Consider the following 57,671-nt stretch of genomic DNA (forward strand, 5'->3'; position numbering starts at 1 on the left):
GTCGAGGGTGACCGCCAGGTACGGGTACGACTTGTCGTCGCGGTACCGGACGTTGAACCGGGGGTCGTACTGCTTGATCCAGGTGAACTCCTGCTGGAGCGCGTCGACCTCGGTGGCGACGGTCATCCAGTCGACCGACTCGGCCGTGGTGACCATCTGCCGGGTCCGCTCGTGCAGACCCAGCAGATCGCCGAAGTAGGAGTTGAGTCGGGCGCGCAGGTTCTTCGCCTTGCCGACGTAGATCACCCGGCCGGTGCCGTCGCGGAACCGGTAGACCCCGGGGGACTCGGGGATCGTGCCGGTCGCGGGGCGGTAGGTCGAGGGATCAGCCACGGCACCGAGACTATCCGTTGCCCCCGACACTCCAGATCACGCCGAGCTGGTCGACCTCGGTGCCGCTGCGACCGAAGAATCCGGCCAGCCGACCGCCAGGCGGTGCGGTGAAGGTGACCGCCGCCGAGGTGGGCGTACCGGCGGCCAGGACGCGACCCTGGTCGGTGCTGAGCCGGGCCGAGAAGATCCTGGTCCGGCCGTCCTTCTGCCCCTGGGTCAGGGTGACCTGGGTGATCCGCTCGCCGGGGGCGAGGGTGAGGCCGGTCTCGGTCCCGCCGGTGCCGCCGTGGCGCAGCTGGCCGCCGTCGGCGAGGTCGACACCGACGGCGTCGAGCCGGGAGCCGCCGCGCAGGGTGATCCGGGTGACCGCCGGGCCGACCCGGTCGGCGTCGGTGAACGGGGTGCCGTGCGGGCCGCCCCAGGTGTCGCTGGCCCGCAGCGTCGGGGCGAGGGTCCAGTCGAACCAGGCGGCGTGCGGGTAGTGGTCGGACAGCGGCCCGCCGGTCGGGGTGAGGAACCGGGCGTGCTCGTTGTGGTAGCGGTTCAGGGTGAGATTGACCAGCTTGTTGCCCCGGTAGAGGATCTTGTCGACCACCTCGCAGGAGTCGGTCACGTTGGCCTCGTCGCAGACCAGCGCCGGGTCACCGGCAGCCGGCGGCTGGCCGGTCCGTTCCTGCTGCACCCAGACGTCGGTGAGCCCGTTGGCCGCGACCAGGTCGCGGATGTTGTCACCGGTACGGGTGTAACGGACGTTCAGGTCCCCCATCAGCACCACCGCGTTGCCGGCCGAGTTGGCGGCGACGTAGGCGGAGAGCTGGCTGAGGTTGGACCGGCGGGCGGCCAGGTCGGCGTCGGTGGTGCCGGCGTTGGGGTGGGCGTTGTAGAAGTCGACGTAGACGCCCTCGGCGAGCCGGATGCGGCTGGCGGTGAAGCCCTTCGGGGTGAGGCAGTCGGTGCCGTTGCAGGAGTTCCACTTCACCCGGGCGAAGTCGCTGTACGGGTAGTTCGACAGCGTGTTGAGGCCGCTGCCGAACGGCACGCCCCCGCTGGTCGGGGTGCGGTACGGGTGCTGGTCGGTGGCGTACAGGTCGGCGTGGTAGTTGAAGTCCTCCTGGACGTGCACGATGTCGTACCCGCCGAGCCGTTCGCCGATCGGCCGGGTGTTCGTCGCCGGGTCGCCGCTGGAGATGATGTCCGGCAGGCCGGCGACGTTGTAGGTGAGCACGGAGAACGCCCCCGAGGTGGGCGCGGCGGCGGTGGCGGTGCCCGGGGACGCGGCGGCCGGCGCGGGCGGGGTGAGCACGGCCGCGAGCAGCGTCGCGGCCGCGAGCAGACGGACGACCTTCATCGACGGTCCAATCTGGAGTGGCGGGACCGGCGGGGGACACCGGTCGGGGGTGGGCGAGGGGCGGGCGTCAGCCCGGGTGCCGGATCGAAAGCTATCCACGCGCGCCGACCGGCTCGATACTCCCGGGGAAAGATCCGGCAGCCGCTCGATGGACGTCTTCCGATATCGACGAGCGGAGATTACCATCCGGTAACCGAATGTTATTCACGTAAAGATCCCCATCCTCATCGGAGGATCACCATGCCCCGTCCCCCCACCGTCCGCCGCCTGCTCGCCGGACTGACCGCCGGCATCAGCGTCGCCGCCCTGCTCACCGCGACCCCCGCCGCCCCGGCCGAGGCCGCCGCGCCACGTGCCGCGTTCAGCCCCGAGGACTACTGCCTCGGCGAGTGCGGCGACATCCTGCCACCCGGCCAGAACGGCAACGCCACCCTCGTCGAGGTGCTGGGCAACCAGACCCTCGGCACCCTGCCCCGGCACTCCGCCGACCAGCTCGACCGCTACGCCGACCTGGTCTACGGCTACGCCGGGCTACGCGAGGAACAGATCGGCTCGTTCTTCAACGACGCCTCCTTCGGAGTGCCGCAGGGGCAGGTCGAACGCGACTACTCGCCCCGCTCCGACGTGCGCATCCTGCGGGACAAGGCCACCGGCGTCCCGCACGTCACCGGCACCACCCGGGGCGGCACCATGTACGGCGCGGGCTACGCCGGGGCCGAGGACCGACTGTTCACCATGGACCTGCTGCGGCACGTCGGCCGGGGCACCCTCACCTCGTTCGCCGGGGGCGCCCCCGGCAACCGGGCCCTGGAGCAGAGCGTCTGGCGCAACTCGCCGTACACCGAGGCGGACCTCCAGGCGCAGGTCGAGGCGCTGCGCACGAAGGGTCCGCGCGGCCAGCAGCTCTACGCCGACGTGCAGGAGTACATCGCCGGCATCAACGCCTACATCGGCGTCTGCATGGGTGCCCGCAACTGCCCCGGCGAGTACGTGCTCACCGGCCACCTGGACGCGGTCACCAACGCCGGTGGCCCGGAGCCGTTCCAGCTCACCGACCTGATCGCCATCGCCGGTGTGGTGGGCGGCCTCTTCGGCGGCGGGGGCGGCACCGAGATGCAGTCCGCGCTGGTCCGCATCGCCGCCCGCGCCAAGTACGGCGCCACCGAGGGCGACCGGGTGTGGACGGCGTTCCGCAACCAGAACGACCCGGAGACCGTGCTGACCCTGCACGACGGGCAGAGCTTCCCGTACGGCGACGCCTCCCCGGACGCGGCGAGCGTGGCACTGCCCGACGCCGGCTCGGCCCGGGTCGAGCCGATCTTCACCGACCCGACCGGCTCCGCCGGCAGCACCGCCGCCCCGGCCCGTACCACCGGCACCAGCGCGTCCGGTGAGCTGGCCGCCGCCCTGTCCGGGCTGACCATCAGCCCGGCGCACCGGGGCATGTCCAACGCGGCGGTGGTCTCGGCCGCGAACTCGGCCACCGGACACCCGGTCGCGGTCTTCGGCCCGCAGACCGGCTACTTCTCCCCGCAACTGCTGATGGTGCAGGAGTTGCAGGGCCCGGGGATCAGTGCCCGGGGCGCGGCGTTCGCCGGTCTCAACCTCTACGTGCTGCTCGGCCGGGGGCAGGACTACGCGTGGAGCGCCACCTCGTCGATCCACGACATCACCGACAGCTACGCGGTGCCGCTGTGCACCACCGACGGCAGCGCCCCCACCCTCGCCGCCGACCACTACCTCTACCGGGGGCAGTGCGTGGCGATGGAACAGCTCGCGCACGTCAACAAGTGGACGCCGACCCTCGCCGACGGCACCGCCAAGGGGTCGTACAAGCTGGTGGCCTGGCGGACGAAGCTCGGCCTGGTGTCCTGGCGGGGCACGGTGGGCGGCAAACCGCACGCGTTCACCCAGCTACGCTCCACCTACCGGCACGAGGCCGACTCGGCGATCGGCTTCCAGATGTTCAACGACCCGGCCCAGATGGGCTCGGCGGACGCCTTCGTCGCCTCGGCCAACAACGTCGAGTACGCGTTCAACTGGTTCTACGTCAACTCCACCGAGTCGGCGTACTTCAACTCCGGGCTGAACCCGGTGCGGGCCGCCGGGTCCAACCCGAACCTGCCGATGAAGGCCGAGCCGGCCTACGAGTGGCAGGGCTTCGACCCGGCGACGAACACCGCCAACTACGCCCCGCTGGCCGCCCATCCCCGGTCGGTCAACCAGGACTACTACGTCAGCTGGAACAACAAGCAGGCCAAGGACTTCGGCGGCGCGGACGGCAACTACAGCTTCGGCGCGGTGCACCGGGCCGACCTGCTGGACCGCCCGCTCAAGGCGGGCCTTGCGGCCGGCCGGAAGTTCGACCGGGGCTCGCTGACCGCACTGGTCGAGCAGGCCGGCGTGACCGACCTGCGCGGGGCCGAGGTACTCGACGAGCTGATCCGGGTGCTGGAGAGCCAGCCCGTCGCCGACGCCGCGCTGGCCACCGAGATCAGCCGGCTCAAGGCGTGGCGGCAGGACGGCGCGCTGCGGGTGGAGACCGCGAAGGGGTCGAAGGTCTACCGGCACGCCGACGCGATCCGCACCTTCGACGCCTGGTGGCCGCTGCTGGTCCGGGGGATGTTCCGCGACCAGCTCGGCCCGGACCTCTACCAGTCGTTGATCAACGCGATCCAGATCAACGAGTCCCCCTCCGGGTACCAGCAGGGCGACAAGTCCAACCTGCCGACCTCGGCCAACGAGGCCCAGTCGCACAAGGGCTCGTCCTTCCAGTACGGCTGGTGGGGCTACGTCGACAAGGACCTACGCGCGGTGCTCGGCGACCCGGTGCGCGGCGGGCTGGGTCGGGGCTACTGCGGGGCCGGGAACCTGGCCGGCTGCCGGCAGGTGCTGCTGGACACGCTACGCACGGCGGCGGCCACCCCGGCCGCCCAGACCTATCCCGGCGACGCGAGCTGCGCCGCCGGTGACCAGTGGTGCGCGGACGCGATCATCCAGTCGCCGCTGGGCGGGATCAAGCACGCCACCATCGCCTGGCAGAACCGGCCCACCTTCCAGCAGGTGGTGTCGTTCCCGTCCCGCCGGGGCGACGACCTGACCAACCTGGCCGCCGGCCGGCCGGTCAGCGCGTCCGGCAGTGAGCTGTTCTTCGGGGCGGCCAAGGCCGTCGACTCCGACCTCGGCACCCGCTGGGCGAGCAGCTGGGCCGACGACCAGTGGCTGACCGTGGACCTCGGGTCGGCCCGCCAGGTGGGTCGGGTGACGCTGGCCTGGGAGTCGGCGTACGCCCGGTCGTACCGGATCGAGGTGTCCAACGACGGGTCGACCTGGCGTACGGTCTGGTCGACCACGGCCGGTGACGGCGGCACCGACGTGGCGGCCTTCCCCACGACGAGCGCCCGCTACGTCCGGATGCACGGGGTGACCCGGGCCACCACGTACGGCTACTCGATCTGGGAGATGGCGGTCTACCCGCAGTGAACCCGACCGGCCGGCCCGGAGGACGTCCTCCGGGCCGGCCGGTGCGGTCAGGCCAACGAGATCTGGTCGCCGTCGATCTTGAGTTCCTTGGCGGTCAGCGGTTTCGTCGCCGGCCCCTCCTTGACCGCGCCGTCGGTGATGGCGAACTTGCTGTTGTGGCAGGTGCAGTTGATCGTCCCGCCGTCGACGTTCGACACCGGGCAGCCCTGGTGGGTGCAGATCGGGTCGAACCCCTTGAACTGCCCCTCCGTCGGCTGGGTGATCACCACGCCCTGCGCGGCGTAGACCTGGCCGCCGCCGACCGGGATGTCGGCGGTCTTGGCGATCGCGGCGGCACCGGACCCGCCGGAGGTCGCGGCCGGCCCGCCGGTGGCCGGGGTGGCCGGTTCGTCACCGGAGTCGTCGCCGCAGGCGGTCAGGAGAACCGAGGCCCCCACCGCACCGGCCCCGGCCAGCAGGGCACGTCGGGTCTGCGTACCGGGCCCGGTCAGCACCTGATCGTCGTTCATCTCCGGCCTTTCTCTCGACTGCCGCCGCAGGTCGTCGACCATCGCGGCCTCACTGGAGCACACGCACCACTGTGCCCGACGGTTCACCCCGGCCGCCGGGGAACACCCTGCGGAGCGGGCCGACGCGCCATCGACCGCGCCCAACGGCATGCCGCCGGCCGGTGCAACGCATGCGACGTCCCGCTCCGGCCACGGATCACGCTGCCCGCGCCGACGGCGACGCCCGGCGCGGGCAGGCCGGCCGGGCGTCGTGGGCGGGCCGGGTGGCGACCCGCCGGGTCAGCGGGCTGCGGCGGGCACCTTGCGGGTACGCGCCTTCGGCGTCGCGCCGTTGGCCCGGGACGCCCGGGTCACCGCCGCCTTCGCCCCCCGGGCCTCCCCGTCGAGCTTGAGCACCGAGCGCAGGAACTGGCCGGTGTGGCTCTCGGCGACCTCGGCGACCTCCTCCGGGGTGCCGGTGGCGAGCACCGTGCCGCCCCGGTGACCGCCCTCGGGGCCCATGTCGATCAGCCAGTCGGCCGTCTTGATCACGTCGAGGTTGTGCTCGATGGTGATCACCGTGTTGCCCTTGTCGACCAGGCCCTCCAGCACCATCAGCAGCTTGCGGATGTCCTCGAAGTGCAGGCCGGTGGTGGGCTCGTCGAGCACGTAGACCGTGCGACCGGTGGAGCGCTTCTGCAACTCGGAGGCCAGCTTGACCCGCTGCGCCTCACCGCCGGACAGCGTCGGCGCGGGCTGACCCAGCCGGACGTAACCCAGACCCACGTCGTTGAGCGTGCGCAGGTGCCGGTGGATGGCGGGGATGGCGGAGAAGAACTCGGCCGCCTCCTCGATCGGCATCTCCAGCACGTCGGAGACGGTCTTGCCCTTGTAGTGCACCTCCAGGGTCTCCCGGTTGTAGCGGGCACCCTTGCACACCTCGCACGGGACGTAGACGTCCGGCAGGAAGTTCATCTCGATCTTGATGGTGCCGTCGCCGGAGCACGCCTCGCAGCGGCCACCCTTGACGTTGAACGAGAACCGGCCGGGGCCGTACCCCCGGACCTTGGCCTCGGTGGTCTCGGCGAACAGCTTGCGGACGTGGTCCCAGACCCCGGTGTAGGTCGCCGGGTTGGAGCGCGGGGTACGGCCGATCGGCGACTGGTCGACGCCGACCACCTTGTCGACGTGCTCCAGCCCGGAGACCCTGGTGTGCCGGCCCGGCACCAGCCGCGCGCCGTTGATCTGGTTGGCCAGCACCGCATAGAGAATGTCGTTGACCAGCGTCGACTTGCCCGAGCCGGAGACCCCGGTGACCGCGATGAGCTGCCCCAGCGGGAACGGCACGGTCAGGTTGCGCAGGTTGTGCTCGCGCGCCCCGTGCACCACCAGCTCCCGCTCCGGCGTCTGCGGTCGACGCTGCTGCGGTGTCGGGATCTCCCGCCGGCCCGACAGGTACGCCCCGGTCACCGACTCGGGATTGTCCAGCAGCTCCGGCACCGAGCCGCTGTGCACGATCCGGCCGCCGTGCTCCCCCGCGCCGGGCCCGATGTCGACGATCCAGTCGGCCACCCGGATGGTGTCCTCGTCGTGCTCGACCACGATCAGCGTGTTGCCCAGGCCACGCAGCCGCAGCAGGGTCTCGATCAGCCGGTGGTTGTCCCGCTGGTGCAGTCCGATCGACGGCTCGTCGAGCACGTAGAGCACGCCGACCAGGCCGGACCCGATCTGGGTGGCGAGCCGGATGCGCTGCGCCTCGCCACCGGACAGGGTGCCGGCCGCCCGGTCCAGCGAGAGGTAGTCCAGGCCGACGTCGAGCAGGAACCGCAGCCGGGCGTTGATCTCCTTGAGCACCCGCTCGGCGATCATCTTCTGCCGGTCGGTCAGTGCGATGCCGGCGAGCAGCTCGGCGGCCTCACCCACCGACAGGTTGCACACCTCGGCGATGCTCTTGCCGGCGATGGTGACCGCCAGCACCTCGGGCTTGAGCCGGGTGCCGCCGCAGGCCGCGCAGGGCACGTCGCGCATGTAGCCCTCGTACTTGTCCCGCGACCACTCGCTCTCGGTGTCGGTGTGCCGCCGCTCGATCCACTGCACCACGCCCTCGAAGCCGGTGTAGTAGGACCGCTCCCGACCGAACTTGTTGCGGTAGCGCACGTGCACCTGGTCGTCGGAGCCGTGCAGGATGATCTTTTGCGCCCGCGCCGGCAGCGCCCGCCACGGGGTGTCCACGTCGAAGTGCTGGCTCTCGCCGAGCGCCTCCAGCAGGCGCAGGAAGTACTCCAGGTTGTGCCCGGTCGCCCAGGGTTGCAACGCGCCCTCGCGCAGGGTGCGCTCCGGGTCGGGGACGACCAGCTCCGGGTCGACCTCCTTCTTGGTGCCCAGGCCGGTGCACTCCGGGCAGGCCCCGTAGGGCGCGTTGAACGAGAAGACCCGGGGTTCCAGGTCCTCGATCGCCAACGGGTGGTCGTTGGGGCAGGCCAGGTGCTCGGAGTAGCGACGTTCCCGGGCCGGGTCGTCCTCGGCCAGGTCGACGAAGTCGAGCAGCACCAGGCCGTCGGAGAGGCCGAGCGCGGCCTCCACCGAGTCGGTCAGCCGCTGCTTGGCGCCCGCCTTGACGCTGAGCCGGTCGATCACCACCTCGATGGTGTGCTTCTCCTGCTTCTTGAGCTTGGGCGGCTCGGTCAGCGGGTGCACCACCCCGTCGACCCGGGCCCGGGCGTAACCCTTGGCCTGGAGTTCGGCGAAGAGGTCGACGTACTCGCCCTTGCGGCCCCGGACCACCGGGGCGAGCACCATGAACCTGGTCCCCTCGGCCATCGTCAACACCCGGTCGACGATCTGCTGGGGGCTCTGCCGGGAGATCCGCTCGCCGCAGACCGGACAGTGCGGCTCACCGATGCGGGCGAAGAGCAGCCGCAGGTAGTCGTAGACCTCGGTGATGGTGCCGACGGTGGAGCGCGGGTTGCGCGAGGTGGACTTCTGGTCGATGGAGACGGCCGGGCTCAGCCCCTCGATGAAGTCGACGTCGGGCTTGTCCATCTGGCCGAGGAACTGCCGCGCGTACGACGACAACGACTCGACGTAGCGGCGCTGCCCCTCGGCGAAGATGGTATCGAAGGCCAGGCTCGACTTGCCGGAGCCGGACAGCCCGGTGAAGACGATCAGCGCGTCCCGGGGCAGGTCGAGACTGACGTCACGCAGGTTGTGCTCGCGCGCGCCACGGATGATCAGACGGTCGGCCACGGTGCGGGTGCTCCCGAAAGAAGAATGTGAGGCGGATCTGTCCGCTACGAAGGTGATCTGAGCGGTTTGCGGAGTGAGTTGAGCAGTTTCACGGGCGCGGAAGGAACGCCCCGGCAACTTTAGCCCCGGGGTACGACAACTTCGTGCACGCCCACATTCCCCCAGCTCACACCGGTCAGGTCAGCCCACCGCCCGGCCCGCGCCACAGCTCGGACCGGCACCACGGCGGCACACCGACCCACCGCCCGACCCGCGCCACAGCTCGGACCGGCACCACGGCGGCACACCGACCCGGTCCCCGGCCCGACCGCTGTCGGCCGGGTCGGGCACCGGTCAGAAACCGCCCGGCAGCGGTGGCGTGGTCGGCCGGGCCGGCCGGCGTCGACCCCCTCGCCAACCGCCCCGCCGCTCGGCGGCCAGCCGGCTCTGCCGACGGCCACCCTCGTAGGCCACCTCCCGCTGGAGCCGACGCCAGCTCTCCCAGCGCCGGGGCGACAGTTCCCCGTTCTCCAACGCCTCCCGCACCGCGCAGGCCGGCTCGGCGGTGTGCCCGCAGTCGGCGTACCGGCAGCCGGTGGCCAGCTCGGCGATGTCGGTGAACGCCCGGTCCAGGCCGGCGTGCCCGTCGAGCAGGCCGACCGCCCGGACCCCGGGGGTGTCCAGCACCGCCCCGCCACCGGGCACCGGGACCAGCGCCCGCCAGGTGGTGGTGTGCCGACCCTTGCCGTCGACGCGTCGGATCGCCTGGGTCGGCATGACGTCCGCCCCGACCAGGGCGTTGACCAGGCTGGACTTGCCCGCTCCGGACGGGCCGAGCAGGGCCAGCGTGCGACCCGGGGCGACCAGCGGACGCAGCGGTGCCAGGCCGGTACCCTGCTCGGCGCTGACCGGCAGCACCGGCACCCCGGGGGCCACCGCGGCGAGTTGCCGGGCCACCGCCTGCGGGTCGGCGGCCAGGTCGACCTTGGTGAGCACCACCAGCGGGGTGGCCCCCGACTCGTGGGCCAGCGCGAGCAGCCGTTCGATCCGGGCGACGTCCGGCTCCGGGTGCACCGGCTCGACCACCGCCGCGGCGTCGAGGTTGGCGGCGAGCACCTGGCCGCTGGCGTCCTTGCCGGCGGTCCGGCGGATCAGCGCGGTCCGTCGGGGCAGCACCGCGTCGACGGTCACCGGGCCGTCCGGCCAGCGGGCCAGCAGTACCCAGTCACCGGCGCACGGCAACGCGGTCAGGTCACGGGCGGCGGCGGCCAGCACCGCCGGGCCCAGACTGGCCCGGACCGGTCCGTCTGCGGCGAGCACGGTGCACACCCCCCGGTCGACCCGGGCCACCCGGCCGGGCCGGCGGTCCGGCCGCCGTCGCGCGTACGCCGCCCGCTCGGCGTCCAGGCCGAGAGCGGTCAGATCGATGGTCATGTCATCCTCACCGGGGTCGGAACTGGTCGTGGCCGAACACGCGTCCTGCTACCGGCATGATCACCACCCCCGCCCGTCGTCCCGGTACCGCGTCGTAGCCGACGGTAGGCGTCGCACCGACGCGCCGAAAGCGAATTCCCCGGCGGCGCAACGCTCCCCGGACCGTTAGGGTCGTGGCGTGACCACGGATCCACTGATGTTCACCGGTCCGGTGACCGATGCCGCCGCCCGCCTGCTGGACACCACGGCCGGGCTCGACGCGGCGGCCGTCGCGGCGGCCAGCCTGCTGCCCGGCTGGACCCGGGGCCACGTGCTGACCCACCTGGCCCGCAACGCCGACGGGTTCGTCAACCTGCTCACCTCCGCCCGAACCGGGCAGGACATCCCGATGTACGCCAGCGACGCCGCGCGGGACGCCGACATCGCCGCCGGCGCCGACCGTCCGCCCGCCGAATTGCTGGCCGACCTGCGTCGCAGCACCGACCGGTTCGCCGAGGCGGTGGCCGCGATGCCGGCGCACGCGTGGCAGGGCACCGTGCAGACCCGACGCGGCCCGTGGCCGGTCGCCCTGGTGCTCTGGGGCCGGTGGCGCGAGCTGGAGGTGCACCACGTCGACCTGGGCACCGGCTACCGGCCGGCGGACTGGCCGGCCGCGTTCGCCCAGCACCTGCTGCACGAGGTGGCCGGCGGGCTCGCCGAGCGGCCGGACGCCCCGGCGCTGGTGCTACGGCCCGCCGACGGTAACCGGCCGGAGCTGGTGGTGGGCGACCCGCAGGACGCCCCGCGGGTCGCCGGCCCCGCCGCCGAACTGGTCGCCTGGTTGATCGGCCGCAGCAGCGGCGACGTGTTGACCGTCACCCCGGACGGTCCCCTCCCGACCCCACCCGAATGGATATAGACCGCCCATGAGCTACACCGGAGACGTCACCCACGGCGGCCCGCCCGCCGTCCGGGAACTGGACCGACTCACCGTCAGCAAGCTGTCGGTCGGCCCGATGGACAACAACGCCTACCTGCTGCGCTGCCGCGACAGCGGGGCGCAGGTCCTGATCGACGCCGCGAACGAGGCACCACGGCTACTCGACCTGATCGGCGACGCCGGCCTGACCTCGGTGGTCACCACCCACCGGCACATGGACCACTGGGTGGCGTTGGAGGAGGTCGTCGCCACCACCGGCGCCCAGGCCCTGGTGCACGCCGACGACGCCGAGGGGCTGCCGATCGCGGCGCAGGCCCTGACCGACGGCGACACCGTGACGGTGGGCGAGCAGACGTTGGAGGTGATCCACGTCAAGGGGCACACCCCGGGGTCGATCGCGCTGCTCTACCGCGACCCGGCCGGCACCCCGCACCTTTTCACCGGGGATTCGCTGTTCCCCGGCGGGGTCGGCAACACCGACCGGGACCCGCAGCGGTTCGGCCAGCTCATCGACGACGTCGAGCACAAGCTGTTCGACCGGCTGCCCGACGACACCTGGTTCTATCCGGGGCACGGTGCCGACAGCACCCTCGGCGCGGAGCGGGCGTCGCTGCCGCAGTGGCGGGCGCGCGGCTGGTGACCCGGGCCCCCGGTGGCGGGCTCACACCCGGTGACCGGGGCGAACGCCGGTCACCGGGGCGCCCTCGGTCAGCCGGCCTGACCGAGGGCGGTCACCGTCCGTAGCCGACGTCGGGTGCCCAGCAGCACCAGACCGGCCAGCACCAGACCAACCCCCATGGTGACCAGCAGCGGATCGCCGGGCAGCAGCCCGGCCAGGGCCCGTGACGCCACCCCCAGCGCCAGATAGAGACCGGCCCACGCCGCCGCGCCGAGCGCGGCACACGTGACGAACCGGCGGTACGACATCCGCAGGCCCCCGGCGGCCAGCGGCAGCAGCGTGTTGAACACCGGCAGGAAGGGCGCGACAAGCACCATCCGCCCGCCACCGGAGCGCAGCAGTTGCTCGGCGGCAGACCAGCGCCCCTCGCCGATCCAGCCACCGACCCGGCTGTGCCGCAGCCGCTCCCCGTAGATCCGCCCGGCGAGGAAGCTCAGCGACCACCCGGCGAGGCAGCCGACGACCACCGCCACCATGGTCGCGACGCCGGCGAGGGGCCGACCCACCCCCACCGCCGCGAGGATCGCCACGTCGCCGGGGACGAGCACACCGAGCAGCGGTACGGCGTCGGCGAGCATCACCAGCCCGAGCGCCGCCATCAGCAGAGCGGTGGGCAGGTCACCGAGTCGGGCCAGTTCGTCGAGCACGAGCCGACGCTACGGCCCGGGGGTGCTCCGGCGCATCGGGTCGCGACCCTGATCACTCCCCGAATTTTCTCGGGGTGACCCGGTTGGCCTGCGGGGTTCACCGGGGACGCAGCACCTGCACCCGGCGGACCGGGGAGTCGACGGACGGCTCGGTGGTGGGCACCGGATAGCTGGCCACCACCTCCAGCACGTCCCACGGCAGGTGGCCCCGGTCCGGGTCACCGACCAGCACCTGCGTCCCACCCTGGGCGGCCCGTCGCAGGTAGGGCAGCACCCGGTCGGCCAGTTCCCCGTCGTAGAGGACGTCCCCGGCGACCAGCAGCTCGGCCTGGGTGCCGTCGTCGTCGAGCAGGTCACCGGAACGGGCCTGCACCCGTACCCGGTTGGCCCGCGCGTTGACGGTCACCGCCGCCACCGCGTACGGGTCCACGTCGTTGGCGACCACCTGGGTGGCACCGCCGAGCGCGGCGGCGATGGCGACCAGTCCGGAGCCGGCGGCCAGGTCGAGCACCCGGCGACCGGCGACCAGGTCGGGGTGGTCGAGCAGGTGACGGGCGAGCGCCTGACCACCGGCCCAGGCCGAGGCCCAGAACGGTGGCGGCAGGGCACGGCCGGCCGCCGCCTCCATTCGTGCCCACCAGACGATCGCGTCCTCGGCGAGGTGCAGTCGCACCTCGGGCACGAACGGCGTCGGCACCAGCCGGAGCCGGTCCAGCCCGTCCCCCGGTGCGTCGATCTCCCGCTCCAGCTCGGCCAACGCGGCGGTGCTCGGTCCGTTCACCGGTCGAGTGTCCCGGACCGGACCGCCCGAAGGGTGGTATTCCGGGCTGACCCGCGAGTTTCCCCGCAACTTCCTGCGGCACTTCAGCCGGCAAAAACCGGATCGGCCGGTTACTGTCGGGGCAGTACAGGGCGATCATCCGCCGCAGCGGCGGGATCACCCGTTGTAAACAGGGAGAGATGCATGGCAACCGGCACGGTCAAGTGGTTCAACTCGGAAAAGGGCTTCGGCTTCATCGAGCAGGACGGCGGCGGCCCCGACGTCTTCGTCCACTACTCGGCGATCGCCAGTAGCGGATACCGGGAACTGCAGGAGGCCCAGAAGGTCGAGTTCGATGTGACCCAGGGGCAGAAGGGCCCGCAGGCGGAGAACGTCCGCCCGCTGTAGGTCCGTGCCGGTGGCGGCGGCTTCGGCCGCCGCCACCGAGCGCTCTCAACCGGTCACGGTCTCCTGTCGTTTCCCCGTGACTGCTCTTCCGCAGCTCGTGGCCGCAGGCCGCCTGCGGTCTCCAGGGTCGCCCTCCGCGCCCCCGCCCGACCACGGTCGCGCCGCCTGGGTAGCGGTACGGCAGCCGGGTCGTGCCTCCGCGGGACACACCCACAGCGTGATCCCCGGCCCGGGACGCACCCACAGCGCGTGCCTCGGGCCCCGGACGAACCCCCGATCGGCGGGCCGCGACGGCCGCTGCCCGCCCACCTCGACCAGAGGACGACCACCGGGCGACCGTGGCACCCCTTCCGCAGGAGGCGTAGCGGAAGGGGTGCCACGGGGTCTGCGGTCAGGCGACCAGCCGCTTGGCCAGCTCGTCGGCGACCTGCTTGGCGATGGTGGGCGGGATCGCGGCGGCGATCTTCTCCGGGGTGAGCCCGGCCAGGACGCCGGTGACGATCGCCTGTTCGTCGGTGAAGTCCTTGTTGGCCAGTACGGTCAGCGCGGTCTGCAACGAGGCCAGCTGCGCGCCGAGCGACTTCAGGCTCGGGTGCGGGACGACGAAGTCCGGGTTGGTGTGGTCCTCACCCATCGCCATCCGGGTGTAGATCTGACCTACCGGGTTCCGGCCGTCCAGGATGGTCAGGTTCTTGTGGACGGTCTCCAGCCAGGCGTGCTCTTCGGGTGTCATGTCGGGTCCTTCCAGTAGTCCGATGCCGGTCAGGTAGCGCCGGAACAGCGGGGTCTGGTCCCGTCCGGCCTTGGTCGAGTCGCGGAAGAAGCTGAAGTGGGTGTGCCACAGGTGCGAGTCGTCGCCGGAGTTGCGCTTGCCGAGCCGGTCCCAGCGCCGCACGACCTTGCCGTCGGGCGAGTAGATGATCTCCCGCAGGTCGCGGCTGTCCGCCGTGTTCGCCCGGCACTGGGCGACGCACCACTCGGAGAACGTCCGCAGGTCGTGGGTGACGCCGCCGGACCGGACGCTGAACGTGCCCACGTCCAACCCTGAGGCGTAGAGGGTGAGGCCGGCGGAGTCCCGGGGAGACTCGACCACCGAGTAGTCGTTGGGGACCACCCGGTCGGAGCCGCAGTGGTAGCCGCCCCGGTGGGCCGGATCGCCGACGATCCCCACCGATGCCGGGTCGAGGCTCTTGATGGTGTCGAGCAGGAGCCGGCGGACCGCCAGCAGATTGGCCGGAGCCGTCGTCATGACGTCCCCCTTTCCGCAGCCGGAACCAGGGGTGCCGACTGCTTCGGCGTCAGGCCAGGGCCGGGGACCGTCGTGACTCCGCGTAGGCAGCGCCCGCTGGGAGAACGGAACCGACCGCTGGTGCACGTCATCGGGCGTTATGGGAGACGGTATCCACACATGCCGGAAAATCCCAGCTCAAGGGGCTTGTCTTCAGATAGGTCGAAGCTGGGAGTTGACTGGGACCGTGGGCAGCACCAGCCGCGACGGATGCGATGGATCATGCAGGATCTGCCGCAGCCCTGCGCGGAGCGTGATGGCCGTCCCGAGTGGTTCGCCGGTGCCGGGATTGCGCGCGTAGCGGGGATGGGCACCGCCCGAGACCTGCACCCGCAGCCGGTGCCCGACGGCGAAGCGGTGCGCCACCGGCCACAGTGCCACCGGCACCCGGGTCACCCCGTCCGGGTCGACCGGGAACCGGCCGGGGGCCACCCGGACCAGACCGTCGGCGACGTTCCAGGACCGGCCGCGCCGGTCCACGTCGCAGAGCCGCACGAAGACGTCCAGGTACGACAGTTCGCTGCGGACGTGGATCTCCGCGTGGACCGGGCCGACCACCTCGACCGGGTCGGTCAACACCGCACCGGTGTAGACCAGCACGTCGGGGCGGGCCTCGACGGGACGGTTGTCGACCGGGCCGGCCCGCTGGGCGACCAGCAGCGGGCCACCCAGCGACGGGGTGGGGTCGGCGGGGTCGTACCGGATGGTGTCGGGGGCCGATTCGGCCGGTGGCTGCGGGGCGAGCCGGCCCCCGGCGTGCAGGTGCCACGGGGTCGCGGTGGCCGGCGGCGGCCAGTCGGGAAGGTCACGCCAGCCTCCGCCGTCCCCGCCGACGTGCACCCGCACCGGGGCGCGCGGCGGCGCGGGTCGGCCGTGCAGGTGGGCGTCGAGCCAGCCCAGCCCCTCCCGCAGCGACTCCGCCAGCAGGCCGGGGCTGCCGTGCGTCCACGGGCCGACGGTGAGCCGGGTGGGCACGCCCGCCGCCCGCAGCGCGGCGTGGTCGGCGAGCTGGGCGGGGAGGAAGATGTCCTGCCAGCCGCTGACCATCGCCACCGGGGCGCGCACCTCGGCGATCCGCGCGCCGAAGACCCGGGTCCGCCAGTAGTCGGCGTCCGGGGTGTGGTGGTGCAGCCACTCCTGGAAGAACGGCACGGTCACCCCGGTCGCCACCCGGTCGGCCTCGGCCAGTGGCAGGTGGGCCAGGGCGGCGGCCAGCCGGGGCTGCCCGCGCTTGAGCTCCCACTGCCGGGCCAGCCACGGTACGGTCTGCGCCTGGAGCAGCTCGGCCCAGGTCAGCACGGTGTCCAGGGCGAAGGACTCCCCCGGGTACGTCGAGTCGCGGGTGGCCGAGGCGGTGACCACCGCGACCATCGCGGCCAGCTCCTCCCTCGCGTCGGCGGCCAGCGCCCACTGGACGAAACCCTGGTAGCTGGCCCCGAACATGCCGAACCGGCCGGTGTACCAGGGTTGCCGACGCAACCAGTCGACGGTGTCGAGCCCGTCGTCGCGCTCGTGCACCAGCGGGTCGAACAGCCCGTCGGAGCCGTCGGTGCCCCGGCAGGACTGGATCACCAGGTGGAAACCGCGACCGGCGACCAGCCGACCGAGCAGCCGCATCGGCCCGCCCCGCCCGTACGGCGTGCGGATCAGCACGGTCGGCGCACCGGGCAGCCGGGGGGCGTAGTGGTCGGTGCGCAGCCGCGCCCCGTCGCGGGCCCGGACCACGACGCCCCGGGTGACGTCGACCCGGTGGGTGGGCGCGGCCGGCAGCCGCAGCGCGGCGGCGGCGAGTCGGGCGAGCGAACGGTCCAGCACGACGGTCAGTCCACCGGGCGGCGGGACGGCTCGGCGCGGGCGGCCCGCATGGCGTCGCGGTGCTCCCGCATGGAGGCGACCATGGTGGTCATGAACCGCTGCACGACCGCCAGCTCGTCGTCGGTGAACCGGGCCATCACCTCGTCGGTACGCCGCCCGAGCGGGCCGAAGAAGCTCATTGCCAGGGCGGCCCCCTGGTCGGCGTAGTGCAGGAACACCTTGCGCCGGTCGGCGGTGTCGCGGTCGCGGCGGATGTGCCCGGCGCGTTCCAGCCGGTCGATCAGCGCGGTCACCGACCCGGAGGAGAGATTCAGCTGTTCACCCAGCCGGCCGGGGGTGATCGGGTCGCCGAGCAGCTCGGCGTCCATCACGGCGATCAGGGCGTGCAGGTCGGTCGGGTTGAGCCCGTGCAGGCCGGCGAAGGCGTGCCCGATGTGCTGCGCGTCCACCGAGTAACGCCGCAGGTCGTTGGTGATGTCGGCCACCATCCGCCCGCGCGGATCGTCCCGCCGCCGATACATCTCGTGCGCTGCCACGCCCGCCGTCGCCCCCTGTCGATGCGCCCGGTTGCAGCATAGAACAGCTACCGATAATCTCGTCCATCAAGATACTCGAAGGGCGGGCTATCTCCCCGTCCGGCGTCCCCCACCGACCAAGAGGGCATCCGATGTCTCTGTTCACCCGCGTCGCCCGCAGCCGGCTCGCCGCCTGGCTCACCGTGGTCGCCGCGATCGTCGTCGGCGCGATCGTCTTCGGCCTGCCCAAGCCCGACAACCCCGCCCCCGTCTCGACCACCGGCCTGTCCGTGCAGTGGCAGTCGACCCAGGTGGAACGCCTCCAGGAACAGCTGCCGCAACGCGACGTCCAACCGGCCATCGTCGTGGTCAGCCGGGACGACGGCGCGGCCCTGACCGACGCCGACCGGGCCGCCGTCACCGGACGCGCAGGCGCGCTGGGCCGGCTCGCCGTCGGCGGTCAGGTCAGCCCACCCCAGGTCTCCCCGGACGGCACCGTCGCGCTGCTCGCCGTCCCGCTGGACACCGCCGGCGGCCAGCAGGCCGTCGCCGACGAGGTGGCCCAGGTACGCGACGCCCTCACCGGCCTCCCCGACGGGATCACCGTCGCGGTCACCGGGGCACCCGCCTTCACCGCCGACCTGACCAAGGTCTTCGAAGGCGCCGACATCACCCTGCTCGCGGTCACCGCCGGCGTCGTCGCCCTGCTGCTGCTGATCACCTACCGCAGCCCGTTCCTGTGGATCGTGCCGCTGATCGTCGTCGCCGCCACCGAACAGCTCACCCTGCGGGCCGTCGACACCATCGTCCCGGCCGTCGGCATCAACCTCCAGGAGGGCGCGGTCACCGGCATCGCCAGCGTGCTGGTCTTCGGCGCCGCCACCGACTACGCCCTGCTGCTCATCGCCCGCTACCGCGAGGAACTGCGCCGCCACGAGGACCGGTTCGCCGCCATGCGCGCCGCCGTACGCCGTACCGCCGAACCGATCCTGGCCAGCGGCGGCACCGTCGTGCTCGGCGTACTCACCCTGCTGCTCTCCGAGCAGGAGACCAACCGCGCGCTCGCCGTGGCCTGCGCCACCGGGGTCGTGTTCGCCATGCTCTCGGCGCTGTTCGTGCTGCCCGCCGTGCTGGTCATCTTCGGCCGGGGACTGTTCTGGCCGTTCGTGCCGAAGGTCGGCGGCCCGGCCCGGGAGGGCAAGCTGTGGGGCCGGCTCGGCGCGGCCGTGGTCCGCCGCCCGGTGCCCGTCGCCGCGCTCGCCACCCTACTGCTCGCCGGCCTCGCCCTCGGCGGCCTCGGCATCCGCACCGGCCTGTCCGAAACCGAACAGTTCCGGGTCGAGCCGGAGGCGGTCGCCGGAGCCCAGACCCTGGCCCGCGCCTTCCCCGCCGGCACCACCCAGCCGGTGGCCGTCCTCACCAACCCGGCCGCCGCCCCGGCGGTCACCCGGGTCGCCGCCGCCGTGCCCGGTGTCGCCTCCGCCCGGCCCGGCCCGGCCGGCGGCAACGTGGCCCAGGTCGACGTGGTGCTGACCGACGAACCGGGCACCCCGGCATCCGACCGGGCCGTCGAGGCGCTGCGCGACGCCGTCGCCGCCGTACCCGACTCCGCCCCACCGGCCGTCGAGGGCGTCGACCCGCCCGACGGCGCGCTCGTCGGGGGCACCGTCGCCGCGACGTACGACTCCGACGAGGCCAACACCCGCGACCTGTGGCTGATCCTGCCGATCATCCTGGTGCTCGTCCTCGCCGTGCTGGTGCTGCTGCTGCGCGGCCTGCTCGCCCCGCTGCTGCTGGTGCTCACCGTGATCGCGTCCTTCTTCGCCAGCCTCGGCGCGGCCTGGCTGCTCTTCGACCACGTGCTGGGCTTCCCCGCGCTGGACAGCGGGGTACTCCTGCTGGCCTTCGTGTTCCTCGTCGCGCTCGGCGTGGACTACAACATCTTCCTGGTCACCCGGGCCCGGGAGGACGCCCGTCTCACCGGTACCCGGGACGGGATGCTGTCCGCCCTGCGGGTCACCGGCGGGGTGATCACCAGCGCGGGCATCCTGCTCGCCGCGGTCTTCGCCGTCCTGGGCGTGCTGCCGCTGATCCTGCTGACCCAGATCGGGATCATCGTGTGCCTCGGTGTGCTGCTCGACACACTGCTGGTGCGTACGGTGCTGGTGCCGGCCCTGGCGTTCGTGCTCGGCGACCGCTTCTGGTGGCCGGGCCGCATCCACCGGGACACCCCCGACTCGGCCATCACCCCCGAGCCAGCCGCCCACCCCTGACCCAGCCGCCCCCGCCACGGACGGCACCACCCCACGAGACTGAACCGACCTCCACCCTCCGCCCACCCCGCATTTCCAGCCATCTCCCACCCCAGCTCCCTCGCTACCGACCCTCACCCCACCTCCCACCGGCCCCTCGCTCCCGGCCCCTCGCACCACCTCCGTCCCCGCTCCGGGCGCCCGCGAGCAAGATCGCGCTCGATCCTGGTTGTAGTTGCCTCCGCAGCTTCGAACACCACTACAACCTTGTTCGAGGGCGAACACGGGCGGCGGGCGCGGACGGGCCGGGACGCGGCGGACAGCGGACGCGGGCACGAGCGGCGGGGTGGGCGAGCGCGGGCGACGGGCGACGGGCGACGAACACGGCCGGCGGGACGGGTGGGCGGAGGTGCGGGAATGTGGTGCCGGTCACGGCCGGCCCGGTCAGCGGGAGCAGTGCCGAGACGGGCCTTCCCGGGCCCGCGTACGCTAGGAGACCGACCAGTAGGGTCGACTCCCCCCGGCACCGACACCGACGATCACTGTGGCCTCGTCCGCCGTGACCGTCGCGACCGGGTGCCCGACCGGCCCACCGGGGCCGGCAGGATGCCGGTGGGAGCGGCAGACCCGCAGCTGGCACGGCCGCAACAGCAGTTCCGGCCGAGTTCCGGGCGGCGTCGGGGGTGACCCCGACACCTGACCCGGCAACCGCAGACAGGAGTATGGAGGGTATGCAGCTTCGCACCGACCTCCGCAATGTCGCCATCATCGCCCACGTCGACCACGGCAAAACGACCCTGGTCGACGCCATGTTGCGGCAGGCCGGCGCCTATGGGGCCCGTGGTGAGAACACCGAGCGCGTCATGGACTCGATGGATCTCGAACGGGAAAAGGGCATCACCATCCTGGCCAAGAACACCGGCGTGCGCTACCTGCCGGCGGACGGCTCCGACCCGGTCACCATCAACATCATCGACACCCCCGGCCACGCCGACTTCGGCGGTGAGGTCGAGCGCGGCCTGACCATGGTCGACGGGGTGGTGCTGCTGGTCGACGCCAGTGAGGGCCCGCTGCCGCAGACCCGGTTCGTGCTCCGCAAGGCGCTCAAGGCCCGGATGCCGATCATCCTGGTGATCAACAAGGTGGACCGGCCCGACGCCCGGATCAAGGAGGTCGTGGACGACACCTACGAGCTCTTCCTCGACCTGGACGCCGACGAGGAGCAGATCGACTTCCCGATCGTCTACGCCTGCGCCCGCGACGGCATCGCCTCGCTGACCCAGCCCGCCGACGGCTCGGTGCCCGGCGACAGCACCAGCCTGGAGCCGCTGTTCCGGACCCTGCTCGACACCATCCCGCCGCCCTCCTACGACGAGGGTGCCCCGTTGCAGGCGCACGTCACCAACCTGGACGCCTCGCCGTTCCTCGGTCGGTTGGCGCTGTGCCGGGTGCGTCAGGGCACCATCAGCAAGGGCCAGACGGTGGCCTGGTGCCGCACCGACGGCAACACCCAACGCGTCCGCATCTCCGAGATGCTGATGACCGAGGGCATGGAGCGTAAGCCCGCCGACTCGGCCGGGCCGGGCGACATCATCGCCGTCGCCGGCATCCCCGAGATCATGATCGGTGAGACCCTGGCCGACGCGGAGAACCCGATCCCGCTGCCGCTGATCACCGTGGACGAGCCGGCCATCTCGATGACCATCGGCACCAACACCTCACCGCTGGTCGGTCGGGTCAAGGGCGCCAAGGTCACCGCCCGGATGGTCAAGGACCGGCTCGACAAGGAGCTGGTCGGCAACGTGTCACTGCGGATCCTGCCCACCGAGCGGCCGGACGCCTGGGAGGTGCAGGGCCGTGGCGAGCTGGCCCTGGCGATCCTGGTCGAGCAGATGCGCCGGGAGTCCTACGAGCTGACCGTCGGCAAGCCGCAGGTGGTCACCAAGGAGATCGACGGCAAGACCTGCGAGCCGGTCGAGCGGTTGACCATCGACGCGCCGGAGGAGTACCTGGGCGCGATCACCCAGCTCCTGGCCACCCGCAAGGGCCGGATGGAGCAGCTGGTCAACCACGGCACCGGCTGGATCCGGATGGAGTGGCTGGTGCCGGCGCGGGGCCTGATCGGCTTCCGCACCGAGTTCCTCACCGACACCCGGGGCACCGGCATCCTGCACCACGTCTTCGAGTCGTACGAGCCGTGGTTCGGTGAGCTGCGCACCCGCAACAACGGGTCGCTGGTGGCCGACCGCTCCGGTGTGGTCACCCCGTTCGCGATGATCAACCTCCAGGAGCGCGGCCAGCTCTTCGTCGAGCCCACCACCGAGGTGTACGAGGGCATGATCGTCGGGGAGAACTCCCGTTCCGACGACATGGACGTCAACATCACCAAGGAGAAGAAGCTCACCAACATGCGGGCCTCGACGTCCGACGAGACCGAGAAGCTGATCCCCCCGCGCAAGCTCTCCCTGGAGCAGGCGCTGGAGTTCTGCCGCGAGGACGAGTGCGTCGAGGTGACCCCGGTCGCCGTACGCATCCGCAAGGTGGTGCTGGACCAGACCCAGCGGGGCCGGATGGCCGCCCGCCGCAAGCACGCCGGCTGAACCACCCCGCAGCACCCCGGAGCCCCGGTCCGCCACGCGCGGCCCGGGGCTCCGCCCTGCCCGACCGGGAGCCGACCGACGGGACGGGAGACCGGGGCCGAACCGGCCGCCCGGAGTGCGGCGGCGGGATGGCGCGGGTAGGGCGGGCTCGACCGTCGGGCCGCCCGGGAGTAAGGCGGACGGGGTGGGCGGGCTCGACCGTCGGGCCGCCCGGACGACGGGGGCCGTGCCCACCGGTCGCCTCGCCTCGGCGGCCCCCGTGCCCGCAGGCGGTCCGCTACCGTCACGGCATGACCTGGGATGACCTCGACGCCCGGCTGGACCGGGTGCCCGGCACCGTCTCGGCGTACGTGGGTCGGCTCGACGCACCGGCCACCTGGACCCGTACCCCCGACGCCACCCACTACGCGGCCAGCACCATGAAGGTCGCGGTGCTGCTGGCGCTGCACCGGGCCGCCGAGGCGGGCACCCTCGACCTGGACGTCCCGGTGCCGGTGGTCGACGAGTTCGACTCGGCCCAGCCGGGGGCGCCCCGGTTCTCCTGCGCCCGCCACTACGACAACGACGACGCGGTCTGGGAGCGGTTGGGCGGGCAGGCCACCCCGCGTTGGCTGGCCGACCGGATGATCACCCGGTCCAGCAACCTCGCCACCAACCTGATCATCGACCGGGTCGGGCTGCCCGCCGTCGCCCAGGCGTGGCAGCTCGCCGGGGCCCGGCACAGCGTCACCGGTCGGGGCATCGAGGACGCCGCCGCCCGGGAGGCCGGCATCACCAACCTGGTCACCCCGGCCGACCTGGCGGCGCTGCTCGGCGGGCTGGCCACCGGTGCCGAACACCCCGGACCGCTGGCCTCCCCGGCCGCCTGCGCCGCCATGCTGGACGTGCTGCTGGCCCAGCGGCACCGGGAGGATCTCGCCGCCGGGCTGCCCGACGGCACCCGGATCGCCCACAAGAACGGCTGGGTACGCGGGGTACGGCACGGTGCCGGCGTGGTCCTGCCCGACGACGCCCCGGCGTACGTGATCGCCGTCTGCACCACCACCGACCTGGCCGCCTCCCCCGACGACGCCTGCCGACTGGTCGCGGAGATCTCGGCAACGGCCTGGGCGGCCCGACACGACCTGGCCGGCTGACCCGCAACGGTCCGCCCGCCACGATCGGCTGACCGGCCCGGCTGGGCCCAGGTCAGCCCGGTGTCACTCCAGCAGGTGCGCCCGCAGGGCGACGCGGACCTCGGCGGTCACCCCCAACCCGTCCACCAGGTACGCGTCGAACGACCCGAACATCCGGCGCACCTCGTCGTAGCCCGCGTCCAGGTACTCGGGGCGGACCTCCAGCACCGCCTGCGCCGTCTCCGGGTCCAGCTCCGGCCGGCGACGCAGCATCGCCGCCGACATGGTCGCCCGCGACTCCACCGTCAGGTCGTTGTGCCGCAGGTAGTCGGCCCGCACCGTCGCCTCGTCGACGCCGAGTGCGGTGAGCAGCACCACCGCCAGCCACCCGGTGCGGTCCTTGCCGGCCGAGCAGTGGAACAGCAACGGCAGGTGGGCCGGATCGGCCGCCAGCCGCACCGCGTGGGCGAAGCCCTCCCGGGCCACCGCGCCGCTGACGAACCAGCGGTAGACCTCCGCCATCGCCGCCGCCGCACCCCGCCGGGCCAGCTCGTCGTACCCGGTGAGGTCGTGACCGTGCAGCACCGCCGACAGGTAGGTGAACCCGGGGTGCGCCGGGTCGAGCACCGGCAACCGGACCAGACGGGGGTCACCGACCAGCCGGTTCGGCGGGGCGAGCGCGGTCTCCGAGTCGTCGCGCAGGTCCACCACGCAGGCCGGGGCGAGCCGGCCCAGCACCGTCAGGTCGGCCTCGGTCAACCGCCCCAGCGCCGGGGTCCGGATCAGCCGGCCCACGCGTACCCGCCGCCCGTCCGTGGTGGGTAGTCCGCCCAGGTCACGGGCGTTCGGTGCGCCCACCAGCTGCCAGTCCCGCACGCTCATCGGCCTCCCCTTCCGGCGACATGGTGCGTATAGGGTGCCGCACATGACGATCGCCGCGGTACGCACCCACCGGCTGTCCGCGCCGCTGCACACCCCGTTCGTCACCGCGCTGCGCCGGACCACCACGGTGCAGACCCTGGTGGTGGAGGTGACCGACGACGACGGTCGGTCCGGTTACGGGGAGGCACCGCAGGTGTGGCAGGTCACCGGGGCTTCGGTGGCCGGCGCGGAGGCGTGCGTGCGGGACGTGCTCGCCCCGGCGGTGGTCGGCCGGGACGCCGACGACGTGCTGGCCCGCTGCGCCGAGATGGCGGCGACGGTGGCCGGCAACGAGGCGGCCCGCTGCGCGCTGGACGTGGCCCTGCACGACCTGGCGGCACGGCGGCTCGGCGTACCACTGGTGCGGTTGCTCGGCGGCACGGCGCTGCGGGTGCCGACGGACGTCACGCTGGCGGCCGGGGACGGCGCGGAACTGGCCAGGGCGGCCCGGCAACGGCAGGGCGAGGGCTTCGACGTGCTCAAGCTGAAGGTCGGCACGGATGCGGCCGGCGACCTGGCACGGGTCCGGGCGGTCCGGGCGGCCGTCGGCCCGGGGGTGCGGATCCGGTTGGACGCCAACCAGGGTTGGACGCCGCGCGAGGCGGTCCGGGTGATCCGGGGCGTCGAGGACGCCGGGCTCGACGTGGAGTTGGTCGAGCAGCCGGTCGCCCGGTGGGACCTGGACGGCATGGCCTGGGTCGGCGACCGGGTGGGCGTGCCGATCCTGGCCGACGAGGCGGTGTTCGGGGTACGGGACCTGGTCGAGGTGATCCGCCGGCGGGCCGCCGACCTGGTCAACGTCAAGCTCGCCAAGTGCGGTGGGCTGCGACCGGCGCGGACCCTGCTGGAACTGGCCCGCGCGCACGGCATGGGCACCCTGGTCGGGTCCATGATGGAGAGCCAGGTCGGTGTCGGGGCGGCGGCCAGCCTGGCCGCCGCGTACACGACCAGTGCCGTGTCCGACCTGGACGCCGCCTGGTGGCTGGCCCGGTCACCGGTGCGCGGGGGGCTGCGGTACGAGGGCGCCACGGTGGTGCTGCCGGACGCCCCGGGGCTCGGCATCACCTCGGTGACCGAAACAAAAGTTCACCACCAGAGTTGATGACCGCATTTTTCTTACCTATCGTCCGGTGAGGCACCGACACGTGAGCCGGAGGTCGACGTGGAGTTGGAGCCGGGCTGCGAGGCCCTCGTACAGGTGGCCGTCGCCACCCTCTGGACCGACCCCGGCGCGACCCGCCCGGTCGACCGGCCGGCCCTGTCGGTGCCGTCCGACACCGACGGCTGGATCACCGGGATGGACGCCACCCAACGGGTCGGCGACTGCGTGCTCAGCCAACTGCTGCTCGGCGAGCGGGTCCTGGTGACCGCGCTGCGCCCCGGCGGCTGGGCCGAGGTGGTCGCGGTGCAACAGGCCGCCCCCCGACGTGACCCGCGCGGCTATCCCGGCTGGCTGCCCACCGCGCAACTCACCCCCGCCACCCCCGACCCGGACCCGCCCGGTCCGTTGGTCGTCGACGCCGTCAGCACCGGCCTGCGCGCCACCCCCGACGGCCCGGTGACCCTGCCCGGGGTCGTCCTCGGCACCCGGCTCCTGCCCGTGGGCCCCGCCGTGGACGGGTGGCGACCGGTCCGGGCACCCGGTCGACCCGATCCCCTGTGGGTGCCCGAGGTGGACGTCACCGACCTGCCCACCGTCGCGCCGACGGCCGACGAGGTGCTCACCGTCGCCGCCCGGCTGCGCGACGTCGCGTACGTCTGGGGTGGGCTCTCCGGGCACGGGATCGACTGTTCCGGCCTGGTCCACCTGGTCTGGCGGCGGTTCGGCGTGACGCTGCCCCGCGATGCCGACGACCAGGCGGCGGCCACCACCCCGGTGCCGGCCGGCGAGGAACTCCCGGGCGACCTCTACTTCTTCGCCCGCCCCGGACGCCGGGTCCACCACGTCGGCCTGGTGACCGACGGCAGCGGACCACGGATGCTGCACGCCTGCTACCGGCAGCGGCGGGTGCTGGCGGAGCCGCTGCCGCCCGACCGGGTCGCCACCCTGGTCGGCGCGCACCGGGTCTGACCCGGGGTTCGAACCGGCGATGGGCGTCACCGACGTGCGGTGACGCCCATCGTGGTCACGACGGTCAGCGGCGGGCCTCGACCAGCTCGCGGCGACGGTCCCGGGACGACTTGACCAGGCTCGCCACCGTCGCCACGGCGAGGCAGCCGAGGATGACGGTCAACGACAACCAGATCGGGATGTGCGGGGCCCAGCCGATCGGCTCACCACCGTTGAGGAACGGCAGGTTGTTGTCGGCCAGCGCCTCGAGCACCAGTTTGACGCCGATGAAGCCGAGCACCACCGCCAGGCCGTAGCTCAGGTAGATCAGCCGGTCGAGCAGCCCACCGACCAGGAAGTAGAGCTGTCGCAGGCCCATCAGCGCGAAGACGTTCGCGGTGAAGACCAGGTAGGGCTCCTGGGTGATCCCGAAGATCGCCGGGATCGAGTCCAGCGCGAAGATCAGGTCGGTGGTGCCGATCGCGATCATCACCACCAGCATCGGGGTGAACAACCGCCGGCCGGCCTGGTGGGTGGTGAGCTTCGCCCCGTCGTAGTCCCGTGAGATCGGCAGCGCCTTGCGGCTCCACCGGATCAGCACGTTCTCCTTGAACTCGTCCTCCTCCGGCTCACCCTGGCGGGCCAGGTTGACCGCCGTGTAGATCAGGAACGCGCCGAAGATGTAGAACACCCAGGAGAACTGGGCGAGCAGCGCCGCTCCGGCGGCGATGAAGCCACCCCGCATGACCAGCGCCAGCACGATGCCGACGAGCAGCACCTTCTGCTGGTATTTCCGGGGCACCCCGAAGCGGGCCATGATGATCACGAAGACGAAGAGGTTGTCCACCGAGAGGCTGTACTCGGTCAACCAACCGGTGTAGAACTGGCCGGCCACGTTGCCGCCCGCGGTGACCCACAGCCCTGCCCCGAAGAGCAGCGCCAGGCCGACGTAGAAGCTGACCCAGAGGCTCGACTCGCGGACGCTGGGCTCGTGCGGCCGGCGACCGATGATGAAGAGGTCGACGAGGAGCACAGCCGTCAGTGCGACGAGAGTTCCCGCCCACACCATTCCGGACACGTTCAATCCATTCCTCCGGCAGACACGCGGCGTCGGGCACACCGTACGCCGCGTGACGGCGGGGTGGGCGACGACGCACACACTGGTGACTGACGGAGGTCTCTTCCGCCGGTGACCCGCGAACGGGACGCCGACCGGCGGAGCCGGGTCGATTGTCGGGGGTGACGCTCGACCGTGCTGACGACTCCGTCGCGAGGGAATACTCCCCTCCTCGGCCGCCATTGTTCACCATCGAGGGCCACGGGCGCATCTCCTGCGGCATGCATTGCCGGCAGCATCACGTTCTGAACCCGGTCGCCGCGCCGGTCGCTCCGCTGCGGCGGACCGCCCGCAGTGTCTGTCGAGGGGTGATGCCGCAGGTGGAGGCCGATCGGGTCGGCTGGTGCCACGCCACACCTCGCAGGGCTTCCTAGGAGGCTAGGTGTGGCTGGTGCGGAGTCGGTCCGCCTGCTCCGCGCCGGGTTCGGCCCCACCGCCGTGGGGGCCCGGCAGGGCGTGGCAGGCTGTCAGCATGGTGCTTGAGGTCGCGCTCATCGACGTACTGCCCGGACACGAGGACGATTTCGCCGCCGCCTACGCGGAGGCGCACGCCATCATCATCGCCACCGAAGGGTGCCGCTCGGTCCGGATGACCCGGGGCATCGAGTCCCCCTCCCGCTTCGTGCTGCTGGTCGAGTGGGACTCGGTGCAGGCCCACGAGGAGAACTTCCGGGGCACCGAGGCGTTCGACAGGTGGCGGGCGCTGATCGGCCCACACTTCGCCGGACCGCCCCGGGTCGAGCACTTCGTCGACGTCCCGGCCTGAGCCGAGCCGGCCGTTCCGGGTCGGCCCGGCGGGTCCCACCATCCGACCCACGGGCCGCAGGTCGTTTCGCGGTCGACCCGGCGGCGGGCCGGCCGCTTCGGGCCGGCTACTTCGGGGTGGCCGCTTCGGGGCGACCCGTTCGGGGTGGCCGCTTCGGGGTGGCCGGTCGAGCGGTCCCGGTTCGGGGCGGCCCGACGGGTAGAGAAATTTACCTTGGTCGATCAGATTCGACCCGGATCTGTCGTACCCCCGGGTTATCGTGCGGCGCACGCGCGGCCCACCGGCCCCGACACGTTCGGGGGTGCCGGGCCCGGTGGTCGCGCGCCGACCCACCGTGCCGGTGCCCCACTATGCCGGTGCCCCACCATGCCCGTGGACCGTTGCGGCCGTTACGGCGCAGTGGTTGTTAATCCGTGGCGTCCGGTGCGCCGGCTCCGGTTGACTGGCCCGCATGACCGCACGGGTGTTCCTGGTGACCGGGGTGAGCCGACGGGTCGGCATCGGCGCGGCGGTCGCCCGCACCCTCGCCGCCGACGGACACCGGCTGCTCCTCACCGGTCTGCCCGACTTCGACGACGCCCAGCCCTACGGCGGTGACCCCGACGGCGTGCCGGCGTTGCTGGCCGATCTGGCCGGTTCCGCCGAACACATCACCGCCGACCTGCTCGACCCGGGCACCCCGGCGGCCCTGGTCGCCGAGGCGGTACGCCGGCACGGCCGGCTCGATGCCGTGGTGGCCGCGCACGCCTACTCCACCAGCACCCGACTGGGGGAGCTGGACGCCACCCAGGTCGACCGGCACCTGCTGGTCAACGTCCGGGCCTGTCTGCTGCTGGCCGACGCGTTCGCCACCGCCTTCACCGCCGGGGCCGGCGGCCGGCTGGTGTTCTTCTCCAGCGGCCAACGACTCGGCCCGATGCCCGACGAGTTGGCCTACGCGGCCAGCAAGGCCGCCCTGGAAAACCTCACCACGCAGCTCGCGCCGCTGCTGATGGCCCGGGGGATCACCGTCAACTGCCTCAACCCCGGGCCGACCGACACCGGTTACGCCGCACCGGAGGCACACGCCGCCGTGGCCGCGCGCTTCCCGGGCGGACGCTGGGGCACCCCGCAGGAGGCGGCCCGGCTGGTGCGCTTCCTCTGCTCACGGGAGGCGGACTGGATCACCGGCCAGGTCATCGACTCCGAGGGTGGCTTCAACCGCTACGGGTGAGCCCGGACCGGCCGGCCGCGTACCGGGGCCGTCGGCCGCTTCGCCCGCCTCTCCCGCACGGTGGGCGGCACCCCCGCCGCCGGCCGCACCGACGGCGACCGCGGGTGGGCCGACGGCGAGACCGGCGGCCCTGCGACCGAGTAGTTCCACCGTCTCCGCCGCGCTGAGCGCGGCGGCGGAGAGCCAGCCGGTCATCCGGTCGTAGCGACCGACGTCGGCGTCGGAGGCCAGCCGCACGTCGGTCGTCAGCGCCTCCAGCATCACCGTGCGCGGGTCGGCCGGGTCGGGGAACGAGTAACACGAGAAGGCGGTCAACGGGTACGCGCCACCACGCGGGACCGCCGTCCTCGGCACCACCCGGATGGTCACGTGCGGCAACTCGGCCAACGCCAGCAGCTGGTCCAACTGCTCACGCCACACGTCGGCGGGCAGACCCGCCGGATCGCAGGCCCGCTCGTCGAGCAACGCGGTGTACTGCGGCGGATCGGGGCGGCGCAACACCCCCTGCCGGGTGAGCCGGGCCCGCAGGTCGGCCTCGACGTCGACGTCCGGGTGCAGCAGTCGACCGGCGGTGATCCGCAGCCGGGCGTAGCCGGGCGCCTGGAGCAGGCCCGGCAGCACCGTCGGCTGGTATTCCACGATGGACGCCGCCCCCGCCTCCAGCTCGGCGTAGGTGCGCTGCCGCTCGCTCATCTCGCCGAGCGCCTTCCACCAGCCGCGCCCGGTCGCCGCGTCGCGGGCGATGACGATCAGTGCCTCGCGCTGCGGCGACGGCACCTCGTAGACGTCCAGCAGATCGAGTACGTCGGCCAGGTCGGGCCGGCTCTGCCCCAGCTCGATGCGGGACAACTTGGAGGTGGAGGCCCAGCCCAACCGGGCACAGACCTGTTCCAGCGTCAGCGCCTCCCGTCTGCGCAACTGGCGCAGCTCGGCGCCGAGCCTCGCGCGTCGAATGACAGGACTCGATGACAATGGCATCCCGGCCTCCCCACGAGGGAGGGTACGCAGGATCATCACCCAGGGCAACACTTTGCTTGCTCACCGCAACAATAATCTGAGCCCGATTCGGATGACGCCGCTGTCGGAGTCGGCCCCGAACGGCAACCCCCCGTTCGCTACGGCTGCCGTTCGGGGCCGTCCGGTCAGGGCCGGTAGGTGCCGAACGACCAGACGTGACCGGCGAGGTCCCGGGCCGCGTAGTCACGGGAACCGTAGCCGGTGTCGAACGGTTCCCGGACGATCTCCGCCCCGGCCGCCCGCGCCCGGTCGTGGTGGGCGTCCAGGTCGTCGACCGCCACGTAGACGGCGTAGTCGTCGTCGGCCGGCCGATCCGGTCGCCCCCGGCCCGTGCCGAGCATGACGATGCCGTCACCGAGGGCCAGCTCGGCGTGCGCCACCGTCCCGTCCGGGCCGTCGTGCACCGCGTGGACCCGGAACCCGAACGCCGCACAGAGCCAGTCGATCGCCGCCCGGGCGTCGGGATACCGGAAGGTCGGGTAGATGTTGGTCATGCGTCGAGTGTGCCGTCCGGGGATCAGCCCGGATTGGACGAATGGGAACCCGGCCGGCCCACCGCCGTCGGGGTCACCCCGGTGAACTCCCGGAACTCCCGGATCAGGTGCGACTGGTCGTAGTAGCCCCAGCGCACCGCCAACTCGGCCCAGCCGTCCGTCGGGTCGGGACGATCCGACCCGACGGGCGACGCGGGCACGGCGTGCGTCCGCCCCAGGGCCGCGTAGGCCCGTTGGAAGCGCAGCAGCCGGGCGGTCGTCTTCGGGCCCAGCCCCAGCTCCCGGCGGAACCGCGCGGTCAGGTGCCGGCGACTCCAGCCCAGTTCGTCGGCCAGCTCGCCGATGCCGATCCGGCCGGCCGACCCGGCGAGTCGGCCCCAGGCCCGGCCCAGGTGCTCCTCGACCGGATCGGTGGCCGCCAGCCGGGCCCCGAGCGCCGCGTCGAGCAGAGCGAAGCGGCGGGGCCAGTCCGACATCTCGGCCAGCCGGACCCGTAACCGGTCGAGCCACGGATCGGGCAGCCCGTCGACCGCCACCGCCCGGTTGGCCAACTCCCCCAGCGGCACCCCGAGGATCCGACGGGCCGCCAGCGGGGTGAGCAGCAACTGCACCCCGGCACCGGCCCCGACCGTCGAGGTCGTGCAGTAGCCGTCGTACGGCCCGGCCACGAACGAGTCCACCTGGTACGCGCTGTGCGCCGCCGAGCGCGGGTTCAGCACGTCCAGCGGGGCGCCCCAGCCGAGGATGAGGACCACGAAGGCCCCGGCCGCCTCGTGCCGCACCAGTGGCGACGCCGCACGGGCCGGCACACCCCCCGGATGCGCCGGCCGGCTCTCCCGGTAACCCAGGTAGCTGCCCACCAGGGAGCGCAGCCCACCGGCCGGTGTCCCGACGCGCACCTCGTCCAGCACCGGGGTGGCCGTCACTTCACCCCGGCGGCGTCCATCCCGCGCAGTTCCTTCTTGAGGTCGGCGACCTCGTCGCGGATCCGCGCCGCCAACTCGAACTGCAACTCGCGGGCGGCGGCGAGCATCTGGTCGTTGAGTTCCTGGATCAGCTGCGCCAGGTCGGCGCGGGCCATCCCCTCGCGGGAGGGGGTACCGGCCGTGGCCCGGCTGCGGCTGCGGGTCTCCTTGACCGGCGCCTTGCCCCGGGACAGCTGACGTGCGGCCCCGCCGATCCGGGAATTCTCGGTGTCCTCCGCCTCGCGGTAGATGTCGTCGAGAATGTCGTGGATCTTCTTGCGCAGCGGCTCGGGGCTGATCCCGTGGGCCTCGTTGTGGGCGATCTGCTTGGCCCGGCGGCGGTTGGTCTCGTCGATCGCCGACGCCATCGACGGCGTGATCTTGTCGGCGTACATGTGCACCTGGCCGGAGACGTTACGGGCGGCCCGGCCGATGGTCTGGATCAGCGACCGGCCACTGCGCAGGAAGCCCTCCTTGTCGGCGTCCAGGATCGCCACCAGGGAGACCTCGGGCAGGTCGAGCCCCTCCCGGAGCAGGTTGATGCCGACCAGCACGTCGTAGTCGCCCTTGCGCAGCTCGCGCAGCAGCTCCACCCGGCGCAGGGTGTCGACCTCGGAGTGCAGGTAACGCACCCGGATGCCGTTCTCCAGGAGGTAGTCGGACAGGTCCTCGGCCATCTTCTTCGTCAGCGTGGTGACGAGCACCCGTTCGTCGCGCTCGGTCCGCAGCTTGATCTCGTCCATCAGGTCGTCGATCTGGCCCTTGGTCGGCTTGATCACGACCTCCGGGTCGATCAGGCCGGTGGGGCGGATGACCTGTTCGACGAACTCGCCCTGGGCCTGTTCCATCTCCCAGGTGCCCGGGGTGGCCGAGAGGTAGACCAGCTGGCCGACCCGCTCCAGGAACTCGTCGAAGCGCAGCGGACGGTTGTCGGCGGCGCTGGGCAGCCGGAAACCGTGGTCGATCAGCATCCGCTTGCGGGAGGCGTCGCCCTCGAACATGCCACCGATCTGCGGGATGGTGACGTGGGATTCGTCGACCACGGTGAGGAAGTCGTCCGGGAAGTAGTCGAGCAGGCAGTGCGGGGGACTGCCGGGCAGTCGGCCGTCGATGTGCATGGAGTAGTTCTCGATGCCGGAGCAGAACCCGACCTGCCGCATCATCTCCAGGTCGTAGGTGGTGCGCATCCGCAGCCGCTGCGCCTCCAGCAGCTTGCCCTGCCGTTCCAGCTCGGCCAGCCGCTCCCCCAGCTCGGCCTCGATGTCGCGGGTGGCCCGTTCCATCCGCTCCGGACCGGCCGCGTAGTGGGTGGCCGGGAAGATCAACAGGTGGTCGACCTCCTTGACCACGTCACCGGTGAGCGGGTTGAGGTAGTAGAGCTTCTCCACCTCGTCACCGAACAGCTCGATGCGGACCGCCAGCTCCTCGTACGCCGGGATGATCTCCAGGGTGTCGCCCCGGACCCGGAAGGTGCCGCGCTGGAAGGCCATGTCGTTGCGGGTGTACTGGATGTCGACCAGCCGGCGTAGCAGCTGGTCGCGGTCCAGCTCCTGCCCGACGGCGATCCGGACGGCCCGGTCGAGGTATTCCTCGGGGGTGCCCAGGCCGTAGATGGCCGAGACGGTCGCCACCACGATCGTGTCGCGCCGGGTGAGCAGCGACATGGTCGCCTTGTGTCGCAGCCGCTCGACCTCCTCGTTGATCGAGGAGTCCTTCTCGATGTAGGTGTCGGTCTGCGGGATGTACGCCTCGGGCTGGTAGTAGTCGTAGTAGGAGACGAAATACTCCACCGAGTTGTGCGGGAGCAGCTCGCTGAACTCCTTGGCCAGCTGGGCGCAGAGCGTCTTGTTGGGGGCGAGCACCAGGGTCGGCCGTTGCAGTCGCTCGACCAGCCAGGCGGTGGTGGCGCTCTTGCCGGTGCCGGTGGCGCCGAGCAGCACGGTGTTGCGGTCGCCACGTCGGACCCGACGCTCAAGATCATCGATGGCGGCCGGCTGGTCGCCGGCCGGCTGGAAGTCACTGACGACCTGGAAGCGACCGTCGAGCCGGGGAATGTCGAGCGCCATGACATCAACGGTACGCCGCGGGTCCGACACTGTGCCGCGACCGTCGTCAGCAGTCGACCACCTTCGATATTGCCATTGTGGCCCACATCTCAGAGGGCTAGCCTGGACACCGTAGGCCGCTCGCGGCGGCCGACCGCGGCAGTGGCCGGGCCTCGACAGGCTCCCACCGCCCGGCACCTGGGGTCGCAGCACCCGGACATCACCGGCGTGCGCACCCCGCGTGGTCGCGCCCCTGGCGCAGACCGGCCGCCGCGAGCGCCCCTGCCCGTCCGGCCGGCCACCGCCCGCCCACCCCACCCGTCCCGGCGGCGTCACCCCGCCCCCGGCCGGCCCGTTCAACCCCACGTGGAGACCTCGCCCGACCGGCCACGACACCCGCCCGGCACCGGCCCGGGACGACGACGTGCCGGCCGGCGACACCGAACCGCCGACCGACCGGTCACCCTCGGCACGACCGCCCCGCCCGGCCCCGAGGACCGCACGCCGGGGCGGCGACGCGCCACCCTGCTCGTCCTGGGCGCGGTCGCGGCCACCTCCGCCGCCGCCCTGGTGGCCGGCCTGCTCAGCTGGTCGCCCGCACCGGCCACGCCGGCCCGCGCGCTGACCGGCGACGAGGTCGAGCGGCTGGCAGCCGCCCGGGTCAGCGCCTACCGGGACGTCCGGGCCGGGGTACGGGTGGCCGTCGGCACCGCAGCCGGCCGTACCGACCTGGTCGGCTGGGTCGACTGGTCGCGTCCCCTGGCCTACCTCGCCGTCGGCGGTCCGGGTGCCGGCCAGGACCGGGGGCTGGTGCAGGCCGACGGCCCGGTGGTGGTGCACCGTCGCGACCCCACGGCGATCGTGACCCCGGCCCGGCCACCGCTGGTGCCTCCCGTCGACCGATGGCGGCTGCGCGACCGACCCACCGGGCGACGCCTGGACGGCGCGCTCGCCGTCCTGTTCGCGCTGGCCGCCGACCGGGTCGAGCCGGCCGAACCACTACGCACCGGCGGACGGTGGCTCGGCCGGGACACTGTCGGCGGCGACCCGGTGGACGTCCTCCAGGCGGCGCTGCGGCCGGTCGGGCCCCGCGGTCGGCCCGCCGCCGGGCCGACCGGTCGACCGGAGGCCAGGGACACCGACCCCCGCTGGTGGGTGGACCGGGACGCCCGGCTGCGTCGCTGGGCGGGCCGGCTCGACGACGGGACCCCGGTCACCGTCGAGCTGGACCGCGTCGACCGGCCGACGCCGTGGCCGGTCGACGCGCTCGGTGGCCGGCCAGGACTGCCCCGGGCCCTCACCGACGAGGAGGCCGCCCGGCTGGGCCGCCTGACCACCCGGCTACGCGCCGGCAGCGGGGCCGCCGTCACCGTGACGGCCCCCCTCGGCACCGCCGCCAACCTGCGCGGCAGCGGCTGGTTGAGCTGGTCCGCCGATGTCTCCTACCTGTCCGTCGCCGAGCTGGACACCCTCGGCCGTCGGACGCTGCGGCGGCGGGACCGGACCGGCTTCGCCCGGGCGGACGTACCGGTCGGGCCGGACACCGCCGCCCCCGGTCCGCCGTTGCCGCCGCCGGCCGGGACCGGTTGGCGGCTCGACGGTCGGCCGGCCGACGAACTGGACGTGCTGGTCGACGCGGCGCTACAGGCCGACGGACGCCCGCCGGGCGTCGACACGGCCGTCCGGATCCGGGGCGACCGGCGGGCCAACCGGCCGGTGGACGTGTTCGAGGTACGCCAGCAGGGCCGGCGACTGCGCTACTGGCTGGACCGCAGCGGGTTCCCGTACCGGCTGGAGCTACGCACCACCGGGGGTCTGTGGGCGCAGCTGGACCTGAGCCCCGGGCCGCTGCCGGCGGGACTCGTCGCGCCCCACCGCACGGCAACGTCGGCGTCACGACCCGGCGGACGCCACGACGCTGCCGGCGGCGCGATTCGGCCGACGCCCTGACCCGGCAGACGGGCACGACGCTGCCGAATGCGCGATCCGCAGACGGCGCGATTCCGGTGCCGTCCGCACCGGGCCGGGGCGGGGGCTGCGGTCAGGGACGCCAGCCGGTCCGGGTCGCCCACGCCTCCGCCCGCAGGTACTCCTCGGCGGACCACGGGTCGCCCGTGGTGGTGGACCCCGGATCGGGCGGTGCCGCCGCCAGTTCCCGCTCCACCAGCAGGTGGGCCGCCCGTTGACCGGGATCGGCACGCAGGTGGTCCCGCGTCAGCAGGGCGTGTCGCCAGCCGGGGGATCCGGCCACCCGCAGGTGCACCCGTACCGGCCGCCCCGGGTCGGCACCGCCGTGCAGCCGCTCCTCCCGGCCCGCCCCGCCGTCGCCCGTTGCCGGTCGGGGGTGGCCCCCCCGGACGTCGGGCACCCTGGGAAATCCGGCGTCGGCGAGTCGCCGCGCCAACACGCCGTCCGCCTCGGCCAGCGACGGGACGGTCACCTGCACGTCGATGACGTCCCGGCCGGCCAGCCCCGGCACAGCGGTCGAGCCGACATGGTCGATCCGCAGATCGGCCGGGGCGAGCGCGTGCCGGATCCGGGCGGCGAGCCGGGCGTACTGCTGCGGCCAGGTCGGGTCGGGCTCGGTCAGCACCGCCCACCCCTCCCGGACCGCCCGGTGTTCCCGCACGTTGCGCTCGTAGGGCAGCAGGCGGTCCCGCCAGAGCGCGTCCACGGCGGCGTGCAGCTCGTCGAGACCGCCGTCGTTGTCGAGGACCACGTCGGCCGCCGCCCGGCGGCGGGCGTCGTCGGCCTGGGCGGCGATCCGCCGCTCGGCCTCCGACCGGGTCATCCCCCGGTCCCGCGCCAGCCGCGCCAACCGGATGGCCACGGCCGTCTGCACCACCACCACCAGGTGGTAAGACGGTGCCAGCCCCACCTCCACCAGCAGCGGCACGTCGTTGACCACCACCGCGTCGGCGGGGGCCGCAGCGGACAGCTCGGCGGACCGGGCCCGTACCCGGGGATGGGTGATCTCCTCCAGCCGACGGCGGGCAGCCTCGTCGGCGAAGACCAACGCGCCCAACGCCGCCCGGTCCAGTGCGCCATCGGCGGTCAGCACCCGGTCGGAGAAGGCGGCCACGATCTCGGCCAGCCCCGCACTGCCCGGCGCGACCACCTCCCGGGCGATCCGGTCGGAGTCGACGATGATCGCGCCCCGCTCGGCCAGTCGGGTCACCACCGCGCTCTTGCCGGACCCGATACCACCGGTCAACCCCACCCTCAGCACCGACCCAGTCAACCGGATCGGCCCCTGCCCCACCACACCACCCCCGCCCCCACCTCCCACCACGCCACCAGGCCCGTGTTGCCGGCGCACCGCACCGGGGAGCCCGCCCTGGGCACCGGCGGCACCTGACCGCCGCCGACGGGCCGCCTCGCGCCGGAGCGCCACGTGGTGTCAGCGGGGTAGCCGTATCCGACGCCGACGCCAAAGAGCCCCGCCTCCGGTCCACTGAACGTGGACCGGAGGCGGGGCTCTTCTGGTCAGCGGCTACCCGGGCCCGGGTACGACGTCAGACGTGGTACCCGGTGGCAGCCTCCTGGGTCACTTGCCGCCGGCGAGCTTCTCCCGCAGCGCGGCGAGCGCCTCGTCGGTGGCCAGGGTGCCCGCCGGCTCCTCGGCCTGCCGGCTCGGGGTCGACGAGCTGGTCGAGGTGGTGGTGCCACCACCGGCGGCCACGGGCGGAGCCGGGTTGGCAGCGGCCTCGGCGTCGGCGGCCCGGGAGGTCTGCACCTGCTTGGTGTGGGCCTCCCAGCGCTGACGCGCCTCGGCGTACTGGTTCTCCCAGGTCTCGCGCTGCTTGTCGTACCCCTCGAGCCACTCGCCCGTCTCCGGGTCGAAGCCGTCCGGGTAGATGTAGTTGCCCTCGGTGTCGTACGTCGCGGCCATGCCGTAGAGGGTCGGGTCGAAGTGCTCCTCGCCCTCGACGAAGCCCTCGTTGGCCTGCTTGAGCGACAGCGAGATCCGGCGGCGCTCCAGGTCGATGTCGATGACCTTGACCATGACCTCGGAGCCGACCTGCACGACCTGCTCCGGGATCTCCACGTGGCGCTCGGCCAGCTCGGAGATGTGGACCAGGCCCTCGATGCCGTCGTCCACCCGGACGAAGGCGCCGAACGGGACCAGCTTGGTGACCTTACCCGGCACGATCTGCTGGATCGCGTGGGTGCGGGCGAACTGCCGCCACGGGTCCTCCTGGGTCGCCTTCAGCGACAGCGAGACCCGCTCGCGGTCCAGGTCGACGTCCAGGACCTCGACCTCGACCTCCTGGCCCACCTCGACGACCTCGGACGGGTGGTCGATGTGCTTCCAGGAGAGCTCGGAGACGTGCACCAGGCCGTCCACGCCGCCCAGGTCGACGAACGCGCCGAAGTTGACGATCGACGAGACGACGCCCTTGCGGACCTGCCCCTTCTGGAGCTTGTTGAGGAACTCGGTGCGCACCTCGGACTGCGTCTGCTCCAGCCAGGCCCGGCGGGACAGGACCACGTTGTTGCGGTTCTTGTCCAGCTCGATGATCTTGGCTTCGAGCTCGCGGCCCACGTACGGCTGCAGGTCACGCACCCGCCGCATCTCGACCAGGGAGGCGGGCAGGAAGCCGCGCAGCCCGATGTCGAGGATGAGGCCACCCTTGACCACCTCGATGACCGAACCGCGGACGACGCCGTCCTCGTCCTTGATCTTTTCGATCGTGCCCCAGGCCCGCTCGTACTGCGCCCGCTTCTTCGAGAGGATCAGACGCCCCTCCTTGTCCTCCTTCTGGAGGACCAGGGCCTCGATGTGGTCACCGACCGAGACGACCTCGGCGGGGTCCACGTCGTGCTTGATCGACAACTCCCGCGAGGGGATGACACCCTCGGTCTTGTAGCCGATGTCGAGCAGGACCTCGTCCCGATCGACCTTGACGACGGTGCCTTCGACAATGTCGCCGTCATTGAAGTACTTGATGGTCTCGTCGATCGCGGCGAGGAAAGCCTCCTCGGAACCGAGATCGTCGTGGGTGACCCGGGTGGCGCTCGAGGGGGCCTCGATGCTGCTCGTCATGTGGGCGGTTGCTCCGGTCGGATGGGTTGTCACAGCAGGCGTGGTGTCGCAGTGACCCGTTCGCGCCAGCGGATCCGCCACCGGGCACACCGAACGATCGTCAAGAGAAGACCATTGGTGCTCCGACGACCGCGCACCTGCTCCCTGCCGAGGTACACGATCCACGAGCGCATCGTCTAGCCTACCCGCTGCATTACCACAGCGTGCAAGGCCTCCCGGGTCCTCGCGAACCCGCCAGCTGCGAAAGCGGAGATTTCGGGGAAAAAGCGCCTCCGGTGTCTCATCCGTCACATCCACCCCACGGGACCGACAGCGTACGGCGGTCCGGCACGCCGCGCGCGGCGGGGTCCGGCGGGCGAGACCACCGCAGGGCCTAGCGTGAGCTGGTGAGCGACGACGAGCTGGTGGACGACGACGAGCGGGTGCTGCGACGCCGGGTGGGCGCCACCGAGGCACGATGGGCCAACCGGGGCTGGTGGGACGCCGACGCCGACGACTACCAGGCCGAGCACGGCGCGTTCCTGGGCGAGGTCGACTTCCGCTGGTGCCCGGAGGGGCTGCGCGAGTCCGACGCGCGGCTGCTCGGCGAGGTCGCCGGGCGGCGGGTGCTGGAGGTCGGCTGCGGCGCGGCGTCCTGCGCCCGCTGGCTGGCCACCCAGGGGGCGGAGCCGGTGGCCTTCGACCTCTCCGCCGGAATGCTGCGGCACGCCGCCCGCGCCGCCGGCACCACCGGGGTACGCGTCCCGCTGGTGCAGGCCGACGCCCTGGCCCTGCCGTTCGCCGAGGCGTCCTTCGACATCGCCTGTACGGCCTTCGGCGCGATCCCGTTCGTCGACGACTCCACCGCCCTGATGGCCGAGGTGCACCGGGTGCTACGCCCCGGGGGGCGCTGGGTCTTCTCGGTGACCCACCCGATGCGCTGGGTCTTCCTGGACGACCCCGGCGAGGGTGGCCTGACCGCCGTGCACTCGTACTTCGACCGCTCGCCCTACGTGGAGCAGGACGAGCGGGGGGTGGCCAGCTACGTCGAGCAGCACCGGACCCTCGGTGACCGGATCCGCGAACTGGTCGACGCCGGCTTCCGCCTGCTGGACCTGGTGGAGCCCGAATGGCCGGCCGGACACCGGGAGACCTGGGGGCAGTGGAGCCCGCTGCGCGGACGGCTCTTCCCCGGCACCGCCATCTTCGTCACCGAGAAGCCGACCGGCAGCTGACCGGCGGCGGCTGCCCGCCCCGCTCCCGACCGACTCCTTGTCACCCGGGCCGTCGGGGCCGGGCTGAGCGGCGCCACCGGACACCTGCCGATCACCGAGGTGTCACGTAGCACCGGGTCCGCACCCGGTCGTTTCGGTGGACCGCCCCCGGGTACGCGGCGGACATGGCCGAGCAGAGGTTCCGCATCCGCCATGACGGCACCCGACGTCGCCCACCGGCTGGAGGCGGTGCGCGATGAGCCGGGCCGACGATCCGCAGCAGACCTACCGCGAGTTCACCGAGGCGGTGAACATGCGGCCCGGCGAGCTGTCCTCCTGGTTGCAGACGGCTGAGTCCAAGCACGTCGGCTGGCACAAGGGTGGACGTGCCGGCGGCGGCGAGTCGGTCGGCCACTCGTCCGGGCGGCGGATCGTCGACCTGCTCCGCCGCAAGCGGGCCGAACTGTCGGCTGCCGACTACCAGCACATGCGCACGGTGATCGGGTACGTGCACCGGCACCTGGCGCAGCGGCCCGCCGGTGACATCCGGGACACCAGGTGGCGCTGGTCGCTGATGAACTGGGGCCACGACCCACTGCGGTGACCGCCCCGGGCGGGGCGGCGGAGGTCAGGCCGGGACGGCGAAGTCGACGTCCTCCGCCTCGACCGTGCCGGCAGTGCGTCCCGGCGCCGTCTGGCGGGCCCAGTAGAGGTTGGTGTGCGCGACGACCTGCTCGGGCGGTGGAGCACCCCACGCCGTCCGGTCCTGCGTGGTGTGGGCGTCGCCGACCAGCACGGTGTCGTAGCCTCGGACGAACGCGCCGTGCAGCGTCGACCGGACACACGCGTCGGTCTGCGCACCGGCCACCACGAGTCGCCCGACACCCAGCCCGGCCAGCACCGACTCCAGCGCAGTGTCCTCGAAGGAGTCGCCGTAGTGCTTCTCGACCAGCGGCTCGGCCTCGCCGGGGGCCAGCTCGCGGACGATCCGCCAGTCGTCGCTGCCCCGGACGAGGTCGGCGTCGCAGTGCTGCACCCAGACGACCGGCACCCCCTCGTGTCGGGCCCGCCGCACCAGTGCGCCCACGGTGCCGACGACCTCGTCACGCCGGTGCGTCCCCGCGACCACGCCGTTCTGCACGTCGACGACGAGCAGCGCGGTGTGCGGCCGGTCGTGGAGCGTGGTCATGTCTCCCCCTCGTCCCGGTCAGAATCTCCCTGGTCAGGCCGCCATTTCCCTGGTCAGGTCGCCGGTCACCGACCCGAACGGCCGTAGGCCCAACCGGCCACCGCCCGGATGGCCAACCGGCCTAGTGGTCGGCGCTGTTCCAGTCCCGGCCCGCGCCGACGGAGACCTCCAGGGGCACCGACAGCGGATAGGCCGCCCCCATCTCCTGCCGGACCAGGGCCTCCAGCGCCTCCCGCTCGTCGGGGGCGACCTCGAAGACCAGCTCGTCGTGCACCTGGAGCAGCATCCGGGAACGCAGCCCGGCGTCGCGCAGCGCGGTGTCGACGCGCAGCATGGCGACCTTGATGATGTCGGCCGCCGAGCCCTGGATCGGGGCGTTGAGCGCCATCCGCTCGGCCATGTCCCGGCGCTGCCGGTTGTCGCTGACCAGGTCGGGCAGGTAGCGGCGGCGACCCAGGACGGTGGAGGTGTAGCCGTCCTGGCGGGCCCGGGCCACCACCTCGTGCAGGTAGTCACGCACCCCACCGAAACCGGCGAAGTAGTTGTCCATCAGCCCGCGGGCCTCCTCGGCGGTGATGCCGAGCTGCTGGGACAGGCCGAAGGCGCTCAGCCCGTACGCCAGGCCGTAGTTCATCGCCTTGATCTTTCGGCGCTGGTCGGCGGTGACCTCGCCGACCGGGACAGTGAAGACGGACGACGCGGTGGCGGCGTGGAAGTCGTGGCCGGAGTTGAACGCCTCGATCAGCGCCTCGTCCAGGGACAGGTGCGCCATGATCCGCATCTCGATCTGGCTGTAGTCGGCGGTGAGCAACGTCTGGTAGCCGTCGCCCACCACGAAGGCCCGGCGGATGCGCCGGCCCTCCTCGGTGCGGATCGGGATGTTCTGGAGATTCGGGTCGGTGGAGGAGAGCCGGCCGGTGGCCGCCACGGTCTGCTTGAACGTGGTGTGGATGCGGCCGTCGTCGGCGACCGACTTGAGCAGGCCGTCGACGGTGGTCTTGAGCTTCGCCACGTCCCGGTGCCGCAGTAGGTGCTCCAGCACCGGGTGCGGGTTCTGCGCGTGCAGCCACTGGAGCGCGTCGGCGTCGGTGGTGTAACCGGTCTTGATCTTCTTGGTCTTGGGCAGCCCCAGCTCCCCGAAGAGCAGCTCCTGGAGCTGCTTGGGCGAACCCAGGTTGAACTCCCGCCCCACGGCGGCGTACGCGCTCTGCGCGGCGGACTTCACCTCGCCCGCGAAGTGCGCCTCCAGCTCCTGGAGGTAGTCCAGGTCGGCACCGATGCCGACGCGCTGCATCGCGGCGAGCACCTCGGACAGGGGCAGCTCCACCTCGGCCATCAACCGGGCCGACTGCTCGCCGTCGCGGGACAGCTCGGCGTCGATCGCGTCGGCCAGGTCGAGGGTGGCCCGCGCCTGCAGCATCAGGTTCTGCTCGGCCTCGCCGTCGTCACCGAGGCCGTCGAAGGTGAGCTGCCCGGTCTCCGGCGCGTCGACCCGCAGCTCGCGGTGCAGGTAGCGCAGCGCCAGGTCGGTCAGGTCGTAGGAGCGCTGGTCGGGGCGGGCCAGGTAGGCGGCGACCTCGGTGTCCCGGGCGACGCCGGCCAGGTCCCAACCCCGCGCGGCGAAGGCCAGCCGGGCGTGCTTGCTGTCGTGCAGCACCTTCGGTTGCTGCGGGTCGGCCAACCAGCCGGCCAGGGCGCGTTCGTCGGCCTCGGCCAGCGTCGTCGGGTCCAGCCACGCCGCCGGGCCGGTGGCCAGCGCGAACGCCAGCGCCTCCAGCTGCGGCTCGTAACGCTCGCGGGGTTCCTTCGGCTTGGCCGGCGTCTTCACCGCCACACCGACCTGGGTGCCGACCGGGGCGTGCGTGGCCAGCCAGTCGGTCAACGCGCCGGGCGCGGTGAGCACCTCGGCGGTCAGGTCGAAGCCCGCCTCGGCCTCCGGCTCCACCGCCTCCAGGTATTGATACAACCGGTCGCGCAGGATGCGGAACTGGAGCGTGTCGAAGACCTGGTGCACGGCCTCCCGGTCCCAGCCCTGCCAGCGGGCGTCCTCGGGACGGATCGGCAGCTCCAGGTCGGAGACCAGGCAGTTGATCTCGTAGTTGCGGATCACGTCGGCAAGCCGCTCACGCAGGCTGTCGCCGGCTTTGCCCTTGATCTCGTCGGCGTGGGCGATCACGCCCTCGACCCCGCCGTAGGTGGTGATCCACTTGGCGGCCGTCTTGGGGCCGACGCCGGGGATGCCGGGCAGGTTGTCGCTGGTCTCGCCGACCAGCGCGGCCAGGTCGCGGTAGCGCTGCGGGCCGACACCGTATTTCGCCTCGATCGCGGCCGGGTCCATCCGGGCCAGGTCGGAGACGCCCTTGCGGGGGTAGAGCACGGTCACGGTGTCGCCGACGAGCTGGAAGGCGTCCCGGTCACCGGTGCTGATCAGCACCTGCATGCCCTGGTCGCGGGCCTGGCAGGCCAGGGTGGCGATGACGTCGTCGGCCTCGTAGCCCTCCCGCTCGACGACCGGGATGCGCAGCGCGTCGAGGACCTCCTTGACCAGACTGACCTGCCCCTTGAAGTCGGCCGGGGTCTCGCTGCGGCCGGCCTTGTACTCCGCGTACTTCTCGGTGCGGAAGGAACGGCGGGAGACGTCGAAGGCGACCACGATGTGGGTGGGCTGCTCGTCGCGGAGCACGTTGATCAGCATCGAGGTGAAGCCGTAGACCGCGTTGGTCGGCTGCCCGGTCGTGGTGGAGAAGTTCTCCACCGGCAGGGCGAAGAACGCCCGGTATGCCAGGGAGTGTCCGTCGACGAGAAGCAGGCGCGGCGTCGTAGCTGTCACGGCAGCGACTCTAGTACGGGATACCGACAGTGCTCGCGCGCCAGCACCGGGTCGCGCGACGACCGACCACCCCCTCCCGGATCAGGCCGCCCTGTTTCCGGACCGGTCCGGCGACCGGACCACGGCCCGCGCCGCCCGCGAGGAGGCCCGCCGCACTCGGCGATCGCGCAGGTCGGCGCATCGGACAACGCCTCCGCCGGGAGCGCGAGTGCGCCCGGCGAACCGCCGACGGCACCGGACCGGCAAGGAACCCACCATTGTTCACCACTGCCCGTAGTACGCGATGGTCCCCGTAAAGCCCGACGGTCCCCGTAAACGCGATGGCCCCGCAAACTGATCTCCCCGCAAAGCGCGCCGACCCCCGTGCAGCGCAATGAGCACCACCCTATCAGCGGTCGAAATCGGCCGCTGTCCCTCGCCGCCGAACATCGGCCACCCTCGCGCCGACCTGGCCGCCGTCGTGGCCAGCAGTAGCCCGAATAGGGGACAGGATTACCTCGACTCGCACACCTCCACACCGATTTCAAGGCTTGACATGCATCTTCGACACCAGCATCGTATTGACGAACAGCAACCGAAAGATCGGAGCGGGGGATGAAAAAGCTGGCGCGACGATTAAGCACGGCTGTCGCTGTCGCGGCGGCCGGTGTCACGCTCGTGGGAAGCCCGGCATATGCCGGGGTCTGGGTGGACGGCGGGCTCTATCAGGTCCTGTCCGACTGCCAGACCGTCGGTGACGGTCGCAAGCTGACCGGGATGTACCAGACGTACACCTGCACCAAGGAATGGGACAACGTCGCCAAGAAGAACTTCTACCGGCTCCGCGGATACATGAACTGACGCCGGCTCGCCAGGAATAGCGGCCGGCTCGCACCCGACCTTCAGTGACAACACCCGTCCCGTGTTGCGGAAATACGCAGGACGGGCGATGCCGCCATGCCCTGAAACGCTTATTCCAGAAAATGCGAACGGCATATCGAACGGTCCGGTCGACGCGCACCTCCGGTCAGCTGACCCGGCGGTGATCGTCGTGGCGAACGGGCCGGGGACGCGTACGCCCGCTTATCGGTTCCGGAAGAGCTGGCGGACAACACACAGTGCCGAAGAACAGCGAAACCACGATGGGAGACGACGGAGAGCCATGCGGAAAGTTGCGAGAACCGTTGCGATGTCGGTCCTGGCCACGGCCGGGGCCGTCGCCTTCATGGCAGGCCCCGCGCACGCGGGGGTGTGGGTCGATGGTGGCTTCTACCCGTCGGAAGCCGAGTGCAAGAGCACGGGTGCGGCACGGGTCGCGAGCCACCAGTACACGGCCTACACCTGCACCCTGGGCACCAAGTCGTGCGTGGCGGAGCCGACGGGACCCGGCGTCGCCGGGGGCCTCGTGCCCTTCGACCGGTGCGGCGAGCGGGGTTACTTTCTCCGCGGCTTCATGAACTGATCCGCCCACCTGCGGGCCGACCCGACGCTGGGGACAGCGGTCGGCCCCGGTACCCACGAACGAACCGGCCGGCGAGTGACTCGCCGGCCGGTTCGTTCGTGCCTGGTGCGGTCAGGACACGCCGAGGTACGCCTCCTTGACCGCCGGGTCGGTGAGCAGGTCCTGACCGGACCCCTCCTTGACGATCCGGCCGGTCTCCAGCACGTAACCCCGGTGGGCCCGGGAGAGCGCCTGCTGGGCGTTCTGCTCCACCAACAGGATGGTGATGCCCTGCTGCTGGTTGATCTCCGTGATGATGTCGAAGATCTGTCGGATGACCATCGGCGCCAGCCCCATCGACGGCTCGTCGAGCAGGAGCAGCTTCGGCCGGCTCATCAGCGCCCGACCGACGGCCAGCATCTGCTGCTCACCGCCGGAGAGCGTGCCGCCGGCCTGCTTGCGCCGCTCGGCCAGCCGGGGAAAGAGGGTCAGCACCCGGTCCAGGTCGGCGGCGACACCGGCGGAGTCCCGCCGGGTGTACGCCCCCATGTCCAGGTTCTCCAGCACCGTCATGCCGGGGAAGATCTGCCGGCCCTCGGGCGACTGGCACAGCCCCCGGACCACCCGCAGGTCGGCCCGGAGCCTGCTGATGTCCTCGCCGTTGAAGGAGATCCGCCCCTGGGACAGGGTCCGGATGCCGGAGATGGCCCGCATGGTGGTGGTCTTGCCGGCGCCGTTCGCGCCGATCAGTGCCACCACCTCGCCCTCGTTGACGGTCAGGCTGATGCCGTGCAGCGCCTCGATGCGGCCGTACGACACGCTTACGTTGTCCAGCTCAAGCAGCGCCATCGGCGGGCTCCCCCAGGTACGCGGCGATCACCCGCGGGTCTCGACTGACTTCGGCCGGCGCACCCTCGGCGATCTTCCGGCCGAACTCCAGCACCACGATCCGGTCGGTGACCCCCATGACCAGGCGCATGTCGTGCTCGATCAGCAGCACGGTCAGCCCCATGTCACGGATCCTGCGGATCAGGGAGAGCAGTTCCTCCTTCTCCGCCGGGTTGAAGCCGGCAGCCGGCTCGTCCAGGCAGATCAGTTTCGGCTCGGTCGCGAGGGCCCGGGCGATCTCCAGCCGACGCTGGTAACCGTACGGCAGGTTGCGCGCCTCGTCGTTGGCCCGGTCGGCGATGCCGACGAAGCGCAGCAGCTCCAGCGACTTCGCCTCGGCGGCCCGCTCCTCAAGGATGTGCCGGGACAACCCGAACATCTTGGCGCAGGTCCGACGGATCTCCTGCCAGGTCCGCACGATGCCGGACGTGGCGGTCACCTGCGGCAGCTCCTCCGGCTTCGGCTTGACCCGGTACAGCCGGAACAGCGCGCCCGGCACGCTGGTCTTGTGCCGGGAGTCGGTCCCGACCATGACGTTCTCCAGCGCCGTCATCTCCGGGAAGAGCCGGATGTTCTGGAACGTGCGGGAGATGCCCATCCGGCTGATCTGGTGCGGCTTGCGGCCGGTCACCTTCTCACCCCGGAACCGGACGGCCCCGGAGGTGGGCCGGTAGACGCCGGTCATCACGTTGAAACTGGTGGTCTTACCCGCGCCGTTCGGACCGATGAGCCCGAGGATCTCGCCCTCGTAGATCTTGAAATTGATCTTGTCGAGGGCCACCACTCCACCGAAGCGGAGCGTGACCTCGTCGACCTCGAGCAGCACCGGCTTCGGGCCCGGCTGGGCCGGAATCTTCGGCGTCGTGGTGGTCTTCTGGTCAGACATGAGCGGGCGCCTCCTCTGCAGCCGCCGCGCGATCCTTCAACTCACGGGCCCGCCGTCGGCTCGGGATGAGGCCCTGCGGACGCAGGATCATCACCAGCACCATGGCGAGACCGAAGGCCAGCCACCGGTAGTCGGCGACTTCCCGGAACCGCTCCGGTAGGTAGGCCAGCAGCACCGCGCCGAGCGAGACACCGATCATGTTCCCCGATCCACCGACGACGACCATGGCGACGAAGAGGATGGAGAGGTTCGCGTTGAACTGGGTCGGGTCGATGAACGCGTTCCGGCTGCCGAAGAGGAACCCGGACAGTCCGCCCAGCGCCGCGCCGATGGCGAAGGCCCAGAGCTTGGCCTTGAACGGGTAGACCCCCATCACCGCAGCGGCGTCCTCGTCCTCACGCACCGCCAGCCAGGCCCTGCCCACCCGGCTGTGCTCCAGCCGGCGGACCAGGAAGACCATCAGCAGCACCATCGTGATCGCCAGCCAGTACCAGGGCTTCGCGTCGATCAGGCCGAAGACCTTGTTGTCCCCCGACGGCGGGCCCTCCGGGCCCGGGATGGCCGAGATGCCCTGCGGGCCGTTGGTCAGACCGGTGGCGTTGCGTGCCACGATCCGGATGATCTCGCCGAAGCCCAGCGTCACGATGGCCAGGTAGTCACCGCGCAGGCGCAGCGTCGGCCAGCCGAGCAGCACGCCGGAGATCAGCGTGAGCACGATGGAGAGAAGCAGGCAGACCGCCCACGTCACCGCCCACGTCGGCGGCAGGTCGAACTCCTGCTGGATCCACTTGACCACCGGCGAGTTGACCGAGCCGAAGAGCGCGACGCTGTAGGCGCCGATGGCGAAGAACCCGATGTAGCCCAGGTCGAGCAGGCCGGCCAGGCCGACCACCACGTTCAGGCCGATGGCGACCAACACGTAGATGGCGCAGACGAACAGCACGCCGGCCCAGTTGTTGCCGCCCGCGATGGAGTCGGTCCGCAGCCAGGTCAGGCCGGGGATGCCGAGCAACGGCAGGTAGTACAGGAAGGCCACCAGAGCCACGATCGCCGCAGCCTGCTGCCACTTCGGCAGCGCCCGGAACCGGTCGCCGACGGAGGTCAGCATGCTGACCCGTCGTCGGTCTGCGGAACGAATCTTGTCGATCATGCGCGGGCCCTCCCGAGCGACTCGCCCAACAGGCCGGTCGGGCGGAACATCAGCACGACGATCAGCACCACGAAGGCGATGACGTCCTCCCAGTTGGAGGCGAAGAGCGTCGCACCGTAGACCTCGACGATGCCGAGGAACAGGCCACCCACCAGGGCGCCCCGCAGGTTGCCGATGCCGCCGAGCACCGCGGCCGTGAAGGCCTTGAGACCGAGTACGAAGCCGATGCTGTTCTGGGTGAAGCCGAACCGCATGCTCCACAGCAGTGCCGCCGCACCGGCCATGATGCCACCGAGCATGAAGATCAACATGATCACACGCTCCTGGTTGACGCCCATCAGCGCGGCGGTCTCCGGGTTCTGCGCCACCGCGCGCACGCCCCGGCCGTACCGGGTGCGGTTGATGAACCAGTCCAGGAGGGCCATCATCACCACGGCCGACACGAAGACGATCAACTGGATGTTGGTGATCGCGGTGTTGCCGATCTGGAGCAGCGTCTCCTGCTGAATGATCGTCGGCATACCGACGATCTGCCGGGCCCGACCGAACAGGGTCGGCAACGCGCCACCCGCCACGTCCGGCAGGAGCAGGCCGAAGACCTCGACCAGCACCAGGGAGATTCCGATCGCGGTGATCAGGAAGATCAGCGGTGGCGCGTTCTTACGGCGCAGGGGGCGGTAGGCGATCCGTTCGATCGCCAGGGCGGTACCACCGGACGCGATCGCTGCGGCGATGAGGCCGAGCACCAAGAAGAGCACCGCCTGGCCGATCGGCGGGTTGTTCTTTACCCCGAACGCGGTCCACAGGCCCAGCACCGCGAAGGTGCCGACCATGAAAACCTCGGAGTGGGCGAAGTTGATCAGGCGCAGGACGCCATAGACGAGGGTGTAGCCAAGAGCGATCAGGGCGTAGATGGCACCCTTGGACAGGCCGTCCACGGTGTGCTGGCCGAGGTGTCCGATCAGTTCATCGAAATGCACGGGGTCTCCTTGCATCGAGTGCGGCCGGGAACAGCACCCGGCCGCACCCCCTGCTGTGTCGTCAGCTGAGCTTGAGCTCCTGCAGGGCGCTGATTTCCTCGCCCTTGATCTGGTAGGCCCAGATGACGACCTTCGACGGGTCGACGTCACCCTTGTCGTCGAACTTGATGTACTTCGAGACGCCCTGCTTGTCGTACGCCTTCACGTAGGCCAGGATGTCGGCCCGGGTCTTCTTGCCGTCCTTGAAGGCGTCCAGGTAGATCTGGGCACCGTCGAAGCCCTCGGCACCGTAGGAGCCGGGCGCCTGGCCGAACTCCTTCTGGTAGTCGGCGGAGAAGGTGCCGCCCGCCTTGTCGGCCGGCAGGCAGGGGCAGGTGATGATGGCACCCTCGGCGCCGCCCGAGGCACCCTTCGGGAACGCCGGGTCGTAGAGGCCGTCCGGGCCCACGAACTTGGCCTGGATGCCGGCCGCACGCATCTGCTTGACCAGCGGAGCCGCCTCGCGGGTGTACCCGCCGTAGAAGACGAAGTCCGCCTGCGCCGCCTTGATCTTGGAGATGGTGGCGTCGAACTGCGCCTGCTTCTCCTGGATCTTGTCGGTGCCGGCCAGCGTCGAGCCGATGTTCTTGGCCAGCTCGGCGGTGATGCCCGCGCCGTACGCGCTGCCGTCGTCGATGGTGAAGACCTTCGCCGCGTTCTGCGACTTCAGGTAGGTGGCCACGGCCCCCGCCTGGGTGCCGTCGTTGCCGACCACCCGGAAGAAGGACTTGTTGCCCTTCTGGGTCAGGTCGGCCCGGGTCGCCGAAGGGCTGACCATGGCCAGGCCGGCCGCCTGGTAGATCGGCATGGTGGCGTCGGACTCGCCGGAGAAGTGGCCGCCGATCACACCGAGGAACGAGTTGTCGCCGGCGATCTGGTTCGCGAACGGGGTCGCCACCGCCGGGTCGCCCTGGGTGTCGAACTCCTGCAAGGTGACCTTGCAGTTCGAGTTCTTCTCGTTGAACTGCTTGACGGCGAGCTTCGCACCGTTCAGCGACGGCAGGACGAGGCCCGCGTTGTCACCGGTGAATGCGCCGAAGATAGCGATCTTGCCACCACAGTCGCCGGACGCGGTGGTCTCGCCGCCGCCCGTGTCCTGGCAACCTGCGGCACCGACCATCGCCACGGCAAGCGCGGCGGCCCCCAGTGCCCGTACATAGCTACGCCTCACGGCTTCCTGACCTCCTCCAAAAGCAGAAGGCGACCATCCTGGGAGGGCGGCGACCGTACAGCCCGCACCACCACCCACCCAGCAGGAACGCCCCCTGCGTTACGGCTCGTGATGGCGGAGCGTACCGACACTCATACGACCGGGGAAGACCTTGGCCCGTGGTCTGCGAAACCGTTACGAAGACGTGCGTGATCGGCCAGGAGCCCGTAACAGGTCGGCCCCTGACTGGTCCTTGGAGCCCTACCTCGGCCCCTCACCACGTCGCTCGACCCCGCCGTCCGCGGGCACTTCCGCCGTCCACACCGCCGGGCGGACACCGTCGTCGACGAAGATCCACAGTCGCCGCCCCACCGCCACCACCGCGACGTCCCCGTCCACACCCGCCGGCACCGGCCCGGGCAGTTCCATCCGCCGCCAGGAACCGCCCCGGTCGACCGACGTCCAGACCGCACGCGATGTCCCGTCCGAGATCGCCGCCACCAGCCGGCCGTCCGCCGCCACCAGGGCGTCCACCGACGGGACCCGCGACGGCACGGCACCGGCGAACCCGCCGACGGCCACCCAGCGGTCGTCGTCGCGACGCCACGCGCCGAACGCCGTACCCCGCAACCCGACCGCCACCACCGCGTCGCCGGTCAGGACCACCCGCTGTAGTTCCTCGTAGCGGTCCGTCCCGGGCAGCGTCGTCCGCCGCCAACTGCGGCCGTCCGCCGACGACCAGGCGACCGGGTCACGGTCGATGCGACCACCCGGCAGCACCCCACCGACCGCCAGCCACCCGCCGGGCACCGCTGTGGCGTCGAAGGCCCAGGTGATCCCGCCTCCGTCACTGGCCAGTTCCGGCGCCCCCTCCACCAGGGCGAAGTCCGCCGCGTCCGGGGACACCCACGCCGCCGCGCCGCTGGAGCGGTTGCCGACGATCAACCAGCCCGGCGGGCCGCCCACCAGGCGGGACACGTTCACCGCCTTGGGCCCGCCGTAGGTCTCGAACGACGCCGACACCTCGACCAGTGCGCCGTCCGGGCCCTGCCGCCAGGTGCTCACCCGGGGATTGCCGTGGGCACCACCGGTCTTGGCACCGACGGCCGCCAACGCGCCGTCGCGGCAGGCGGCTGCGGAGAGCACGTTCTGCCTGCCGTAGAAGGAATCGGCGACGATCGGCACCACCGCCCAGGTCGTACCGTCCAGGCTGGTCCAGGCGGCCGGTCGGGTGCCGCCGTCGGCATCCGCGACGCCGCCGACCGCGTACCACCGACCCGCGCAGGCCGTCGCGTCGCGTAGCAGCACCCGGCCGGGCGGACCCGGTGGTGGCGGCAGGGTCAGCGGCTGCCACGCCGGTCGGACCGGCGGCTGCTCACCGGTCGATGTGGGCGCCGGATCACAGGCGACCAGCGACGCGGCGAGCACAACCAGCACCGCGAAGCTCCACCGAGAGGCCATCCATCGATGCTAGCCACCGACGGTGGTCTCCGGAACCGGCGGACGCCCGCCCCGGTTGGCTAGCCGGTGGGCTGTTCGGCGATCTCGCCGCCGGCGGTCTCGGCGAGGATCCGCTCGGCGACCTCCTTCATGGTCATCCGGTGGTCCATCGCGGTGCGCTGGATCCACTTGAACGCCTGCGGCTCGGTCATCCCGTACGTCGTCATCAGCGCACCCTTGGCGCGCTCGACCGTCTTGCGGATCTCCAGCCGGTCGGTGAGCCCGGCCACCTCCGACTCCAGGGCGGCGATCTCGGAGTAGCGGGAGAGGGCGATCTCCACCGCCGGCACCAGGTCGCTCTTTTGGAACGGCTTGACCAGATAGGCCATCGCCCCGGCGGCGCGCGCCCGTTCCACCAGGTCACGCTGGCTGAACGCGGTCAGGATGATCACCGGGGCGATCCGGGCGCCGGCGATCCGCTCGGCGGCCGCCAGCCCGTCCATGATCGGCATCTTGATGTCGAGGATGACCAGATCGGGCTTGAGTTCCTCGGCCAACCGAACGGCGGTCTCGCCGTCCCCGGCCTCACCGACGACCTCGTAACCTTCCTCGACCAGCATCTCGGCCAGGTCCAGTCGGATGAGCGCCTCGTCCTCGGCGATCAACACCCGCCTGCGCTCGGCATCCGTCTGCGTCTCGGCCACCAGCCCTACCCCCACCATCGATCTCGGCACAGCTACCGCCCATACTCCCGCAAGAGCCTAGTCGGGTACAGTTGTCAGCACCCGCCGGGATGGTGGAACGGCATACACGGAAGTCTCAAACACTTCTGCCCGAAAGGGCTTGCGGGTTCGAATCCCGCTCCCGGCACCACCTGCACGTACGCACAGTGACCCGGGTGCCTGCTCCGAGCAGGCCCCGGGCCCCGCGTCGACCGGGGTGCCCCGGCTCATGATCCCCGCGACGACAGCGGTGTCGCGATGCCGACCCCCACGACCTCGTCGACCTGCCCGTCCTCCCCTGGACCGGACGGGGGCGCGCGCCGGCCAGGGAACAAATCCGGCGCGGGGCGGGTTGGGCAGAGTCGTGATCGACGTACCGATGTCTGTTCTTGATCTTGCTCCGGTCGCCGCCGGGGCCACCGCCTCCGAGGCCCTCGCGCACACCACCGAGCTGGCCCGCCGGACCGAGGAACTGGGCTACCGCCGGTTCTGGGTGGCCGAGCACCACAACATGCCGGCGATCGCCAGCTCCGCACCGGCGGTGCTGCTCGCCCACCTGGCGGCGCACACCACCACGATCCGGCTGGGCTCGGGCGGGGTGATGCTGCCCAACCACGCGCCGCTGGTGGTCGCCGAACAGTTCGGCACCCTGGAGGCGCTGCACCCGGGCCGGATCGACCTGGGCATCGGCCGGGCCCCCGGCACCGACCAGCGGACCGCGCTGGCCCTGCGCCGGACCATGGAGGGGCTGTCGGCGGAGGGCTTCCCCCGGGAGCTGGCCGACCTGATGAACTACTTCAGCGGCGACGACCCGGGCGCGATCACCGCCAGCCCGGGGCTGGGCCAGTCCCCCGCCGTCTGGCTGCTCGGCTCCAGCGGGTTCAGCGCGCAGCTCGCCGGGCTGCTCGGGTTGCCGTTCTCGTTCGCCCACCACTTCAGCTCCCAGCACACCCTGCCCGCGCTCCAGCTCTACCGGCAGAGTTTCCGGCCGTCGCGCTGGCTGACCGAGCCGTACGCGATGGTGGCGGTGAACGTGGTCTGCGCCGACACCGACGAGCGGGCCGAGTGGTTGTCCGGCCCCGCCGGGCTGTCGTTCCTCAAGCTGCGCTCGGGGCGGCCGGAGCCGCTGGCCAGCCCCGACGACGCCGCCGGGTATCCGTACACCGAGATCGAGCGGGAGTTCGTCCGGCAGCGCCGCGACGGTCAGGCGATGGGCTCACCGGAGACGGTCCGCCGGCAGCTCACCGAGCTGCTGGCCCGCACCGGCGCGAACGAGCTGATGCTCACCACCATGGTGTACGACGTGGCCGACCGGGTGCGTTCGTTCGAGCTGGTGGCCGAGAAGGTGGTCGGCGGGCTGTCCCGCAGCGTCTGAAACACGCTCTTCATAGCGACGTCACCCCACCGTTGCGGACGACCTCTAACTTTATTACCGGTGGTGGTACGGCACTCCCGGTCGGGACGGGTCGGGGGTGCTGCGGTGTGGTGCACCGGGTCGCCAGCTGAGCGGATTCCGCGGCTGGCGACCCGGTGCCTGCTTTGTGGGGCCCGGCCAGCGCCGGGCCCGCACCGTCAACGCAGGTAGATGTTGGGCGTGGGCGGGGTGGACATGCCGTCACCGATGAAGAAGCCCGGGTGCGGCGGCTGGTTGTAGGCGGTGTTCTGCCAGGCGATCGCCGCGCGGTACTGGGCGTCGTGCATCAGCGTGTAGATCCGGGTGCTGGTCGGCGTGGGCGTGCTGTAGATCCGCAGCGCCCGGCTGTCGCCGGTGCGCCAGATCACCTCCTCGCGCCAGTCGCCGAGGATGTCGCCGGACAGCGCCGGGGTCGACTTGGTGCCGTTGTTGGAGGCCACGTCGCTGCCGGTGAGCAGCCGGGTCTCGCCGCCGGTGCCGTACTTGTCGATCTTGGTGGCGTCGAGGAGTTCCCGTACCGGGTCGCCGTCCCACCAGGCGAGGAAGTTCGCCGACGACGGCTTGCGGCCGATGTTCTGCCCCCTGGTGTTGGCCAGCCCGTCGACCGCCGCCGACCACGACTCGGCACCGGGGCTGCCGGCCCAGATGTCGGCCGAGACACCCCGGCCGTTGTCGCCGTTGGCTGCGGTCCTCCAGATGATCTGGCCGGTACGCGCGTCGGCGAACCAGGAGCTGGGCTTGCTGGCGTCCTCGTCGACCTTGAAGATCTCCAGGCCGGAGCGGCCCGGGTCCAGGTCACCGACGTGCAGGGCGTCGCCGTGACCATTGCCGGTCGAGTAGAGCAGCCGGCCGTTGTCGTCGATGGTGGCCGCGCCGTACACGATCTCCTGGCGGCCGTCGGCGTCCACGTCGGCCACCGAGAGCTGGTGGTTGCCCTGACCGGCGGCGGCCGAGTTGCCGGAGGCGTTGGAGTCGAACGTCCACCGCTTGGTCAGGGTGCCGTTGCGGAAGTCCCAGGCGGCGATCACCGCGCGGGTGTAGTAGCCGCGCGCCATGATCAGCGACGGCCGCTGCCCGTCCAGGTAGGCGGTGCCGGCGAGGAACCGGTCGACCCGGTTGCCGTACGAGTCGCCCCAGGACGAGACGGTGCCGCGCGGCGGGTCGTAGTTGACGGTGGAGGCGATCGCGCCGGTCTGCCCGTTGAACATGGTCAGGTACTCCGGGCCGGACAGCACGTAACCGCTGGAGTTGCGGTAGTCCGCCGACGACGAGCCGATCAGCTGACCGGTGCCCGAGCGGGTGCCGTCGGCGGTCTTCATGGCCACCTCGGCCCTGCCGTCGCCGTCGTAGTCGTACACCTGGAACTGGGTGTAGTGGGCGCCCGCCCGGATGTTGCGGCCCAGGTCGATGCGCCACAACCGACTACCGGTCAGGGTGTACGCGTCGACGTAGACGTTGCCGGTGTAGCCGGACTGGCTGTTGTCCTTGGCGTTGGACGGGTCCCACTTGAGCACGATCTCGTAGTCGCCGTCGCCGTCGAGGTCACCGACGCTGGCGTCGTTGGCCGAGTAGCTGTACGCCTCCCCGCTCGGGGTGGTGCCCCCGGCCGGCGGCTGGATCGGCACGTCCAGGTAGCCGTTGGCGAACTGGAGCGCGGACGCGGACGCCGCCTGCTCGGCCCCGTTCACCACCGCCCGCACGGTGTACGCCGAGCCGGCCGCCGCCCCGCTGTCCAGGTAGTTGGTGGCGCCGGTGATCGGCGAGGCGTTGACCCTGGTGGAGCCCCGGTAGAGGTTGAACGACACCCCGGAGGTCTCGGTGCCGAGCAGCCGCCAGGAGACCAGGTTCCCGCTGCCGGAGCGGACGCTGATCAGCCCCCGGTCGAGATCCTCCAGCTGCTTGGCCCCGGCCGGCGGGTCGGTCGGCGGGGGCGTGGTCGGCGGCGGTGTCGTCGGAGGTGGGGTGGTCGGCGGCGGCGTGGTGGGTGGGGGCGTGGTCGGCGGTGCGGTCGTCGGGGGCGCGGTGGTCGGCGCGGTGCCACCGGTGCAGGTCGTGCCGTTGAGCACGAAGCTGGCCGGCGTCGGGTTGCTGGCGTTGTTCCACGACGCGTTGAAGCCGAAACTCGCGGTGCCGTTGGTGCCGAGGGCGGCGTTGTAGCCGGCGTCCTTGGCGCTGACCTGCGCCCCGGACTGGGTGACCGTGGCGTTCCACGCCTGGGCCACCTGCTGACCGGCCGTGTAGGACCAGGTCAGCGTCCAGCCGTTGATCGGGTCACCGAGGTTGGTGACCAGGACGTCGGCGCCGAAGCCGCCGCCCCACTGGCTACTGATCTTGTAATCGACCCGGCAACCGGCGGCGGCGGCCGAAGCCGTCACGGCGGTGAGGGTGCCGGCGGCGAGCGTGGTGGCCGCGGCGGCGGCGAGCAACGCGGCGCGACGACGGGGTGGGCTCAGGTGCACGGAAACGCCTTTCGCGGAGGTCAGCGCACGGTGCCGACGCCGGCCTGCCCGGGCCGGCGGGATGAAGCGCCGTGCTGACGGTGGTGACGGGATGCCTTGCATCGACATCCATAATTCGACTCCGCGCAGTCGGATCGTAGGACAACGCTTTCCGCCCGCACAACCCGTACCCGCCCTTGCCCCCGACCGGCCCACCTGATCGACTCGGCCCATGGCTGAGCACATGGACCCCGAGGAGTTCCGTCGCGCCGGGTACGCGGTGGTCGACTGGGTCGCCGACTACTGGCGGACGCTGGACCAGCGCCCGGTGGTCCCCCGGGACCCGCCCGGCACGGTCACCGCCGCCCTGCCGGCCACCCCGCCCACGCACGGCGAACCGGTCGCGGCGATGCTGGCCGACCTGGACGACATCATCGTGCCCCGGGTCACCCACTGGCAGCACCCCGGCTTCTTCGGCTACTTCCCGGCGAACACCAGCGGACCCAGCGTGCTCGCCGACCTGGTCAGCTCGGGCCTCGGCAGCCAGGGCATGCTCTGGGCCACCAACCCGGCCGGCACCGAACTGGAGACGGTGGTGCTGGACTGGCTGGTCGAACTGATGGACCTGCCCGCGCGGTTCCGCTCCACCGGCACCGGCGGCGGCGTCATCCAGGACTCCGCCTCCTCGGCGACCCTGGTCGCCACCCTGGCCGCCCTGCACCGGGCCAGCGGGGGCCGCTGGCGGGAGGTGGGCGTCGACCGCCGCTACCGGGCGTATACCTCGACACACGGGCACTCCTCGATCGAGAAGGCGGCCCGCATCGCCGGCCTCGGTGGGCAGGGCGTCCGCACCATCGCGGTGGACCCGCAGACCCAGGCGATGCGCCCGGCGGCCCTGCGGGCGGCGATCGAGGCGGACCTGGCCGCCGGGGAGGTGCCGACCATCGTGGTGGCGACCATCGGGACCACCTCCACCACCGCCGTCGAC

General features: G+C 71.9%; 44 protein-coding genes, 1 tRNA gene and 2 pseudogenes (2 of these 47 running past the window's edge). 19 read left to right on the forward strand and 28 right to left on the reverse strand.

What is annotated here, in order from left to right; all coding sequences use genetic code 11:
* Together uvrC and JQN83_RS22900 are read right to left on the reverse strand one after the other, a co-directional pair.
* Nucleotides 1-333 carry the start of an excinuclease ABC subunit UvrC gene (gene uvrC / locus JQN83_RS22895; protein ID WP_208569207.1) on the reverse strand. The gene continues 1,617 nt to the left of window position 1, outside the view, so 333 of the gene's 1,950 nt are visible here — the first part of the coding sequence; the start codon lies at nt 331-333; its stop codon lies beyond the left edge, outside the window.
* Nucleotides 334-343: 10 nt separating this feature from the next.
* Nucleotides 344-1,681 (reverse strand): jacalin-like lectin, encoded by a 1,338-nt coding sequence (locus JQN83_RS22900; RefSeq protein WP_208569208.1) that lies wholly within the window; start codon nt 1,679-1,681, stop codon nt 344-346.
* A 240-nt stretch (nt 1,682-1,921) separates the two neighbouring features.
* On the opposite strand from JQN83_RS22900, the gene JQN83_RS22905 reads away from it, so the two are divergent.
* Complete coding sequence (locus JQN83_RS22905) at nt 1,922-5,164, forward strand: penicillin acylase family protein (protein WP_208569209.1); 3,243 nt, start codon at nt 1,922-1,924, stop codon at nt 5,162-5,164.
* A 47-nt stretch (nt 5,165-5,211) separates the two neighbouring features.
* On the opposite strand, the gene JQN83_RS22910 is transcribed toward JQN83_RS22905, so the two are convergent.
* The 3 genes from JQN83_RS22910 to rsgA form a co-directional block, all read right to left on the reverse strand.
* Nucleotides 5,212-5,673: a Rieske (2Fe-2S) protein gene (locus JQN83_RS22910; protein WP_208569210.1), complete on the reverse strand. Its 462-nt coding sequence runs from the start codon at nt 5,671-5,673 to the stop codon at nt 5,212-5,214.
* Nucleotides 5,674-5,952: 279 nt separating this feature from the next.
* Entirely contained in the window at nt 5,953-8,898 is a 2,946-nt protein-coding gene (gene uvrA, locus JQN83_RS22915) for an excinuclease ABC subunit UvrA (RefSeq protein WP_208569211.1), read from the reverse strand.
* Between the two features lie 333 nt (nt 8,899-9,231).
* Nucleotides 9,232-10,311 carry a ribosome small subunit-dependent GTPase A gene (gene rsgA / locus JQN83_RS22920; protein ID WP_208569212.1) on the reverse strand — a complete coding sequence of 360 codons (1,080 nt, stop codon included), beginning with the start codon at nt 10,309-10,311 and terminating at the stop codon, nt 9,232-9,234.
* Nucleotides 10,312-10,489: 178 nt separating this feature from the next.
* Here rsgA and JQN83_RS22925 point away from each other — a divergent pair, with 178 nt between their 5' ends.
* Both JQN83_RS22925 and JQN83_RS22930 read left to right on the forward strand, forming a co-directional pair.
* Nucleotides 10,490-11,209, forward strand: a complete 720-nt coding sequence (locus tag JQN83_RS22925; RefSeq protein ID WP_208569213.1) for a maleylpyruvate isomerase family mycothiol-dependent enzyme — start codon at nt 10,490-10,492, stop codon at nt 11,207-11,209.
* Between the two features lie 7 nt (nt 11,210-11,216).
* Entirely contained in the window at nt 11,217-11,870 is a 654-nt protein-coding gene (locus JQN83_RS22930) for an MBL fold metallo-hydrolase (RefSeq protein ID WP_208569214.1), read from the forward strand.
* Between the two features lie 68 nt (nt 11,871-11,938).
* Here JQN83_RS22930 and JQN83_RS22935 read toward each other — a convergent pair whose 3' ends face one another.
* On the reverse strand, nt 11,939-12,556 hold the full coding sequence (locus tag JQN83_RS22935; protein WP_208569215.1) for a DedA family protein: 618 nt from the start codon (nt 12,554-12,556) through the stop codon (nt 11,939-11,941).
* A 97-nt stretch (nt 12,557-12,653) separates the two neighbouring features.
* On the reverse strand, nt 12,654-13,313 hold the full coding sequence (locus tag JQN83_RS22940) for a class I SAM-dependent methyltransferase (RefSeq protein ID WP_244253031.1): 660 nt from the start codon (nt 13,311-13,313) through the stop codon (nt 12,654-12,656).
* A gap of 207 nt (nt 13,314-13,520) precedes the next feature.
* Here JQN83_RS22940 and JQN83_RS22945 point away from each other — a divergent pair, with 207 nt between their 5' ends.
* Complete coding sequence (locus tag JQN83_RS22945) at nt 13,521-13,724, forward strand: cold-shock protein (RefSeq protein WP_091237353.1); 204 nt, start codon at nt 13,521-13,523, stop codon at nt 13,722-13,724.
* Nucleotides 13,725-14,115: 391 nt separating this feature from the next.
* Here the strand turns inward: JQN83_RS22945 and JQN83_RS22950 are convergent, their stop codons facing one another.
* From JQN83_RS22950 to JQN83_RS22960, 3 genes are all read right to left on the reverse strand, one after another.
* Nucleotides 14,116-14,973, reverse strand: a complete 858-nt coding sequence (locus tag JQN83_RS22950) for a hypothetical protein (RefSeq protein ID WP_208569217.1) — start codon at nt 14,971-14,973, stop codon at nt 14,116-14,118.
* 192 nt (nt 14,974-15,165) lie between these two features.
* Nucleotides 15,166-16,827 carry a CocE/NonD family hydrolase gene (locus tag JQN83_RS22955; RefSeq protein ID WP_372444108.1) on the reverse strand — a complete coding sequence of 554 codons (1,662 nt, stop codon included), beginning with the start codon at nt 16,825-16,827 and terminating at the stop codon, nt 15,166-15,168.
* Between the two features lie 5 nt (nt 16,828-16,832).
* On the reverse strand, nt 16,833-17,348 hold the full coding sequence (locus JQN83_RS22960; RefSeq protein WP_208569267.1) for a MarR family winged helix-turn-helix transcriptional regulator: 516 nt from the start codon (nt 17,346-17,348) through the stop codon (nt 16,833-16,835).
* A gap of 146 nt (nt 17,349-17,494) precedes the next feature.
* On the opposite strand from JQN83_RS22960, the gene JQN83_RS22965 reads away from it, so the two are divergent.
* The 3 genes from JQN83_RS22965 to JQN83_RS22975 all read left to right on the forward strand — a co-directional run bounded on the left by JQN83_RS22965 (nt 17,495) and on the right by JQN83_RS22975 (nt 23,330).
* The gene (locus tag JQN83_RS22965; RefSeq protein WP_208569218.1) at nt 17,495-19,615 is read left to right on the forward strand and encodes an MMPL family transporter; all 2,121 of its coding nucleotides are present in this window, start codon (nt 17,495-17,497) and stop codon (nt 19,613-19,615) included.
* Nucleotides 19,616-20,325: 710 nt separating this feature from the next.
* Entirely contained in the window at nt 20,326-22,194 is a 1,869-nt protein-coding gene (gene typA / locus JQN83_RS22970) for a translational GTPase TypA (RefSeq protein WP_208569219.1), read from the forward strand.
* Nucleotides 22,195-22,484: 290 nt separating this feature from the next.
* Nucleotides 22,485-23,330 carry a serine hydrolase gene (locus JQN83_RS22975; protein WP_208569220.1) on the forward strand — a complete coding sequence of 282 codons (846 nt, stop codon included), beginning with the start codon at nt 22,485-22,487 and terminating at the stop codon, nt 23,328-23,330.
* Nucleotides 23,331-23,393: 63 nt separating this feature from the next.
* On the opposite strand, the gene JQN83_RS22980 is transcribed toward JQN83_RS22975, so the two are convergent.
* Nucleotides 23,394-24,191 (reverse strand): tyrosine-protein phosphatase, encoded by a 798-nt coding sequence (locus tag JQN83_RS22980; protein ID WP_208569221.1) that lies wholly within the window; start codon nt 24,189-24,191, stop codon nt 23,394-23,396.
* Between the two features lie 43 nt (nt 24,192-24,234).
* On the opposite strand from JQN83_RS22980, the gene JQN83_RS22985 reads away from it, so the two are divergent.
* Together JQN83_RS22985 and JQN83_RS22990 are read left to right on the forward strand one after the other, a co-directional pair.
* Complete coding sequence (locus tag JQN83_RS22985) at nt 24,235-25,332, forward strand: mandelate racemase/muconate lactonizing enzyme family protein (RefSeq protein WP_208569222.1); 1,098 nt, start codon at nt 24,235-24,237, stop codon at nt 25,330-25,332.
* Nucleotides 25,333-25,392: 60 nt separating this feature from the next.
* Nucleotides 25,393-26,301 (forward strand): C40 family peptidase, encoded by a 909-nt coding sequence (locus JQN83_RS22990; protein WP_208569223.1) that lies wholly within the window; start codon nt 25,393-25,395, stop codon nt 26,299-26,301.
* Between the two features lie 64 nt (nt 26,302-26,365).
* On the opposite strand, the gene JQN83_RS22995 is transcribed toward JQN83_RS22990, so the two are convergent.
* Nucleotides 26,366-27,364: a TerC family protein gene (locus tag JQN83_RS22995; protein ID WP_208569224.1), complete on the reverse strand. Its 999-nt coding sequence runs from the start codon at nt 27,362-27,364 to the stop codon at nt 26,366-26,368.
* A gap of 505 nt (nt 27,365-27,869) precedes the next feature.
* Here JQN83_RS22995 and JQN83_RS23000 point away from each other — a divergent pair.
* The gene (locus JQN83_RS23000; RefSeq protein WP_208569225.1) at nt 27,870-28,163 is read left to right on the forward strand and encodes an antibiotic biosynthesis monooxygenase family protein; all 294 of its coding nucleotides are present in this window, start codon (nt 27,870-27,872) and stop codon (nt 28,161-28,163) included.
* 451 nt (nt 28,164-28,614) lie between these two features.
* Complete coding sequence (locus JQN83_RS23005) at nt 28,615-29,376, forward strand: SDR family oxidoreductase (RefSeq protein ID WP_244253011.1); 762 nt, start codon at nt 28,615-28,617, stop codon at nt 29,374-29,376.
* Nucleotides 29,377-29,499: 123 nt separating this feature from the next.
* Here the strand turns inward: JQN83_RS23005 and JQN83_RS23010 are convergent.
* The 4 genes and pseudogenes from JQN83_RS23010 to uvrB form a co-directional block, all read right to left on the reverse strand.
* Nucleotides 29,500-30,354, reverse strand: a pseudogene (locus tag JQN83_RS23010) (helix-turn-helix domain-containing protein); the annotation flags it as partial.
* 164 nt (nt 30,355-30,518) lie between these two features.
* Nucleotides 30,519-30,887, reverse strand: coding sequence for a VOC family protein (locus tag JQN83_RS23015; protein WP_208569227.1), 369 nt, complete (start codon nt 30,885-30,887; stop codon nt 30,519-30,521).
* Between the two features lie 23 nt (nt 30,888-30,910).
* The gene (locus JQN83_RS23020) at nt 30,911-31,813 is read right to left on the reverse strand and encodes a helix-turn-helix domain-containing protein (RefSeq protein ID WP_307799598.1); all 903 of its coding nucleotides are present in this window, start codon (nt 31,811-31,813) and stop codon (nt 30,911-30,913) included.
* On the reverse strand, nt 31,810-33,918 hold the full coding sequence (uvrB, locus tag JQN83_RS23025; protein ID WP_208569228.1) for an excinuclease ABC subunit UvrB: 2,109 nt from the start codon (nt 33,916-33,918) through the stop codon (nt 31,810-31,812). The genes JQN83_RS23020 and uvrB overlap by 4 nt, the downstream gene beginning before the upstream one ends.
* Nucleotides 33,919-34,263: 345 nt before the next feature.
* Between uvrB and JQN83_RS23030 the strand changes: the two genes are divergently transcribed.
* Nucleotides 34,264-35,847, forward strand: a complete 1,584-nt coding sequence (locus tag JQN83_RS23030) for a hypothetical protein (RefSeq protein WP_208569229.1) — start codon at nt 34,264-34,266, stop codon at nt 35,845-35,847.
* Nucleotides 35,848-35,938: 91 nt separating this feature from the next.
* Here the strand turns inward: JQN83_RS23030 and coaE are convergent, their stop codons facing one another.
* Complete coding sequence (gene coaE, locus JQN83_RS23035; protein WP_208569230.1) at nt 35,939-37,126, reverse strand: dephospho-CoA kinase; 1,188 nt, start codon at nt 37,124-37,126, stop codon at nt 35,939-35,941.
* Between the two features lie 318 nt (nt 37,127-37,444).
* Nucleotides 37,445-38,944, reverse strand: coding sequence for a 30S ribosomal protein S1 (gene rpsA, locus JQN83_RS23040; RefSeq protein WP_208569231.1), 1,500 nt, complete (start codon nt 38,942-38,944; stop codon nt 37,445-37,447).
* 404 nt (nt 38,945-39,348) lie between these two features.
* Between rpsA and JQN83_RS23045 the strand changes: the two genes are divergently transcribed.
* Entirely contained in the window at nt 39,349-40,158 is an 810-nt protein-coding gene (locus tag JQN83_RS23045) for a class I SAM-dependent methyltransferase (RefSeq protein WP_208569270.1), read from the forward strand.
* 235 nt (nt 40,159-40,393) lie between these two features.
* Nucleotides 40,394-40,738, forward strand: a pseudogene (locus tag JQN83_RS23050) (DUF3140 domain-containing protein); the annotation flags it as partial.
* 27 nt (nt 40,739-40,765) lie between these two features.
* Here the strand turns inward: JQN83_RS23050 and JQN83_RS23055 are convergent.
* A complete protein-coding gene (locus JQN83_RS23055) occupies nt 40,766-41,326 on the reverse strand; it encodes an isochorismatase family protein (RefSeq protein ID WP_208569233.1) in 561 nt (186 codons plus the stop codon).
* Nucleotides 41,327-41,447: 121 nt separating this feature from the next.
* Complete coding sequence (gene polA, locus JQN83_RS23060; protein WP_208569234.1) at nt 41,448-44,156, reverse strand: DNA polymerase I; 2,709 nt, start codon at nt 44,154-44,156, stop codon at nt 41,448-41,450.
* Between the two features lie 657 nt (nt 44,157-44,813).
* Here polA and JQN83_RS23065 point away from each other — a divergent pair.
* The gene (locus JQN83_RS23065) at nt 44,814-44,996 is read left to right on the forward strand and encodes a hypothetical protein (protein WP_208569235.1); all 183 of its coding nucleotides are present in this window, start codon (nt 44,814-44,816) and stop codon (nt 44,994-44,996) included.
* Between the two features lie 328 nt (nt 44,997-45,324).
* Nucleotides 45,325-45,597 (forward strand): hypothetical protein, encoded by a 273-nt coding sequence (locus tag JQN83_RS23070; RefSeq protein WP_208569236.1) that lies wholly within the window; start codon nt 45,325-45,327, stop codon nt 45,595-45,597.
* A 111-nt stretch (nt 45,598-45,708) separates the two neighbouring features.
* Here JQN83_RS23070 and JQN83_RS23075 read toward each other — a convergent pair whose 3' ends face one another.
* The 7 genes from JQN83_RS23075 to JQN83_RS23105 form a co-directional block, all read right to left on the reverse strand.
* Complete coding sequence (locus tag JQN83_RS23075) at nt 45,709-46,425, reverse strand: ABC transporter ATP-binding protein (RefSeq protein WP_208569237.1); 717 nt, start codon at nt 46,423-46,425, stop codon at nt 45,709-45,711.
* Nucleotides 46,412-47,350 (reverse strand): ABC transporter ATP-binding protein, encoded by a 939-nt coding sequence (locus JQN83_RS23080; protein WP_208569238.1) that lies wholly within the window; start codon nt 47,348-47,350, stop codon nt 46,412-46,414. The genes JQN83_RS23075 and JQN83_RS23080 overlap by 14 nt, the downstream gene beginning before the upstream one ends.
* Nucleotides 47,343-48,500: a branched-chain amino acid ABC transporter permease gene (locus tag JQN83_RS23085; protein ID WP_208569239.1), complete on the reverse strand. Its 1,158-nt coding sequence runs from the start codon at nt 48,498-48,500 to the stop codon at nt 47,343-47,345. The genes JQN83_RS23080 and JQN83_RS23085 overlap by 8 nt, the downstream gene beginning before the upstream one ends.
* Entirely contained in the window at nt 48,497-49,480 is a 984-nt protein-coding gene (locus JQN83_RS23090; RefSeq protein WP_208569240.1) for a branched-chain amino acid ABC transporter permease, read from the reverse strand. The genes JQN83_RS23085 and JQN83_RS23090 overlap by 4 nt, the downstream gene beginning before the upstream one ends.
* A gap of 61 nt (nt 49,481-49,541) precedes the next feature.
* A complete protein-coding gene (locus JQN83_RS23095) occupies nt 49,542-50,690 on the reverse strand; it encodes a branched-chain amino acid ABC transporter substrate-binding protein (RefSeq protein ID WP_208569241.1) in 1,149 nt (382 codons plus the stop codon).
* A gap of 240 nt (nt 50,691-50,930) precedes the next feature.
* Complete coding sequence (locus tag JQN83_RS23100) at nt 50,931-52,130, reverse strand: hypothetical protein (protein ID WP_208569242.1); 1,200 nt, start codon at nt 52,128-52,130, stop codon at nt 50,931-50,933.
* A gap of 59 nt (nt 52,131-52,189) precedes the next feature.
* Nucleotides 52,190-52,813, reverse strand: coding sequence for an ANTAR domain-containing response regulator (locus tag JQN83_RS23105; protein ID WP_208569243.1), 624 nt, complete (start codon nt 52,811-52,813; stop codon nt 52,190-52,192).
* An 83-nt stretch (nt 52,814-52,896) separates the two neighbouring features.
* On the opposite strand from JQN83_RS23105, the gene JQN83_RS23110 reads away from it, so the two are divergent.
* Nucleotides 52,897-52,982: transfer RNA gene (locus tag JQN83_RS23110), tRNA-Leu, on the forward strand.
* A gap of 228 nt (nt 52,983-53,210) precedes the next feature.
* Complete coding sequence (locus JQN83_RS23115; protein WP_208569244.1) at nt 53,211-54,206, forward strand: LLM class flavin-dependent oxidoreductase; 996 nt, start codon at nt 53,211-53,213, stop codon at nt 54,204-54,206.
* Nucleotides 54,207-54,403: 197 nt separating this feature from the next.
* Here the strand turns inward: JQN83_RS23115 and JQN83_RS23120 are convergent, their stop codons facing one another.
* Nucleotides 54,404-56,704 (reverse strand): rhamnogalacturonan lyase family protein, encoded by a 2,301-nt coding sequence (locus JQN83_RS23120; protein WP_208569245.1) that lies wholly within the window; start codon nt 56,702-56,704, stop codon nt 54,404-54,406.
* A 211-nt stretch (nt 56,705-56,915) separates the two neighbouring features.
* Here JQN83_RS23120 and JQN83_RS23125 point away from each other — a divergent pair, with 211 nt between their 5' ends.
* On the forward strand, nt 56,916-57,671 hold the 5' portion of the coding sequence (locus tag JQN83_RS23125; RefSeq protein WP_244253013.1) for a pyridoxal-dependent decarboxylase. Its footprint extends 723 nt past the window's final position; only the first 756 of its 1,479 coding nucleotides appear in the window; the start codon lies at nt 56,916-56,918; its stop codon lies off the right edge, out of view.

The sequence above is a fragment of the Micromonospora antibiotica genome, assembly GCF_017599305.1.
GTDB classification, from domain to species: Bacteria; Actinomycetota; Actinomycetes; order Mycobacteriales; family Micromonosporaceae; genus Micromonospora; species Micromonospora antibiotica.

Bases quoted from the DNA above. Each gene is read 5' to 3' on its own strand.
- JQN83_RS22900 (WP_208569208.1), bottom strand. From the start codon at position 1,681: ATGAAGGTCGTCCGTCTGCTCGCGGCCGCGACGCTGCTCGCGGCCGTG.
- JQN83_RS22905 (WP_208569209.1), top strand. From the start codon at position 1,922: ATGCCCCGTCCCCCCACCGTCCGCCGCCTGCTCGCCGGACTGACCGCC.
- JQN83_RS22910 (WP_208569210.1), bottom strand. From the start codon at position 5,673: ATGAACGACGATCAGGTGCTGACCGGGCCCGGTACGCAGACCCGACGT.
- rsgA (WP_208569212.1), bottom strand. From the start codon at position 10,311: ATGACCATCGATCTGACCGCTCTCGGCCTGGACGCCGAGCGGGCGGCG.
- JQN83_RS22930 (WP_208569214.1), top strand. From the start codon at position 11,217: ATGAGCTACACCGGAGACGTCACCCACGGCGGCCCGCCCGCCGTCCGG.
- JQN83_RS22945 (WP_091237353.1), top strand. From the start codon at position 13,521: ATGGCAACCGGCACGGTCAAGTGGTTCAACTCGGAAAAGGGCTTCGGC.
- JQN83_RS22950 (WP_208569217.1), bottom strand. From the start codon at position 14,973: ATGACGACGGCTCCGGCCAATCTGCTGGCGGTCCGCCGGCTCCTGCTC.
- JQN83_RS22960 (WP_208569267.1), bottom strand. From the start codon at position 17,348: ATGTATCGGCGGCGGGACGATCCGCGCGGGCGGATGGTGGCCGACATC.
- JQN83_RS22965 (WP_208569218.1), top strand. From the start codon at position 17,495: ATGTCTCTGTTCACCCGCGTCGCCCGCAGCCGGCTCGCCGCCTGGCTC.
- typA (WP_208569219.1), top strand. From the start codon at position 20,326: ATGCAGCTTCGCACCGACCTCCGCAATGTCGCCATCATCGCCCACGTC.
- JQN83_RS22975 (WP_208569220.1), top strand. From the start codon at position 22,485: ATGACCTGGGATGACCTCGACGCCCGGCTGGACCGGGTGCCCGGCACC.
- JQN83_RS22980 (WP_208569221.1), bottom strand. From the start codon at position 24,191: ATGAGCGTGCGGGACTGGCAGCTGGTGGGCGCACCGAACGCCCGTGAC.
- JQN83_RS22985 (WP_208569222.1), top strand. From the start codon at position 24,235: ATGACGATCGCCGCGGTACGCACCCACCGGCTGTCCGCGCCGCTGCAC.
- JQN83_RS23000 (WP_208569225.1), top strand. From the start codon at position 27,870: ATGGTGCTTGAGGTCGCGCTCATCGACGTACTGCCCGGACACGAGGAC.
- JQN83_RS23005 (WP_244253011.1), top strand. From the start codon at position 28,615: ATGACCGCACGGGTGTTCCTGGTGACCGGGGTGAGCCGACGGGTCGGC.
- JQN83_RS23015 (WP_208569227.1), bottom strand. From the start codon at position 30,887: ATGACCAACATCTACCCGACCTTCCGGTATCCCGACGCCCGGGCGGCG.
- uvrB (WP_208569228.1), bottom strand. From the start codon at position 33,918: ATGGCGCTCGACATTCCCCGGCTCGACGGTCGCTTCCAGGTCGTCAGT.
- rpsA (WP_208569231.1), bottom strand. From the start codon at position 38,944: ATGACGAGCAGCATCGAGGCCCCCTCGAGCGCCACCCGGGTCACCCAC.
- JQN83_RS23055 (WP_208569233.1), bottom strand. From the start codon at position 41,326: ATGACCACGCTCCACGACCGGCCGCACACCGCGCTGCTCGTCGTCGAC.
- JQN83_RS23070 (WP_208569236.1), top strand. From the start codon at position 45,325: ATGTCGGTCCTGGCCACGGCCGGGGCCGTCGCCTTCATGGCAGGCCCC.
- JQN83_RS23075 (WP_208569237.1), bottom strand. From the start codon at position 46,425: ATGGCGCTGCTTGAGCTGGACAACGTAAGCGTGTCGTACGGCCGCATC.
- JQN83_RS23080 (WP_208569238.1), bottom strand. From the start codon at position 47,350: ATGTCTGACCAGAAGACCACCACGACGCCGAAGATTCCGGCCCAGCCG.
- JQN83_RS23085 (WP_208569239.1), bottom strand. From the start codon at position 48,500: ATGATCGACAAGATTCGTTCCGCAGACCGACGACGGGTCAGCATGCTG.
- JQN83_RS23100 (WP_208569242.1), bottom strand. From the start codon at position 52,130: ATGGCCTCTCGGTGGAGCTTCGCGGTGCTGGTTGTGCTCGCCGCGTCG.
- JQN83_RS23115 (WP_208569244.1), top strand. From the start codon at position 53,211: ATGTCTGTTCTTGATCTTGCTCCGGTCGCCGCCGGGGCCACCGCCTCC.